Annotated in this window: 55 protein-coding genes (1 of these 55 only partly in view); 20 read left to right on the top strand and 35 right to left on the bottom strand. The window is 61.6% G+C overall.

Going from position 1 to position 56,197, the window contains the following annotated elements:
- A protein-coding gene (locus P9292_RS37845; RefSeq protein ID WP_309847433.1) for a GntR family transcriptional regulator crosses the window boundary here: on the top strand, nt 1–653 show its 3' portion. It extends 190 nt beyond the left edge of the window; 653 of the gene's 843 nt are visible here — the last part of the coding sequence; its start codon lies beyond the left edge, outside the window; its stop codon occupies nt 651–653.
- Between the two features lie 15 nt (nt 654–668).
- On the opposite strand, the gene P9292_RS37840 is transcribed toward P9292_RS37845, so the two are convergent.
- Nucleotides 669–2,003 (bottom strand): PLP-dependent aminotransferase family protein, encoded by a 1,335-nt coding sequence (locus P9292_RS37840; protein ID WP_309964659.1) that lies wholly within the window; start codon nt 2,001–2,003, stop codon nt 669–671.
- 94 nt (nt 2,004–2,097) lie between these two features.
- Here P9292_RS37840 and P9292_RS37835 point away from each other — a divergent pair, with 94 nt between their 5' ends.
- On the top strand, nt 2,098–2,712 hold the full coding sequence (locus tag P9292_RS37835) for a DJ-1/PfpI family protein (RefSeq protein ID WP_309847428.1): 615 nt from the start codon (nt 2,098–2,100) through the stop codon (nt 2,710–2,712).
- 25 nt (nt 2,713–2,737) lie between these two features.
- On the opposite strand, the gene P9292_RS37830 is transcribed toward P9292_RS37835, so the two are convergent.
- The 4 genes from P9292_RS37830 to P9292_RS37815 all read right to left on the bottom strand — a co-directional run bounded on the left by P9292_RS37830 (nt 2,738) and on the right by P9292_RS37815 (nt 7,355).
- Nucleotides 2,738–3,967 (bottom strand): Gfo/Idh/MocA family oxidoreductase, encoded by a 1,230-nt coding sequence (locus P9292_RS37830; protein ID WP_309964657.1) that lies wholly within the window; start codon nt 3,965–3,967, stop codon nt 2,738–2,740.
- A 48-nt stretch (nt 3,968–4,015) separates the two neighbouring features.
- Nucleotides 4,016–4,675 carry a YoaK family protein gene (locus P9292_RS37825; protein ID WP_309964655.1) on the bottom strand — a complete coding sequence of 220 codons (660 nt, stop codon included), beginning with the start codon at nt 4,673–4,675 and terminating at the stop codon, nt 4,016–4,018.
- Nucleotides 4,676–4,836: 161 nt separating this feature from the next.
- Complete coding sequence (locus P9292_RS37820) at nt 4,837–6,126, bottom strand: MFS transporter (protein ID WP_250511717.1); 1,290 nt, start codon at nt 6,124–6,126, stop codon at nt 4,837–4,839.
- Between the two features lie 221 nt (nt 6,127–6,347).
- Nucleotides 6,348–7,355, bottom strand: coding sequence for an NAD(P)-dependent alcohol dehydrogenase (locus P9292_RS37815; RefSeq protein ID WP_309964652.1), 1,008 nt, complete (start codon nt 7,353–7,355; stop codon nt 6,348–6,350).
- Nucleotides 7,356–7,453: 98 nt separating this feature from the next.
- On the opposite strand from P9292_RS37815, the gene P9292_RS37810 reads away from it, so the two are divergent.
- Nucleotides 7,454–8,383, top strand: coding sequence for a LysR family transcriptional regulator (locus P9292_RS37810; protein WP_309964650.1), 930 nt, complete (start codon nt 7,454–7,456; stop codon nt 8,381–8,383).
- Nucleotides 8,384–8,406: 23 nt separating this feature from the next.
- On the opposite strand, the gene P9292_RS37805 is transcribed toward P9292_RS37810, so the two are convergent.
- The 7 genes from P9292_RS37805 to P9292_RS37775 are packed head-to-tail and all read right to left on the bottom strand — an operon-like array spanning nt 8,407 to nt 14,537.
- On the bottom strand, nt 8,407–9,657 hold the full coding sequence (locus P9292_RS37805; RefSeq protein WP_309964648.1) for an FAD-binding oxidoreductase: 1,251 nt from the start codon (nt 9,655–9,657) through the stop codon (nt 8,407–8,409).
- Nucleotides 9,658–9,697: 40 nt separating this feature from the next.
- Entirely contained in the window at nt 9,698–10,954 is a 1,257-nt protein-coding gene (locus tag P9292_RS37800) for an FAD-dependent oxidoreductase (protein WP_309964646.1), read from the bottom strand.
- Nucleotides 10,954–11,334 carry a RidA family protein gene (locus P9292_RS37795; protein ID WP_244831146.1) on the bottom strand — a complete coding sequence of 127 codons (381 nt, stop codon included), beginning with the start codon at nt 11,332–11,334 and terminating at the stop codon, nt 10,954–10,956. The genes P9292_RS37800 and P9292_RS37795 overlap by 1 nt, the downstream gene beginning before the upstream one ends.
- Before the next feature lie 55 nt (nt 11,335–11,389).
- The gene (locus P9292_RS37790) at nt 11,390–12,043 is read right to left on the bottom strand and encodes an amino acid ABC transporter permease (RefSeq protein ID WP_309964645.1); all 654 of its coding nucleotides are present in this window, start codon (nt 12,041–12,043) and stop codon (nt 11,390–11,392) included.
- The gene (locus tag P9292_RS37785) at nt 12,040–12,726 is read right to left on the bottom strand and encodes an amino acid ABC transporter permease (protein WP_309964643.1); all 687 of its coding nucleotides are present in this window, start codon (nt 12,724–12,726) and stop codon (nt 12,040–12,042) included. The genes P9292_RS37790 and P9292_RS37785 overlap by 4 nt, the downstream gene beginning before the upstream one ends.
- A gap of 1 nt (nt 12,727) precedes the next feature.
- A complete protein-coding gene (locus P9292_RS37780) occupies nt 12,728–13,531 on the bottom strand; it encodes an amino acid ABC transporter ATP-binding protein (RefSeq protein ID WP_284503405.1) in 804 nt (267 codons plus the stop codon).
- A 28-nt stretch (nt 13,532–13,559) separates the two neighbouring features.
- Nucleotides 13,560–14,537: a transporter substrate-binding domain-containing protein gene (locus tag P9292_RS37775; protein ID WP_309964639.1), complete on the bottom strand. Its 978-nt coding sequence runs from the start codon at nt 14,535–14,537 to the stop codon at nt 13,560–13,562.
- A 214-nt stretch (nt 14,538–14,751) separates the two neighbouring features.
- Here P9292_RS37775 and P9292_RS37770 point away from each other — a divergent pair, with 214 nt between their 5' ends.
- Nucleotides 14,752–15,432, top strand: a complete 681-nt coding sequence (locus tag P9292_RS37770; RefSeq protein ID WP_250467843.1) for a helix-turn-helix domain-containing protein — start codon at nt 14,752–14,754, stop codon at nt 15,430–15,432.
- On the opposite strand, the gene P9292_RS37765 is transcribed toward P9292_RS37770, so the two are convergent.
- From P9292_RS37765 to P9292_RS37745, 5 genes are all read right to left on the bottom strand, one after another.
- Complete coding sequence (locus P9292_RS37765; protein WP_309964637.1) at nt 15,405–16,415, bottom strand: helix-turn-helix domain-containing protein; 1,011 nt, start codon at nt 16,413–16,415, stop codon at nt 15,405–15,407. The two genes, P9292_RS37770 and P9292_RS37765, sit on opposite strands and share 28 nt — an antisense overlap.
- Before the next feature lie 36 nt (nt 16,416–16,451).
- Nucleotides 16,452–17,237 (bottom strand): ethanolamine ammonia-lyase subunit EutC, encoded by a 786-nt coding sequence (eutC, locus tag P9292_RS37760; protein WP_309964633.1) that lies wholly within the window; start codon nt 17,235–17,237, stop codon nt 16,452–16,454.
- Nucleotides 17,234–18,628 carry an ethanolamine ammonia-lyase subunit EutB gene (locus tag P9292_RS37755; RefSeq protein WP_309964632.1) on the bottom strand — a complete coding sequence of 465 codons (1,395 nt, stop codon included), beginning with the start codon at nt 18,626–18,628 and terminating at the stop codon, nt 17,234–17,236. The genes eutC and P9292_RS37755 overlap by 4 nt, the downstream gene beginning before the upstream one ends.
- Nucleotides 18,629–18,749: 121 nt before the next feature.
- Entirely contained in the window at nt 18,750–19,412 is a 663-nt protein-coding gene (locus P9292_RS37750) for an HAD family hydrolase (protein WP_309964631.1), read from the bottom strand.
- Nucleotides 19,413–19,428: 16 nt separating this feature from the next.
- The gene (locus P9292_RS37745; RefSeq protein ID WP_244831137.1) at nt 19,429–20,013 is read right to left on the bottom strand and encodes a hypothetical protein; all 585 of its coding nucleotides are present in this window, start codon (nt 20,011–20,013) and stop codon (nt 19,429–19,431) included.
- Nucleotides 20,014–20,212: 199 nt separating this feature from the next.
- Between P9292_RS37745 and P9292_RS37740 the strand changes: the two genes are divergently transcribed.
- Nucleotides 20,213–20,749 (top strand): YbaK/EbsC family protein, encoded by a 537-nt coding sequence (locus P9292_RS37740; RefSeq protein WP_250467837.1) that lies wholly within the window; start codon nt 20,213–20,215, stop codon nt 20,747–20,749.
- A gap of 13 nt (nt 20,750–20,762) precedes the next feature.
- Here P9292_RS37740 and P9292_RS37735 read toward each other — a convergent pair whose 3' ends face one another.
- Both P9292_RS37735 and P9292_RS37730 read right to left on the bottom strand, forming a co-directional pair.
- Entirely contained in the window at nt 20,763–21,128 is a 366-nt protein-coding gene (locus P9292_RS37735) for a glyoxalase superfamily protein (RefSeq protein ID WP_250493881.1), read from the bottom strand.
- A gap of 7 nt (nt 21,129–21,135) precedes the next feature.
- Nucleotides 21,136–21,876, bottom strand: coding sequence for a DUF2278 family protein (locus P9292_RS37730; protein WP_309964630.1), 741 nt, complete (start codon nt 21,874–21,876; stop codon nt 21,136–21,138).
- A 121-nt stretch (nt 21,877–21,997) separates the two neighbouring features.
- Between P9292_RS37730 and P9292_RS37725 the strand changes: the two genes are divergently transcribed.
- From P9292_RS37725 to P9292_RS37710, 4 genes are all read left to right on the top strand, one after another.
- The gene (locus P9292_RS37725; protein ID WP_309964628.1) at nt 21,998–23,668 is read left to right on the top strand and encodes a metallophosphoesterase family protein; all 1,671 of its coding nucleotides are present in this window, start codon (nt 21,998–22,000) and stop codon (nt 23,666–23,668) included.
- Between the two features lie 283 nt (nt 23,669–23,951).
- On the top strand, nt 23,952–26,174 hold the full coding sequence (locus tag P9292_RS37720) for a TonB-dependent siderophore receptor (RefSeq protein WP_309964626.1): 2,223 nt from the start codon (nt 23,952–23,954) through the stop codon (nt 26,172–26,174).
- Between the two features lie 60 nt (nt 26,175–26,234).
- On the top strand, nt 26,235–26,921 hold the full coding sequence (locus P9292_RS37715; RefSeq protein WP_244831132.1) for a Fe2+-dependent dioxygenase: 687 nt from the start codon (nt 26,235–26,237) through the stop codon (nt 26,919–26,921).
- A gap of 99 nt (nt 26,922–27,020) precedes the next feature.
- Nucleotides 27,021–27,401, top strand: coding sequence for a TraR/DksA C4-type zinc finger protein (locus P9292_RS37710; RefSeq protein WP_244831131.1), 381 nt, complete (start codon nt 27,021–27,023; stop codon nt 27,399–27,401).
- Nucleotides 27,402–27,412: 11 nt separating this feature from the next.
- On the opposite strand, the gene P9292_RS37705 is transcribed toward P9292_RS37710, so the two are convergent.
- Complete coding sequence (locus P9292_RS37705) at nt 27,413–28,297, bottom strand: LysR substrate-binding domain-containing protein (protein WP_309964623.1); 885 nt, start codon at nt 28,295–28,297, stop codon at nt 27,413–27,415.
- A gap of 144 nt (nt 28,298–28,441) precedes the next feature.
- Between P9292_RS37705 and P9292_RS37700 the strand changes: the two genes are divergently transcribed.
- The 3 genes from P9292_RS37700 (at nt 28,442) to P9292_RS37690 (ending at nt 30,617) form a co-directional block, all read left to right on the top strand.
- Nucleotides 28,442–28,909 (top strand): cupin domain-containing protein, encoded by a 468-nt coding sequence (locus P9292_RS37700; RefSeq protein ID WP_309964621.1) that lies wholly within the window; start codon nt 28,442–28,444, stop codon nt 28,907–28,909.
- Between the two features lie 171 nt (nt 28,910–29,080).
- Nucleotides 29,081–29,620 carry an ester cyclase gene (locus P9292_RS37695; RefSeq protein ID WP_250527152.1) on the top strand — a complete coding sequence of 180 codons (540 nt, stop codon included), beginning with the start codon at nt 29,081–29,083 and terminating at the stop codon, nt 29,618–29,620.
- Between the two features lie 70 nt (nt 29,621–29,690).
- Nucleotides 29,691–30,617, top strand: coding sequence for a LysR substrate-binding domain-containing protein (locus P9292_RS37690; RefSeq protein WP_309964618.1), 927 nt, complete (start codon nt 29,691–29,693; stop codon nt 30,615–30,617).
- Between the two features lie 18 nt (nt 30,618–30,635).
- On the opposite strand, the gene P9292_RS37685 is transcribed toward P9292_RS37690, so the two are convergent.
- The 3 genes from P9292_RS37685 to P9292_RS37675 all read right to left on the bottom strand — a co-directional run bounded on the left by P9292_RS37685 (nt 30,636) and on the right by P9292_RS37675 (nt 34,089).
- Nucleotides 30,636–32,483 (bottom strand): FUSC family protein, encoded by a 1,848-nt coding sequence (locus P9292_RS37685; protein ID WP_309964615.1) that lies wholly within the window; start codon nt 32,481–32,483, stop codon nt 30,636–30,638.
- Nucleotides 32,484–32,639: 156 nt separating this feature from the next.
- Nucleotides 32,640–33,428: a hypothetical protein gene (locus P9292_RS37680; RefSeq protein ID WP_244831125.1), complete on the bottom strand. Its 789-nt coding sequence runs from the start codon at nt 33,426–33,428 to the stop codon at nt 32,640–32,642.
- 76 nt (nt 33,429–33,504) lie between these two features.
- Nucleotides 33,505–34,089: a hypothetical protein gene (locus P9292_RS37675; protein WP_244831124.1), complete on the bottom strand. Its 585-nt coding sequence runs from the start codon at nt 34,087–34,089 to the stop codon at nt 33,505–33,507.
- 424 nt (nt 34,090–34,513) lie between these two features.
- On the opposite strand from P9292_RS37675, the gene P9292_RS37670 reads away from it, so the two are divergent.
- On the top strand, nt 34,514–35,176 hold the full coding sequence (locus tag P9292_RS37670) for a response regulator transcription factor (RefSeq protein WP_309964611.1): 663 nt from the start codon (nt 34,514–34,516) through the stop codon (nt 35,174–35,176).
- Nucleotides 35,173–36,489, top strand: coding sequence for an ATP-binding protein (locus tag P9292_RS37665; protein WP_250467826.1), 1,317 nt, complete (start codon nt 35,173–35,175; stop codon nt 36,487–36,489). The genes P9292_RS37670 and P9292_RS37665 overlap by 4 nt, the downstream gene beginning before the upstream one ends.
- A gap of 155 nt (nt 36,490–36,644) precedes the next feature.
- Here the strand turns inward: P9292_RS37665 and P9292_RS37660 are convergent, their stop codons facing one another.
- Nucleotides 36,645–37,631 carry a type VI secretion system baseplate subunit TssF gene (locus P9292_RS37660; RefSeq protein ID WP_309964609.1) on the bottom strand — a complete coding sequence of 329 codons (987 nt, stop codon included), beginning with the start codon at nt 37,629–37,631 and terminating at the stop codon, nt 36,645–36,647.
- Entirely contained in the window at nt 37,610–39,169 is a 1,560-nt protein-coding gene (locus P9292_RS37655) for an ImcF-related family protein (protein ID WP_309964606.1), read from the bottom strand. Before P9292_RS37655 ends, P9292_RS37660 begins: the two co-directional genes overlap by 22 nt.
- Nucleotides 39,170–39,382: 213 nt before the next feature.
- Here P9292_RS37655 and P9292_RS37650 point away from each other — a divergent pair, with 213 nt between their 5' ends.
- Nucleotides 39,383–39,937 (top strand): hypothetical protein, encoded by a 555-nt coding sequence (locus P9292_RS37650; RefSeq protein WP_309964604.1) that lies wholly within the window; start codon nt 39,383–39,385, stop codon nt 39,935–39,937.
- Nucleotides 39,938–40,226: 289 nt separating this feature from the next.
- Here the strand turns inward: P9292_RS37650 and P9292_RS37645 are convergent, their stop codons facing one another.
- The 6 genes from P9292_RS37645 to vgrG all read right to left on the bottom strand — a co-directional run bounded on the left by P9292_RS37645 (nt 40,227) and on the right by vgrG (nt 47,078).
- Nucleotides 40,227–41,408, bottom strand: coding sequence for a hypothetical protein (locus tag P9292_RS37645; protein WP_309964603.1), 1,182 nt, complete (start codon nt 41,406–41,408; stop codon nt 40,227–40,229).
- A gap of 61 nt (nt 41,409–41,469) precedes the next feature.
- Nucleotides 41,470–41,718 carry a PAAR domain-containing protein gene (locus P9292_RS37640; RefSeq protein ID WP_244829230.1) on the bottom strand — a complete coding sequence of 83 codons (249 nt, stop codon included), beginning with the start codon at nt 41,716–41,718 and terminating at the stop codon, nt 41,470–41,472.
- Nucleotides 41,719–41,750: 32 nt separating this feature from the next.
- Entirely contained in the window at nt 41,751–43,364 is a 1,614-nt protein-coding gene (locus P9292_RS37635) for a DUF2235 domain-containing protein (RefSeq protein WP_309964601.1), read from the bottom strand.
- Nucleotides 43,365–43,378: 14 nt separating this feature from the next.
- Nucleotides 43,379–43,861, bottom strand: coding sequence for a DUF3304 domain-containing protein (locus P9292_RS37630; protein WP_250467821.1), 483 nt, complete (start codon nt 43,859–43,861; stop codon nt 43,379–43,381).
- The gene (locus tag P9292_RS37625; RefSeq protein WP_309964599.1) at nt 43,855–44,688 is read right to left on the bottom strand and encodes a DUF4123 domain-containing protein; all 834 of its coding nucleotides are present in this window, start codon (nt 44,686–44,688) and stop codon (nt 43,855–43,857) included. Before P9292_RS37625 ends, P9292_RS37630 begins: the two co-directional genes overlap by 7 nt.
- Nucleotides 44,685–47,078, bottom strand: a complete 2,394-nt coding sequence (gene vgrG, locus P9292_RS37620; RefSeq protein ID WP_309964597.1) for a type VI secretion system tip protein VgrG — start codon at nt 47,076–47,078, stop codon at nt 44,685–44,687. Before vgrG ends, P9292_RS37625 begins: the two co-directional genes overlap by 4 nt.
- A gap of 219 nt (nt 47,079–47,297) precedes the next feature.
- On the opposite strand from vgrG, the gene P9292_RS37615 reads away from it, so the two are divergent.
- On the top strand, nt 47,298–48,398 hold the full coding sequence (locus tag P9292_RS37615; protein WP_404989374.1) for a LacI family DNA-binding transcriptional regulator: 1,101 nt from the start codon (nt 47,298–47,300) through the stop codon (nt 48,396–48,398).
- Between the two features lie 15 nt (nt 48,399–48,413).
- On the opposite strand, the gene P9292_RS37610 is transcribed toward P9292_RS37615, so the two are convergent.
- Nucleotides 48,414–50,231 carry an IlvD/Edd family dehydratase gene (locus P9292_RS37610; protein ID WP_244831110.1) on the bottom strand — a complete coding sequence of 606 codons (1,818 nt, stop codon included), beginning with the start codon at nt 50,229–50,231 and terminating at the stop codon, nt 48,414–48,416.
- Between the two features lie 214 nt (nt 50,232–50,445).
- Between P9292_RS37610 and P9292_RS37605 the strand changes: the two genes are divergently transcribed.
- The 3 genes from P9292_RS37605 to P9292_RS37595 are packed head-to-tail and all read left to right on the top strand — an operon-like array spanning nt 50,446 to nt 52,569.
- Nucleotides 50,446–51,834, top strand: a complete 1,389-nt coding sequence (locus P9292_RS37605; RefSeq protein WP_250467818.1) for an MFS transporter — start codon at nt 50,446–50,448, stop codon at nt 51,832–51,834.
- 52 nt (nt 51,835–51,886) lie between these two features.
- Entirely contained in the window at nt 51,887–52,342 is a 456-nt protein-coding gene (locus P9292_RS37600; RefSeq protein WP_250467817.1) for a YaiI/YqxD family protein, read from the top strand.
- A gap of 53 nt (nt 52,343–52,395) precedes the next feature.
- Nucleotides 52,396–52,569, top strand: coding sequence for a hypothetical protein (locus P9292_RS37595; protein ID WP_250467816.1), 174 nt, complete (start codon nt 52,396–52,398; stop codon nt 52,567–52,569).
- 82 nt (nt 52,570–52,651) lie between these two features.
- Here P9292_RS37595 and P9292_RS37590 read toward each other — a convergent pair whose 3' ends face one another.
- Both P9292_RS37590 and P9292_RS37585 read right to left on the bottom strand, forming a co-directional pair.
- Complete coding sequence (locus tag P9292_RS37590; RefSeq protein ID WP_250527140.1) at nt 52,652–53,692, bottom strand: aldo/keto reductase; 1,041 nt, start codon at nt 53,690–53,692, stop codon at nt 52,652–52,654.
- A gap of 29 nt (nt 53,693–53,721) precedes the next feature.
- Nucleotides 53,722–54,519 (bottom strand): SDR family oxidoreductase, encoded by a 798-nt coding sequence (locus P9292_RS37585; protein ID WP_309964594.1) that lies wholly within the window; start codon nt 54,517–54,519, stop codon nt 53,722–53,724.
- A gap of 105 nt (nt 54,520–54,624) precedes the next feature.
- On the opposite strand from P9292_RS37585, the gene P9292_RS37580 reads away from it, so the two are divergent.
- A complete protein-coding gene (locus tag P9292_RS37580; RefSeq protein ID WP_250527139.1) occupies nt 54,625–55,173 on the top strand; it encodes a MarR family winged helix-turn-helix transcriptional regulator in 549 nt (182 codons plus the stop codon).
- Between the two features lie 26 nt (nt 55,174–55,199).
- Here the strand turns inward: P9292_RS37580 and aqpZ are convergent, their stop codons facing one another.
- On the bottom strand, nt 55,200–55,931 hold the full coding sequence (aqpZ, locus tag P9292_RS37575; protein WP_250493856.1) for an aquaporin Z: 732 nt from the start codon (nt 55,929–55,931) through the stop codon (nt 55,200–55,202).
- Nucleotides 55,932–56,197 lie beyond the last annotated feature (266 nt).

Below are 56,197 nucleotides of genomic sequence, written 5' to 3'. Positions count from 1 at the left end.
TCGATCTGACGATTTCGCCGGGCAGCCGTATAGACGAACCCATGCTGCTGAACGATTTCATGCTCGGACGCACGCCTGCGCGCGAGGCCATCAACAGGCTGGTCGCGGAAGGCTTCGTGAATATCGTGCCCAACCGCGGCGGGACCTTCGTGCGCCGGCTCGACTTCGAGGAGATCGGCGAGATTCTCGTCGCGCATCAGCTAGCCGAGAATATCCTCGCGCAGATGATGCGGTTCGAACCGGGACTGGCGGAAGACCTGACGACGATTCAGACGCAATACGTCACGCAGGTTCAGGCGCGCGCGTTTCTGAACATCACCGCGCTCAACGAGAAGTTCCACATGCGAATGAATCAGGCCGTGGGCAATGGCTTTTTCTATGAGTTCGCGCAATCGACGCACCGCCATGTTCGGCGGCTTTTAGTGCATCTCTACAAGATGGAAGCCGAATCGACGCCCGAAGAGCAGGACCTGCAGTTCGACAGGAACTTGCGTGAGCACGACAAGATCATTGAGATCGTGAAGCGCAAGGACCGCGCGGCGCTCGTGAAGTATCTGCCCGCGCATGCGCGAGCGACACAGGACAGGTTCGTGCATCTGCTCAAGAGTCGCAATGCCCCGCCGTTCGATCTCAACGTCAAGCAGTTTCCCTGACGCGCCGGTGCATCTTCAATAGGCGTACTCGCCGATCACCCGCCTCACTGTCTCGAGCGAATCGCGCAGCACATCGCGCTCGACGGAACCCAGCGCCAGCCGAATGGCATGCGGCACATGCGGCGAAACCGAATAAGGTTCAGCGGTCGCCACCGAAATGCCCTCGCGCATGAGTGACGCTGCAACCTGATCGGCGCGAACCTCTTCCGCGAGCGGCAGCCACACGAAATACGACGCAGGATGACGGACGCATCGCATGCCCGCGAGGACGTCGGCGGCCATTGCCTGACGATGCTTCGCGTCGCGACGCTTCTCCGCTTCGAGCCGGCGCACGGTGCCATCGGTGAGCCATCCGCAAGCAATTGCCGTCATCACGCCCGGCGTGTTCCAAGTGGTCGCTCTGATAGCGCGTTCGATCGCTTTCATGGCGTCGGCGAATGCCACCACGAAACCCACGCGCAAGCCCGTCGCGACGCTCTTCGAAAGCCCGGAGACATAGACGGTCGACTCGGGTGCGAGAACGGCCAGCGGTGCGGGAGGATCGTCGACGAGGAAGGCGTATGCGGCGTCCTCGATGATCAAAAGCCCGTGCTTTCTTGCAATCGCCACGAGTTGCTTGCGACGATGCGCGCTCATCACCCAGCCAAGCGGATTGTGCAGCGTGGGCATGGCGTAGACCGCCCGCACGCGGCGCCTTCTGCATAAATGGTCCAGCGCATCCAGATCAGGCCCGGAGCCGGCCGTTGGAATCGGCGCGAGTTCAAGCCCGTGCGCCTCGGCCAGTACCTTGAAGCCGGGATACGTCAATGCATCGGCCGCGACGACATCGCCGGGACGAAGCAAGCCCACGACGGCTGCCGCGAGCCCCGCTTGCGCGCCGTTGACGATGGACACTTCGTTCGCGCTCACCGCAAGCCCGCGCGCCTTCAAATGTCGCGCCACGATTGCCCGTTCATGCGGACGGCCACCGTGAGGCTGGTAACGAAGCAGACTTTCGAGATCGCCCGAAGCGGCGAGCTGGCGCAAGGCGTTGCGCAGCAACTCGGCCTGACCCGGCAGCGACGGATAATTGAAGTTGAGATCGATCATATCCGATCCCAACACGTGCTGATCGACACCCAGGCCCGGCGGCAGCGAGATTTCCCGCACAAAAGTGCCGCGCCCGGTCTCGCCGCGCACGAGGCCCATGGCTTCGAGTTCCGCATAGACGCGCGATGCCGTGACGAGAGCGAGGCCCTTCGTGGCCGCAAGCTGGCGATGCGTGGGCAGGCGCGTGCCCGGGCGCAAACGGCCCGCGCGGATATCGGCGGCCAAGGAATCGACGAGCGTCTTGTAGCGGGGCTGGGCCATGCGAAGATGTATCCATGACAATTATTTGATTGTAATGGACTCCTGGTTTAGCATCGGCTCATTCGATCATTCAAACGCTCAACGGTGCGCCATCATGCATATCGCCATTCTCACGTTCGAAGGCTTCAACGAACTCGATTCGTTCATCGCGCTGGGCATTCTCAATCGCATCAAAAAGCCACACTGGCGCGTGTCGATTGCGACGCCCGAAACGCGCGTGAAGTCGATGAACGGCGTGGTGATCGAAGGCCACATTTCCCTGCGCGAGGCGAGTGACGCGGATGCGGTCATCGTCGGAAGCGGATTGCTGACGCGCGAAGTCGTCGCCAATGCAGCACTCATGGCGCAGATGCGGTTCGATCCGGCGCGGCAGTTACTCGGCGCGCAGTGTTCGGGCACGCTCGTGCTGGCAAAGCTCGGGTTGCTTGGGGGCGTTCCCGCTTGTACCGATCTGACGACGAAGCCGTGGGTTGAGGCAGCCGGCGTCGATGTGTTGAATCAGCCGTTTTTCGCCAACGGCAATGTGGCAACCGCTGGCGGCTGTCTTGCTTCGCAGTATCTGGCAGCTTGGGTTATTGCGCGATTCGAAGGCGTGGAAGCGGCCGAAAGCGCGCTGCATTATGTGGCGCCTGTGGCCGAGAAAGAGGACTACGTTGCGCGCGCCATGCGCAATATCACGCCGTACCTGGCGCTCTCGCCTACGCGTTGATGTGCGGCGAGAGCGCTTCGAATCTTCAAGCGCTCTCGGCCACCGCAATCGGCCGCCCTTCTCGCGCCGACCGATAAATCGCCTCCATCAACACCTGATCGCGCAGACCTTCTTCACCCGGTGTGTCGGGCTGGCGATCATCGCGCACGCACTGCGCGAAGTGGTCGATTTCAAGCATGAACTGATCCTTGAATTCGAGCCGCTGCTCTTCGATCACTTCGAAATCGTCCTTGCGTCGCGCAATGCGCATGCGCTGTCCCTTGTACGCAAACGCGTTCTCGATATCGATCCAGCCTCTCTCAAGACGGATACGCATATCCTTCGATTCATGCGCGCCGTAACTGCTTGCGCACTGCGCAATCGCGCCCGAGGGAAAGCGTAACGTGAACGCGATGGTTTCCTCCACTTCCCGATAGCGTTCGTCATCGGCGGGATTCACGATCTGCGCATAGACCTCGACGGGTTCCTCGCCGAGCACATGACGCACGCCATTCAAACAGTACAAGCCGATATCCGGCAAGGCGCCGCCGCCCGCCAGGGCCGACCTCAAACGCCATTGACCGCCGGGACCTTGCACCTGCGCATTGGTCGCCTCGATGATGCGCGCCCTTCCCAGCTCGCCCGATTGCACGAGCTTCATCGCCGCACTGTTGAAGACTTCGAATTGGCAACGGTAAGCCACCATGAGCTTGACGCCCGCCTTCGCGCAGGCGTCGATCATCTGGCGCGCCTCGTCGGCGGTGTTGGCCATCGGCTTTTCGCATAGCACATGCTTGCCGGCCTTCGCTGCTGCAATGACGTGCGGCAGATGCAAGCCGTTAGGCGTGACGACGTATACCGCTTGAATGTCGGGATTGTCGGCGAGACGCGATATGTCATCGTAGCCAAGTACGGCCGCTTCGTTCACGCCGTATTGCGCGGCCACCGCCCGCGCCTTGTCTGGACTGCCCGACACCAGCCCTGCAACCCGCGCGTGCTTACTGTTCACGAACGCCGGCAAAATCTGTTCGAGCGCCAAACGTCCCAGACCGACGATTGCAAAGCCAACACGTTTGTCCGGCGATGTCGGTGCTGGCGGCGGAGGCGATCGCTTGTCCGCATCGCCCTTCCAGTTCGGGAACTCGACCTTGCCGTCCTCGACGCTGCCCACGTCGATCTCCGCGGGCGCTTGCCATTCGCCGGATGCGGGCAGCTTCGGGCCATCGGCGGTGCCGGGGCCGGTGACGGAATAGGGAGTCATATCGTTGCCAGACATGAGTAGTTTCTCCATCGTTGAACGATTGCTGGACGAATCGAACAGCAATCAATGCGCGAGCCGTTCCGCGTGCATGGTGCTGCCATACACGGTCGCAGTGAGTGCGCAGACGAGTGCGGCAAGCGCAATGGCCGCCAGCGCACCAGGGCCGAACAGAATATTCAGCACCGTGCCCGCAGCCGCGCCGACGATCCACGATATCCAGCGCAGCATGCCGAGCGCAGCCGCGCCGAACTTGCGGCCAGCGAGTTGCCTGCCGACGCTAATGAACGTACCCGTAATGAACGTGACGCCCGGCTGATCGGCGAGCGCCTGATTGATCGCGCCCATGCCTGCCGCGACGAGACACGTCGTGAGCGGCGAGAACTGCTCGCCCGTGAGCGGCACGGCGCAAGCGAGAAGGATTGCGGTGAGCGTGAGGGACAGGGCGGCGCGCCATCGGGGAAAGCGCGTTCCAAGCCACGCGGCAAGCGTCGTGAACGCAAGAAAGCACGCGATGACGCAGATGAGCGGAATCGTCTTTTCGAACGCGCCTTGAACAAGCGACTGACTCAGCTTGGTGGAATTGCCGGTCATATAGACCGCGAGCCATTCCTTGCTGTGAAGCATGACGAGCGCATCCGTGCCGCCAGCGATAGCAACGAGCACGAAGACCGGAAGAGGCGAACGAGCGAGCCGTTCGAGTATCGAAGAATTGGGTGAAGGCAAGGCGATGCTCCGTGACTGGCGGCATGGCGAAAGCGGTGCTCCGCGATGCAGGTGCGCGTGACGGACATCGTTCGCCAGGACCCTTTGCCTCGAGCATCGGGCGCAAGATCGATGCCCGACGCTTACCAGTCAGCTTGGCTTCTACCTTCGTTGTTACTTCTTCAGACTGGCGCGCCACGCAGCCGCATGACTTGCGTTTCACGCACGGCGATCCACAAAATCAGCATGCCGAGTGCCGACAACGCGCTTGCGAGAATGAAAGCCGACGAGTAACCCGCGCCGTACTGAATCAGAAAGCCGGTAATGCTCGGCGAGAGAATGCCCGCGAGATTCGCGAGCAAATGTACGAAGCCGCCCGTTGCGCCAATGCGATCGCGCGGCACGATGTCCTGCAACAGCGACCAGCACGCTTGCGGCGTCATGAAAGCGAAGAGACTCGCCACCGCGATCAACGCGACGGCAGGCGCAAGCGAACTCACGCGCGACACCAGCAACACGCAGATTGCCGCCACGCCAAGCCCCAGGATGATGACCGTCTTGCGCGCGAAGAGCACGTTGCCGGTCTTCTTGTAGAGCGCGTCGGAGATGATGCCGCCGAGCACGAAGCCCGCCGTCGCGCCGAGCCACGGCAGGATGCCGATCACGCTCATGTGCTTGATGTCGAGATGCTGATAGTCCGTGAAGTAGCTCGGCAACCATGACAAGAAGAAGTACAGCACGTAGTTGAACGCGAAGAACGCGGCAGCCACGCCGAGCACCGGCAACGACAGCAAATAGTGCATCACGCCCGCTTGCGAGCCTGCTTCAGCGGAACCTTCCGCGTGATGCGGCACGAGCCTGTCGCTCGCGATATGCGCGGCTTCCTCGCGCGTTACGGCAGGATGATCTTCCGGATGATCGCGAAAGCACCGCAACCAGAACGCAATCCACACGAAGCCGAGCACCGCGATCACGACGAAGGAGATGCGCCAGCCGAACTGCAAAGCGACCAGCCCGACGATCGGTGCGGCAATGGCGGCGCCCAACGGCTGACCAGCGTTCGTGAGACCCACGGCGCGGCCCGCTTCACTGCGCGGGAACCAGTTCGAGATCGACTTGTTGGTCGTCGTGCCCATTGGGCCTTCGGCGACACCGAACGCGACGCGCGCCACCATCAGCGTGGCGAAGTTGCCCGCGAATGCCGTGGCGCCGCAGAACAGCGACCAGAACGCGGCAGCAATGGCGAACACCTTGCGCGGACCAAACTTGTCGGCCGCCCATCCGCCGATAAAGCAGAACACGCAGTATCCGATGAAGAAACTGCTGAACAGCACGCCGAGTTGCGCGTCGTTGATATGCAGTTCGCTCTTGACGAGCGGTGCGACCACGGAGAGCGCCGCGCGGTCCAGATAGTTGAGCATGCCGGCAAAGAACAGCAGCGCGGCGACTATCCAGCGGTAGCGGAATCGCATGTCTTCTCCTTTGGGTGCTATCGAAGCGCGTGAGGAATGCGCGCACGCGAGACCTGACGACGAATCTGTAAAGATACGTCATCATACAAGTCAGTTGCTTGCCTCGCGTCCGTGAAAACCCTATGAACCGACGGTTTCATGCGGTCCTTCACACACAGAATGCTTTCCTTACATAGCGCCAAAAGGTGCATTACGATTGACTAGTTGTACGACAACCGGCATCAAGTGGCGTCTATCACCACTTTTCCAAAATGGCCACCCGATTCGAGATAGGCATAGGCTTCCTGCGCGGCATCGAAGGGAAAGACGCGATCGATCACCGGTTCGATTCGGGACTGTGCGATGGCCTTGACCGCATCGGCGAGATTGGCCGTCGAGCCAGTCTGATTACCGACAATGCGCAAGGTCTTCACCATGACCTTGAGCAAGGGCATCTTCGTTTCCTCGCCGCCTATCAACCCGACGACGAAGATCGTTCCACCGATTGCCGCCGCGTTCACCGAGCGCTCGAAAGTCGCCACGCCGACGGTTTCCACGACGAGATCCGCGCCACGCCCTTCCGTGGCTTCGAGCAACGCGACGTCCCACGCGGGCGTGGTCCGGTAGTTGATGGTGACGTCCGCGCCCAGCTTGCGCGCGCGGGCGAGCTTCTCGTCCGATGAAGACGCGATGATCACGCGTGCGCCCGCCGCCTTGGCAAGCGGCAGCGCAAACAGACTCACACCGCCCGTACCCAGCAACGCCACGGTGGACCCCGGCCGCACATTGCCCGCGACGATGGCGTTCCATGCGGTCGTCGCGGCGACTGGCAAACTTGCGGCCTGCACGAACGGCATGGCAGCGGGAATGGCGACGAGCGCGGTAGCGGGCACGACCGCATATTCCGCGAGCGAGCCCGGCATGGTGACGCCGCGAAGACGCTCGCCGTTCGCGACCGTGAGCGGTCCTGCGGCCCAATCCACGATCATTCCGGCGATCACGCGATCGCCCGCCTTCCAGCCTTTCACGCGCGATCCGACCTCGACGATCTCGCCCGCGCCATCCGCACCCGGCACGAAGCTCGCGTCCACGTTGCCGAAGCGCGCGTTCGCCACCATGAGATCGAGATAGTTGAGTCCCGCCGCGCGAATGCGGATGAGCACTTCGTCGCTTTCCGGTACGGGCTCGAGTGCGTTATCGGTCAACGTCAATTCGTAGGGCTTGCCTGCCTTCAGTCGATACGCTTGCACGGTGCGCTCCTTTTTCGTTAAGCACAGAGATCATGCTAACGAAGACGCGCCTCTATAATCGACCCATACGGCATAACATTCGTGCCTGGGGTGCATCAATGAACGGCATCGAAACGGATCAGGTTCAGGCGTTTCTCGCGGTGCTCGCGACCGGGAGTTTCACGGCGGCAGGCCGCCAGTTGGGGCGCGACGGCTCGGTCATTTCCCGACGTATCGCGGAACTGGAAACGCGTCTTGGCATTCGTTTGCTCGAACGGTCGACACGCCGCGTATCGGCGACGGAAGCAGGCACGCGTTATCGCGATCGCGTGCGCGAAGCGTGGGACATCATGCGCGATGCGGAAGACGAAGCGCGCTCGCAAGCTGCGACGCCGCGCGGACTTTTGCGCATCAGCTTGCCCGCAGGGTTCGGGCGCATGTGGATTGCGCCGCGCATGCCGGAGTTCCTTGCGCGCTATCCTTCGCTCGATGTCGAATGCACGTACACGGACCGTTATGTCGATCTGATCGAAGAACGTTTCGATGTAGGCGTGCGTATCGGCAAACTGGAAGACAGCCGGCTTGTCGCGCGGCCGCTTGCGACCATGCGGCGCTTACTGTGCGCATCGCCGGATTATCTCGCCGCGCGCGGACGTCCCACGAAGCCCGAAGACCTGATGCGCCATGAATGCATCGGCTTTTCGCGGCTCTCCACGCATCCGGTATGGCATCTGAAACGCGACGACATGCACCGCGCCATTCGCATCAACGCGAGAATGACGACCGATGAAATCGATGCCGTGCTGAATGCGGCGCGCGCGGGCGTCGGCATCATGTATGGGACGGACTGGCTCGTCGGCCGCGAATTGCAGAGCGGAGAGCTGGTGCAAGTGCTGCCCGGCTGGAAGGTGGACGCGGGCGAACAACTCAGCGTGGTGCGCGCGTCTTCCAAGCATGCGGCCGCGAAAACGCGTGCGTTCATCGACTGGGTGGTGCAATCGTTCGAGACGCCGCCGTGGGGGACTACGCGCAGACGTCGAGCGAAGTAAGACGCGCGCGGCGGCAGTATCGATTATTTAAAACGGTCCGCGGAGAAGCGCTCGATTGCGCCGGGACTCTTGCCGTGAATCAATCGCGCGACCATGTCGCCCGTGGTTCCCGCCAGCGTGATGCCGAGATGCTGATGCCCGAACGCGTAGATCACGCGCTTGTCCGCCGAAGATGGTCCGATCACCGGCAAGTAGTCCGGCATGGTCGGCCGGATACCGAGCCAGCTACTGGACACGGGCGCTTTGATATCCACGTTGCGGCGGATGCTTCGTTCGATGAACGCCGTGCGCGAAGGGTTCAACGGTGACTTGATCCCGCTCAACTCGATAGTCCCCGCAGCACGCAGCCGCAGGTCACGCAACGGCGTCATATAGAAGCTCGACTCAACGACGCAAGTCGGCCGCGTGAACATCGGCTTATCCAGCTGGAACTCGACGTGATAACCGCGCTCCGCGCCAAGCTGGATGGAATCGCCCATTTGCGCCGCGAGTTTCGCGGACCATGCGCCGCCCGCAATCACCACTCTGTCGGCGTGTAGCGTTTCGCCGGCAGCGGAACGCAGGCAGATGCCCGCGGTGCTGCTCGAAATATCGCTGACCTCCATGCGTGCGTAACGCTTCTCGTCGATCAGCGGTTTGGCCAGCGCCTGCACGAAGCCTTGCGGATCGACGAGATGGCACGCGGCAGGAAATAGCACGCCGCCCACCGTGCGCTGCTGCATGGCGGGTTCCAGTTGCGTGAGTTCGGCCGCGCTTATCACCTCTTGACGAATGCCCAGCAAGCCACGCAGTTTGATATCGCTCGCGGCGCGCTCGAACGCTCCTTGCGTGCGATAAGAGTAGAGACAACCATCGCGCCGAATGAACGACCCAGCGTGTGGATTGTCTTCGAGAAGCGGCGCATATCCCTCGTGCGTACCATGCAGCAACGATGCAAGCGCTTCGCTATTGGCGACATAAGCGCGCCGGTTGCATTGCCCGAGAAACGCAGCGAGCCATCCTGCATAGCTTCCCAGGCGCGACCAGCGAATGGAAAGCGGCGAGTCCGCGCCGAACAGCAAGCCGGGAATGTCGCCCCAGATTTTCGGCTGCGGCACGGGCGTGCATGCGTAGTCCGCAATGGTGGCCGCATTGCCGAACGAAGCGCCGCCCGCTATCTCGCCCTTATCGACGAGCAACACGTCGAGACCCGTTCTTCGCAACCACAGCGCGCACGCAACGCCGACCACGCCCGCACCGATCACGATGACTTCGCGTCTTCCCTCACCCGACATGACTTGCCCTCTTGCATTGACTTGATTATCGCGCTTCGTTTCACCAGAAGCTGCGCGTGAGACTGAACGGCGTGTCGCGCGCATCGCTCCGGCTCGTGACCATCGACGTGATGAGATCGGCCGAGCCGCACGCAAGCGTCCAGCCGAGCGCGCCGTGTCCCGTGTTGACGAAAAGACGCGGCACCGCCGTCGGTGAAATGATCGGCAATCCATCTGCCGCCATGGGCCGCAGCCCGCACCAGGGCCGCACTTCGGCAGGCATCCGGATCTGCGGAAAAAGCCGCGTCAGCGCGCGTTTCAGGTTCTCCACGCGACCGGGCCGCAGCGTCCTGTCGAAGCCATCGAATTCGACGGTGCCCGCCACGCGCAGCATGTCCTTGAGCGGCGTTACGCCGATATGCTCGTAATCGTCGACGATAGGCCGTTGCGGCAGAAATCCCAGTTCGTCGGCACGGAGCGTAAGCGAATAGCCTTTGACGGGCGCCATCGGCAGGCGCACGCCGAGCGGGCCGACGAGCGACGGAGACATCGCGCCCGCGCATATCACGACGCTATCCGCGCTCAGATAATCGTCGGCAAGACGAACGCCGGCAACAGAACCGCGCTGCAGGTCGATACCGCTCACCGCGCTTCCCCACCGAAACGTCACGCCTTCGTGTTCGGCTGCGGCGGCGGTCGCGACACTGAACGCATGCGCGTCGCCCCAGGCATCGGATTCGAGCAGGAGCGCCGTGCCAATGCTATGTGCAATGCCTCCGAGCGATGGTTCGAGCGCCACGCTTTGCGCTGCATCGAGTCGCCTGACCTTTGCGCCCATGCGCTCGAGCATGCGCGCGAACGATTCCGCGCGCCGCTCGGCGTCCTTGCCGCGAATCAGTTCAAGCAGGCCGCCACGCTGGATGCCCGCGTCTATGCGCTTCTGGCCGAGCAGACGCTCCATGGCCGCGAGGCTTTGCTGACCGAACGCGGTGAGCGTCGCAGCCGTCTTGTGGTACTTGGCCGCGCGGCAGTTGGCCAGAAAGCGCACACCCCACATGCCGAGACCGGGGATTGCGCGAGGCCGCAGCAGAAGCGGCGCATCTTCGCGGCCGAGCCATTTAAGCAATTGCATCGGCGTGCCGGGTGAAGACCACGGCAACGCGCTGTTGGCCGCGAGCAAGCCGCCGTTGGCGAAGCTGGTTTCCAGGCCTGCTTCACGGCGGCTGTCTATCACGGTGACGCGGCAGCCCGCACCCGCAAGCGCGAGCGCGGTCGTCGTCCCGATGATGCCCGCACCGATGACGATCACATGCTTCATCAGGCAACCTTGCTCACATCGGCATGAGCCAGGATTTCGATCTTGCCGCCTTGCACCATGAGATCGGCGATGATGGTCGCGCGATTCGGATACGGCTTCGTGAAGAAGCGGCGATAGACCTCGTTCATGCCTTCGAAGTAGCTCTTGTCCGTGAGAAAGACCTGTACCTGCGTGACGTCGTCCATGGTCGCGCCCGCCGACTCGACGATCTGCTTGAGATTCGCGAACGTCAGTTCGGCTTGCGTGGCGATGTCGCCATCCTCGATCGAACCGTCCGCGCGAATGGGAATGCTCGCCGTGTAGAGCGTGCCGTTCGAGACGGTCGCCCATTCGACCGGCGCGCTTCCGTTGGGCAAGCCGGTTTCGATGACCTTGCGCATACACTTACTCCTTCTGTTCTGTCTTGAGAGACTCTGGTTGGGAAAGACCGCTGTATCAGCCGTGAGCAGGCTGACGTCGCTCGATATGACGCATCAATTGCGACAGCGGATAACACAGCACGAAATAGAACGCCCCTACGGTGACGTAGATTTCGAACGGCATGAAATACTGCGAGCTCAAGTCCTGAGCGCGCAGCATGAGGTCGGGCGCGGCGATGAGCGAGGCCACCGACGTGTCCTTCAAAAGCGAGATGGCGACATTGCCCGAAGGCGCGAGCACCAGCCGAATGGCTTGCGGCAGCACGACCCAGCGCATGGCCGCGCCGCTCGTCATGCCGATGCTCGCGGCTGCTTCGCTTTGTCCGCGTGGCACCGCTTCGATGCCCGCGCGAAAGATCTCCGCGAAATACGCGGCGGCGTTCATGCCGAGACCAAGCACGGCGGCCTGATACGAATCGAAGCGAATGCCAATGGCAACGAAGCCGAAGTACACGAGAAAGAGTTGCACGAGCGCGGGCGTGCCGCGAAACACTTCGATATAGACACGTGCTAAACGCGCGGCCATGCCACGACTGCCCATCCTGACGATGGCGAGCACCATCCCGAGCACGACGCCAATAGCGATGGCGCCAAGCGCCAGACGCAGCGTTGCCCATGCCGCCTGAAACAGCTCGTCGTGCATGGAAGACCAGAGTTCGGAATAGTTCATGACAGCGCCGCCCTCGGTTTGCCGAGTCCGCGCTCGGTCGCCGTCGAAAGACGCGACAACGCCAGACTCAGCAGCAGATAGATGATCGCCACGATGAAGTAGATGAGGTTGGTCTGATATGTCTCGCTCACGAGCATCCTTGCGCGGAACACGAGTTCCGGCACCGCGACGGCGGAAGCGAGCGACGTATCCTTCAATAGCCCGATGGCGAAGTTGGCGAGCGCGGGCAAGGCGAGCCGCATCGATTGCGGCAGCACGACGGTTGCGAGCGCCATTGGCCATGTCATGCCGATGGCAAGCGCCGCCTCGCGTTGGCCTCGGTCGACGCCGTTGATCGACGAACGGAACACCTCGGAGAGAATCGCCGCGCCGTTGAGACCGAAGCCGAGCGTTGCGGCCACGAATGCGGGCAGCGTGACGCCGATCCGTTCGAGCCCGAAGTACAGCACGAACAACTGCGTCAGCAAGGGCACGTTGCGGAACAGTTCGAGATAGACGTTCGCCACCGCCTTCAACACGACACTGCGCGACAACCGCATGAGCGCGATCACGAAGCCCAGCAAGAAGGCCACGCAGAACGCGCTCGCGGTCAGCACCGCGGTGGTCACCGCGCTCACGCACAACACGCGCACGAAATACGGCAGAAAATGCAGGCTGTGAGCCCACGCGGTGAGAAGCGCCATGTCAGTGCTCCAGCACCGCGCGCAAGAACGCGCGCGTGCGTTCGACCTTTGCATCGTGAAAGATCTGCCGTGGCGGTCCTTCCTCGACGATCTTGCCATCGGCCATGAACACGACCTTGTCGGACACGCTTTCAGCGAAGCGCATCTCGTGCGTCACGATGATCATCGTCATGCCTTCGTCCGCGAGCTTGCGCATGACGCCGAGCACTTCGCCCACGAGCTCGGGATCGAGCGCGGAAGTCGCTTCATCGAAAAGCATGAGCCGCGGCTTCATGGCGAGCGCGCGCGCAATGGCCACGCGTTGTTGCTGGCCGCCCGACAATTGATCGGGAAACGCGTTGCGCTTCTCGTCCATGCCCACTTTCGTCAGCAACGCACGCGCTTCGTCGATCAACTCGCGGCCGCTGCGCTTCTGCACCTTGCGCGGTCCGAGCAGGACGTTGTCGATCACACTCAGGTGCGGAAACAGGTTGAAGCGTTGGAACACCATGCCGATATTCGCGCGCATGGCGGCGAGTTCGCGGCCCGACATCGCTTGCCAGCCGTCACCGTGACGACGCTCGCCGATAGCCGCGCCGTCGATGAAGATATGCCCCGCGCTCGGCGTCTCGAGAAAGTTCACGCAGCGCAACAGCGTGGTCTTGCCCGAGCCGCTCGGTCCGATCAGCGACACCTTTTGCCCCGGCATCACATCGAGGTCGATGCCCTTCAACACATGATGCGTGCCGAAGGACTTGTGCAGGCCGTCGATACGCACGAGCATGCGCGTGTCGACCGAAGGAGTGGCGCTTAGCGTCGCAGACATATCGCGGTGTCCCATGATGATCCGGCCTTCAGGCGAAGGCTTTGCTGAAGTCCCGCGAATCGTGCGCGAACGGGCCAATCAGCGCGCCCTTCGCGTCGCGGTCCACGCCGGTGCGCGGGTCGGTCGGCAACGGCTGCAAGTAGTCGGGATTGTCGATCCCGTACTTCGCGAGAATCGGCTTGATCTGGTTGGTGCGCCAGAGCCAGCGCACGCCTTCGTTGATGCCGTCGAACAGGTCCTTCTTGTCCGGACTCACGCCCCAGATCGACGCGAACTTGCCCGTGAGGCTGGGGTACGCTGCGTCGAAACCGATGGGAATTTGTTTCAGTCCCCACGACGGATTCTGCTGGATCATGTAGTCCACGGTCGGCGCGTCGAGCACGGCAAAGTCGAGACGCCCCGCGACGACATCGCGCAAGCACGAGTCGATACCGTCATACAGTTTCACTTCGACGATGCCCGGAACCTTCTTCATGTCGGGCACGACCGAATAACCCGTCGCCGTGCCGATGGTGTGCCCGCTCAAGTCTGCGATGGCAAGCGAACTCTTCTGCGTCTGGTTTTGCCGCATGATGACGTAGGCGCCCGTGTAGAAAACGGGATCGGTGAGCAACAACAGTTTGGCGCGGATCGGCGTCCACGCGAAGTTGCCGCCGAACCAGTCCACGCGGCCCGACTTCACCGCTTCGATCACGGCGGAAAAGGTCATCTGCTGCACGTCGATCTTCAGTTGCAGACGCTCGGCGATCAACTGCAGCATGTCGAAGTCCGTTCCCACGAGCTTGCCGTCGCGCACGGATGCAATCGGCATGTCGCCGAGGCACGCAGCGGTCAGATAGCCGGGACGCGCGGTTTTGATCGGCGCGAGCGTCGGTGCGGCGAGTGCCGCGCGACCGAGCGTGCTTGCGCCGAGTCCCGCGACGACCCCGTAGCCCGCCGTCTTGAGAAAGCCTCGCCGGGATGACTTGAGTGCGTCGATGGCGTGGGTAAGAGGATCGTCGAACATGGTGGTCAGCCCTTCCTGAATGGATTGATCGGGTAACGTCGGCGGTTTTTGCGTATATGCAAAACCATGAAAACCATCGTATTGAGCTAAAATTTGATGGTCAAGAAAAACTTTTGCATATACGCAAAAACATGCAAACGCCGGGCGCTTATGTCACCATGTCGTGATGGCGAAGTGGCGGTTCCCCGCATATCGAACGAATACAAGAGACACCATGCAAACAGAAAATCGCCCGCGAAAGGCGGCGCAGAGAACGAGCCCTGCGGCAAAGGCGGCGGTCGTGCGCAAGCCCAAGCGCAAGCCAGGAGCCGAGGCGGCGCCCGCACCCACGCCTGTTGAAGAAACCAGCGAAGCGAGTCCCGGGGAGACCATCGCGCATCATCGGCACGCGCGGGGCATGACGCTCGCGGCGTTGTCGGAGTTGTCGTCGGTGGCGATCTCGACTATCTCGCGTATCGAGAATGGCCGTATATCGCCGACCTATTCGGTGTTGTCGCGGCTAGCGAAGGCGCTCGATATCCGTTGGCCCGACATGGTCGGCGGCAACGAAAAGTCCTTTGCGCAAGGCTGTCGGGCAGTAAGCCGCGCGGGTCATGGCGTGAAGCATCCGACCTCCACCGGTATCTTTGAATGGCTCGGCGCGGACCTCGTGACGAAGTCGATGGAGCCGACGCTCATCGAAGCCAGTGCCGATACCGGCAAGCATGTGCTCTCGGCGCATGACGGACAGGAGTTCATCTACGTCACCGATGGCTCGTTGATATTCATGATGCGCGACTACGCACCGCTCATGCTCGAAAAAGGCGACAGCGTGTATTTCGATGCAGCCACGCCGCACGCATGCTATGGCGTCAAGATGCCGGCGCGCTATCTGTCGATCGTGGCAAAGCCGTGAGCTCGCGCGGTTGCGGTGTTGAGCGTTTCCGAAGGACGCATGCCGAAAAGCTTGCGATAGTCGAGCGCGAACTGGCTGAGGTGCCAGAAACCCCATGCAGCGGCAGCGTCCTGAACGGTTTGCGTCTTTTGCGCGGCACCGGCATGTCGTAGCTGACGTCGCGCACCGTTGAGGCGTATGGCGCGCAAATAGACATTCGGCGCCATGCCGAATGCTTCCTGAAAACAGTATTGAAGCGTGCGGCGGCTCACATGCAGATGCGCGCACGGTTCGGGCACGTTCACGGCGCGGTCGTGATTTTCGAGCACATAGTGGCGCGCTTGCGTTGCGATCGCATGACGACGCGAGGCCACGGGCAGCGCGGCCGGCTCGCCGCATTGCAGCGCGCCGCACTCGAAGAGCCACGACAACAAGGACGAGCGCATCGACTCGGTCGGTGTGATTTCGCCTCGCAACATAGTCATGAGCGATGCCGCGAGTCGCGCACGTTCTCCCGCACCCACGACGACGATCTCACCGCGCGACATGGCGCATTCGAGATCGATATGCTCGACGTCTTCGGCATGACGGCGCAGCGCATCATGCGTTGCAACCACGCCGAGAATTTCGTAGCCGGACGGCGTCAACAGTTCGAACTCGACGCCGCCCGGGCGAACCGCAAGCGCGTTTTCATCGATGGCGCGCGACTGTATGCGCCCGGCGCCATCGCGCAAGAGCGGGATGCCGAACCAGCACGCATCGACCGGCACTTCGCAGCTTTGGCGCAAGGTCTGGCTCGTCGTCTCGCGAAACAACTGCACGTCGTCGAAGTCGATCTCGGCAAGCGTGCCGACGAAGCGTCCGGCGCTCAACTGATCGTAGACCTGCCGCCAGCCGCGCAGATTGCCCGCCTGCTCGTCCGCATCGTGCGAGACGAGCCGATGCACGCACGGACCGCGCGGCGCGTCAGCATTCGGCTTGGATGGTCTCGCTTCGCTTCTCATGGGACGAATATAGATCGCCAAAATGAAGTATGTCGTTCAGGCGTGGCACGCAATCGACGTCAGTGGTTCTTTCGCGGCGATAGCTGCGTCGCTGTCGTCCTTGAGCGCGACGCCAGTAAGGCCCAGACGACGCGCATGCGTCAGCAGATAATGCAGCTTGTACGCGGCCGCGTCGTGGTTCAAACCTTCCGGACGCACGTTGGATATGCAGTTGCGCTCGGCGTCGCTGCGGCCTACCGCTGGCGCGTAAGTCACGTAGATGCCGAGACTGTCCGGCGAGCTCAGGCCCGGCCGTTCGCCGATCAACATCACGACGATACGCGCGCGCATTACTTCGCCGATCTCGTCGGCGAGCGCGACGCGTCCTTGCCGGGCGATCACGACAGGTCCGATGTTCCAGTCGTCGAGTCTCGAAAGAATCGCCTGCAAGAAAGGCACGGCCTGCTTCGATGCGGCGAACGCCGACAAGCCGTCCGCGATCACGAAGAGCACGTCATGGTCTCGTGCACACGTTGCGTCGAGCATTGCGCGGCTTTCATCGGCGAGACGGCGGCCAAGGTCGGGGCGACGCAGATAATGCGCGCGATCCGGCGCCGCGCTATGCACATCGACGACGTTCGCAAAGCCGGCATCGGCAAGACGCGCGCGAAGTGCGTCGACATCGAGGGGATGATGCACGGCGTCGCGCGCCTGCGCATGCGCGAGATTGAACGCAAGCAACGGTTCGGTCGGCATGCCACTGCCCGCGCGGCCGAGCGCAATGCGCGCGTTCGTGAATTGCCGCAACGACTGCCACGGGTTCTTGACGAGCGTATCGCTCATGCGGCCCCCATCCATTCGCGCGATGCTTCGAGCAAGGGCTGACGCGTCGCCGAATCGATCAATGCGCCGCGCGCATTGGCTATCTGCATCGTTTCGAGCCAGGTTTCGAACTCGGGCGCGCGGCGCAGGCCGAGCACTTCGCGCGCATAGAGCGCGTCGTGAAACGAGGTGCTTTGATAGTTGAGCATGACATCGTCCGCGCCTGGCACGCCGATGATGAAGTTGATGCCCGCGACACCGAGCAACGTGAGCAGGCTGTCCATGTCGTCCTGGTCCGCTTCGGCGTGATTGGTGTAGCAAATGTCGCAGCCCATCGGCACGCCGAGCAGCTTGCCGCAAAAGTGATCTTCGAGACCGGCGCGCATGATCTGCTTGCCATCGTAAAGATACTCGGGACCGATGAACCCGACCACCGTGTTGACGAGCAGCGGTTCGAACTTGCGCGCGACGGCATACGCGCGCACTTCGCAGGTCTGTTGATCGACGCCATGATGCGCGTTCGCCGACAGCGCGCTGCCTTGTCCCGTCTCGAAGTACATCACATTGTCGCCCACGGTGCCGCGTTTGAGCGAGCGCGCGGCTTCGAACGATTCTTGCAGCAACGCGAGCGAAATGCCGAAGCTCGTATTGGCCTTTTCGGTGCCCGCAATCGACTGAAACACGAGATCAACAGGCGCGCCCTTCTCGATGGCCGTGATCGTGTTGGTCACATGCGTGAGCACGCAGGACTGCGTCGGTACGCCGAAGCGCTCGCGAAATTCGTCGATCATCACGAGCAGGGTCGTGATCGCGGCAAGATTGTCGCTGGCGGGATTGATGCCGATGACGGCATCGCCGCAACCGTACATCAGGCCATCGAGCATGGATGCCGCGATGCCCTTCACGTCATCGGTCGGATGATTCGGTTGCAGACGCACCGACATGCGCCCCGGCAAACCAATGGTATTGCGAAAGCGCGTCACGACCGGCCGCTTGCGTGCAACCGCGATGAGGTCCTGATTGCGCATCAGCTTCGACACGGCCGCGATCATTTCAGGCGTGAGACCAAAGGTGATGCGTTCGAGCGCGGCGGTATCGGTCGTGTGGCTCAAGAGCCAGTTGCGGAAATCGCCGACGGTGAGATGCGCGATGTCCGCGAAGGCCTCGCGCGAGTGTTCATCGACGATCAGCCGCGTGACTTCGTCCTGCTCGTAGGGAATGAGCGGTTCTTCGAGGAACCTTTGCAAGGGCACGTTCGCCAGCGCTAGTTTAGCGGCGACACGTTCTTCCTCGCTCGTTGCGGCCACGCCCGCAAGTTGGTCGCCCGAGCGCAAAGGGCTTGCCTTTGCCAGCAGGGTTTTAAGGTCGGCGAAGCGGTAGGTGCGCACGCCGATCGTTTCGGTAAAGCTCATGGGCGGCTCGCTCTTGGAAGGCCTCGTCGAAGGCCATCCTAGCGGCTCAAAAACCGGGGAGTTATCGAAAATCGGCAAACTTGGGCGATGCGCGCGGCTTCGCCCGAGGTTCATCGCGCGCTTAAGCTTTCAGCTTCTCAACCAGTTCACCGAAGCCCTGCAATACGATATCCGGCTCCATCGCCGTGCAACGCGCCTTGTCGCCGTAGCCATACGCGGCCCAGCAAGCAATGGCGCCGATGTTGCGCGCAAGGCCCAGATCCGCTTGCGTGTCGCCGACGACGGCAATCTCACCGCGGGGAACATGCGGATAGCGAGGCGCGATAAGTTGCTCGTAACACGCTGCATCCGGCTTCTTCGGCAAGCCGGGCGGGTCGCATACGAGCATGTCGAAGAAGTGGGCGATCCCGTAATGATCGATTGCCTTCTTCACCGACGCTTCCGCCTTGTTGCTCGTGATCACCAGGGCAACGCCCAAGGTCTGCAACTCCGTGAGCACGCGTTCGACATCGGCGAAAAGCTGCGTATGTTGCAGTCCACGTTCGACGTAATACGCGCGATACGTGGCAGCCCATTCATCCGCTTGAGCCACGCTCAGACGCGAGCCCATGAGCTGCCGCATGGCCTCGGACATGACCACGCCCGCTTCGATCACGTGCTCGACGCGCGCGGCATCGGGCCGCTCCACACCGTAATGATCGAAGGTCAATTCGATGCAGGTGCGAATTGCGTCATGCGTGGCGCACAACGTTCCGTCGAAATCGAGCAGGCAGAGTTTGATCATGCTTGGGTCATGCGCCTCAGGCCTTTACGATGCCCAATGCGACCAGCGCTTGTGCGACTGCCGCGCGCATTGGCCAACTCCATTCGGCTTCGTGCTCTTCGGTATAGCCTTCGAGCACGCTGCCAGCCGCCACCGCGCCGGGATCGGCTATGGCATACGTAAAGATGAGCGAGTTGTCGCGCGGACGGCGCGGCAGGTCCACAGGATGCTGCTCGTAAATGAGCTTGCCCAGATTGCCGTATTGCACATTGGCGCCGCGATAGCTGGCATAGCCTGCGGCCTTGGCCAACTGCATGGCGGTGATGGTGCGCGCGGGCGCCTGATAGTGCGCGACGAGCATCTTCCGCTGCCCTTCGCTGACGGGCAAGATAGCCTTGAACGCCGCGATGTAGGCGTCCACTGCCGCATCTCCCGCGCCGGTCGCCGGTCCCATTTCCGCATCGATCGCCGCACGCACGGTGCGTTCGGCGTCGTCGAGCGTCTCTCCGGTTTCCTTGAACGCGGCCTTCTGATCCTTCCACGCCCAACATTGCGCCACACCGTTGGACGCGTTCTTGATAACCAGCTCATAGCCCCGGTACGTGACCGTCGATCGACTCATTCCAGCCCCTGAACAAAGATATCTTTTCGAGCGCGAACGCGGCTTGCTTGCCTGTTCGCATTCGATTCCACGAGGGACAAGTATATCCGGTCGATGCTTCCAGCATGGTTGCAGCGCTGCGCGGCTCACTGGATTCGGTTACGCTTGGCTTTTTTTCGGCACTTCGGGCCTTTGCCTGAAGCCTCTTTATCGAACGCTCATGAACACGCCACAAGCCGATTACGCTCTGAATCTCGACATCATGTCCGCCGACGAAGCGGCCGCGCGCCTGCCCGCATCCGTGCTCGCGTCGCTGAACGGCGCAAACGTCGATGTGTTTCGCGTGCCCGACGACGCCTCCGATACCGCCGCCTGCAGCGCGCGCTTCGGTATCGATCTCGACGACTGCGCGAACACCATCGTCGTGCGCTTCAAGAAGGACGGAGGCGAACAGTTCGCCGCTATCGTCACGCTGGCGACGCGCCGGCTCGACGTGAACGGTGCGGTCAAACGCGAACTCGGCGCGCAACGTATTTCGTTCGCGTCGCGCGAAGCGGCCACGGAGTTGTCGGGCATGGAGTACGGCGGCATCACCGCGTTTGGCTTGCCTGAGTCGATGACCGTGCTCGTGGAAGCGTCCGTGATGGAGCGCGAGCGCATCGTGATGGGCGCAGGCATCCGCGAGGCAAAGCTGCTGCTCGCGCCGCAGCGTTTGCTCGCACTGCCGCAAGTGATCGTGGCGGCGTTGGCCGTGTAGCCGGGGATTGCCGTCAGTTCTTCGCCAGTTCGCAGAACCGAATGCGATTGCCGAACGGATCGGCGACTTCCATCACGCGTCCCCAGTCCACCGTTTCGACGCCGGGCTTCGCATATCGATACGCCTTCGCTTCCAGCTCGCGATGCAACGTATCGATATCTTCCATCGGCACGAAGATGGTCGAACCGGGTGTTGCATCGCCATGATGCTCGCTCAAGTGCAACGTGAGGTCCGAGCGCCTGATCTGCGCGTAGAGGGGAAAGTTCTCGCCGAACGTATGCTCCCATTCGAGCGTGAAGCCGAGGAAGTCGAGATAGAACTCCTTGGCCCGATCGACGGCAAAGATGCGGATGATCGGTATGGCAGGATGAATTCGCATGCTGAGTTCAGTCGAGTATAGGATGCGACTCGCCCGGAATCGGAAAGCCGCGATTATCTGTCGGCACGAGTTGCGTTTGAAACGCCACGAAGAGCGCCTGATACTTGCCATCCACTTCGACGATCACGGCACCATCCTGCGACACACCGTTTTCATTCGAATGATCCTTCACGTGGCTACCCTTCATGGGCTTTGGATTGCCCTGATTCATATGCGTCTCGTGAAGCCCGTCTTCTCCCGGCTGAAAGAGAAAGCCGAAACCATAAACCGTGACGTCCTTCGTTGGTTTCCAGCCGCGCCGTTCATCCTTGTAGCTCGGCGTCGGATAAACATAGTTCACCGGATCGGCTGACATATCGAGCTGCAGCATCTCGTTGACGAGCGCGTTGATGTCGTTGTGCTTGCTTGCCGTGTCGAGCGGAATAGGACGCATGGCGCTTAGATCGACGAGGCCTTCTTCGTGCACGTAGTCGAGTTTCGGAAAGCTCGATGTGGTGACGCCCGCATTCAGTTTCGCGAGGTCTGCCGTGATCGCGTTGTCGAAGTTCTGATTCAGCACATACAACACGAGGTAACCCGCAGGACCCGTCAGCGAGCTATCCGACTTCACGTTCGTGACGATGCGAAACTCGTTGCCCTTCTCGTCGTCGCTTACGATCACATAGTGCGGGTCGCCTTTGTAACCGTCCAGAAAGGGAACGCCAAGCCTTACCTTTCCCTTGAACACCACGTACTCGTTGCTTGCCATTCTTCGCTCCTGTTTTCACCTAAGCCGGTCGTGCAGGCCGTTTGTCATAGCCGGGTCATACCGATAGTAATAATGTCTCCGGACACATCGCGTCCTGATCAAACGAGGAGACGGCCCGTCCATGGTAACGAAGAACCCGCAAGACTCCGCATCTATTGCATCGCGCAGAGGCTTTCTCAAGCTCGCCGGTGCGTCCGGCATAGCCACCGCGGCCAATGTCATGAGCGCGACGGCGAACGCGGCATCGCCCGGCCCGGATGGCACGCCCGAACAAGTGCATCTGACTTGGGGCCAAGACCCGACGCGCGAAGTCGTCGTGAGCTGGGCATCGCTTGCGCAGGCCGTGCATCCGCGTGTTCGCATCAGAACGCACGAAGGTCATGCAAGCGTGATTCACGGCGTACAACGCACTTATACCGATGGTCTGAACGGCGAGATTGTCTGCACGTATCATGCGCGTCTTGGCGACCTTCATCCGGACACGACGTATCACTACGAAGTCACCGCCGATAACGACAGCAACGCGGCCCAGCCTTTCAGCGCGAGCTTTCGCACGGCGCCGCGCGGCCGTCGCAAGTTCCGCTTCACGAGTTATGGCGACCTCGCGACGCCGAACACGGGCTGGGTGTTGTCGTCGCCGCAAAGCCGTTTCGCGGTGCAAGCTGTGGAACGTTTCGACCCGCTCTTTCACTTGCTCAACGGCGATCTCTGCTACGCGAATCTCAACGCCGCTCATCAGCCTGAAGTGTGGCGCGACTTCGGCAATAACGCGCAGGTCTCTGCCGCGAATCGTCCGTGGATGCCTTGTCCGGGCAATCACGAAGTCGAGTTCAACAACGGCCGCCAGGGCTTCGATTCCTATCTCACGCGCTACACGTTGCCCGACAACGGCACGCAGTTTCCGGGGCGCTGGTATAGCTTCCGCGTCAGTTCGGTGCTGTTCGTTTCGCTCGATGCCGACGACGTCGTGTATCAGGATGCCGCCGCATTCGTCGCCGGTCCCGCTCCGCTCGTGCCTGCCGCGAGCACGGGCAATCCGGCCATTGAACCGGGCACGTCGTTCTACATTCGCGGCTACAGTCAGGGCGAGCAGACGCGCTGGCTCGAAGAGACGCTGCGCGATGCGTCGCGCGACGACGACATCGACTGGATCATCGTGCAGATGCATCAGGACGCGCTGAGTTCGTCGAAGACGGGCAATGGCTCCGACAAGGGCATTCGCGAAGCATGGCTGCCCTTGTTCGACCGATACGGCGTGGACCTCGTGCTGTGCGGCCACGATCACGATTACGAGCGCAGCCATCCCGTGCGCGGTTGCAATCATCACGCAGGCCGCGATGCGACGACGGGCGAACGCGTCGACACCTTGCAACCGCGTCCGGTGATGACAGCGCATCGCGCGAACGATCCTATCGATACTTCGCACGGCACGGTCCATCTGATTCTCGGCGGCGGCGGCACCAGCGCGCCGCTCGACGTCTACGGCACGGATGCAGGCACGGGCAATCCGCAAGCGCAGGTCTTCACGAAACGCAACCGGCCCATTCCGGGCGCGACGGCGGGCACGTTCGTGCGTCCTGTAGCGGATGCGGTGGAAGACGCCATCTGGTCCGCGCAACGCGATACGGGCACGGGCTACGGCATCGCCGTTTTCGACTGCGATCCGGGCGAGCATGGCGGCAAGACATCGATCACGATGAACTACTACCACGCGCCGGGCGCGGACCAGACGCCCACCGCGGACTACGAGTTGTTCGAAACCATCGTTCTCGAAAAAGGATGCCGTCGCTGATTGGCCCGCATTCACGCCCGCAGCGCCGCGCGTTGCGGGCGTTTTGCTTCTTACGCATCTAGTACAGGCACTGTACGCACCCTTACATTCGCCTGACCATTTCGGAAAAAGTTCCCTGGAATTGTGAAATTCATTCCAAATATTTCGGCCTTTGTGTAATGATAGTGATTCGCATTCACCTGAATTAAGGGCTTATTTCTGATTCGTGGATGCCGAGCCAAGAACAAGTCAATTGCGCATGCGTCAGCGACACGCATGCGGTCGAAAAAATTTGAGGAACGACATGTTGAGGAAAACACCGCTTGCCGCGGCGTTGGCCGCGTTTACCGTTGCGCCGATTGCGGCGCCGCTTTACGCGCAAACCGCCCCGCAAGTGACGCAGACGACCCAGGCCGATGCCCCGGTGAGCAACGCATCCGCACCGGAAACCGCCGCGCTGCCGGCGGTCAAGGTCACGGGACAGGCCGATCAGCAAGCCGACTTCCAGCCGGAAGTCTCGAGCGTCGGCGCCAAGGTTCCGACGGCGCTGCGCGACATTCCGCAGGCCGTCGTGGTCGTGCCGAAAGCAGTGCTGCAATCGCAAGCGGTGAGTTCGTTTTCCGACGCCTTGCGCAATGTGCCGGGCGTAACCCTCGGCGCGGCCGAAGGCGGCCAGATCGGCAACAACATCAACCTGCGCGGCTTCACGGCGCGCACCGACATCTATCTCGACGGCTTTCGCGACCGCGGCCAGTACTATCGCGATACCTTCAATCTCGAATCCATCGACGTGCTGTATGGCCCGTCGTCGCTGTACTTCGGGCGCGGTTCCACGGGCGGCGTCATCAATCAGGTCAGCAAGCAGCCGAACCTGAAGCCTCGCGCCGATGTTTCCGTGCAAGCGGGCACGCACGACCGCTATCGCAGCACGGTCGACATCAACCAGCCGCTCACGGATACCTCCGCGTTCCGTATCAACGCGTTCGGACAGGATCTCGGTTCAACCCCCGATCAGATGAAGAACAAGGATTACGGCGTGGCCCCGGAAGTGAAGTTCGGCATCGGTACGCCTACGCAGGTGACCTTGTCCGCGCTGATCCAGCATAACTACGATCAGCCCGACTATGGCATTCCGCCGCTGAACGGCCATCCCGCGCCGGTCGATAGGAAAACCTTCTACGGCTTCACGGACGACCGCACGATCCAGGACGTGCAGACGGTGAACGCGCGTGTGGAACATCGCTTCAACGACATGTTCACGCTGCGCAACCAGACGCAGTTCAGCCACTACAGCACCGAGGCGCGCGCGACCAACGCAGCGGCCGTGCTGACGGGTCCGCTCGGAACCTCGACCGCGCTTGCGAACGGCAACTACACGGCACTGCCGCTGTCGTCGCTATTCGTGCGGCTGCAGGGCAAGGACCGCAACATCAACGATCACTCGGTCTATAACACGACCGATCTTCAGGGCAAGTTCGCAACCGGCTTCCTGAAGCACGACATGCTCGTCGGCGTCGATCTGAGTCACGAGACCTACAGCAACCAGAGCTTCACGGCGACCACGCCCGGCCTGCCTTCGAATACGCTCGCCATCGTGCCGCTCGTCGATCCGGCATACGTGCCGCGCCCGGCGAATTATCGTGAAGTCGCGACGAATCTGGCCGAATCGAGCGCGAACGGCATTGGTCTTTATTTGAACGATACGGTGTCCATCGGCGAGAACTGGAAGTGGATTGGCGGTGTGCGCTGGGACCGCTATGAAGCGTCGATCAACAATTCGATCAACGCGCCCGGTTACGCCACGCAGACCAACTTCTTCACGAGCGTGCGTACCGGCGTGGTGTGGCAGCCGGCCGACTGGCAATCGTATTACGTGTCGTACGGGACGTCGTTCAACCCGTCGCTCGAAGCACTGACGCTCACCAACAATCAGCAGAACACGCCGCCTGAAAAGAACCGTTCTTACGAGGTCGGCTCGAAGTGGGACTTGCTGAACGGCGGCCTTTCGCTGACGCAGTCGCTCTTCAACATCGAGAAGACCAACGCTCGCACGCAGGTTTCGACCGGCGAATACACGCTCGATGGCGACGTCCGCGTGCGCGGTTATCAGTTGGGCGTCGCGGGCCACATCACGAAGCAGTGGCAGATGTTCGGCGGCTACACCTACATGGACGGCACCGTGCAGAAGGCGCTCGACGGCACGACCGGCAACACGCTCGCCAACACGCCGCATCACATGCTCAACTTCTGGACGACCTACGACTTCACGCCGGCATGGCAGATCGGCGGCGGGCCTTCGTATGTGTCCTCGCGCTATGCAGCGAACAACAATCTCGTTCAGGTGGGCGGATACGTGCGCTGGGACGCGATGGCCGCCTATCATCAGAAGCGTTACGATATCCAGTTCAACGTGCTGAATCTGACGGACAAGCGTTACTACGACGCGCTGATCCCGTCGGATGGCGGACGCGCGGTGCCGGGCTACGGCCGCACCTTCCTCGCGACGTTGAATTACCGCTTCCGTTGATGTGCCTGCGCGCGCCACGCCGAATCAAGGCGCGGCGCGCGCAGTTGAAAAGTCAGAACGATGATCCTCTCCATACCCGGCGTTCTCACGCCCGAAGATGCCGCCGCCATGCGCGCACGGCTTGAAGCCGCCACGGACTCATGGGTCGACGGCCGCGCAACCGCTGGCTATCAGGGCGCGCCGGTCAAACATAACCGGCAGATCGCGGAAGGCTCGCCCATTGCGCATGAAATGGGCGACGCCATCGTCGGCGCGCTCGAACGGCATCCGCTCTTCATCAGCGCGGTGCTGCCCAATCGCGTGTATCCACCGCTCTTCAATCGCTACGAAGGCGGCATGCACTTCGGCAGTCATGTCGATGGCGCAATCCGTATCGTGCCGGGTCATGGCGCACGCGTGCGTACCGACGTCTCCGTCACGCTCTTCCTGTCCCGTCCCGAAGACTACGATGGCGGCGAACTCGTCATAGAAGACACGTATGGCGTGCAGGAAGTGAAATTGCCCGCGGGACATGCGATCGTTTATCCCGCGACGAGCCTGCATCAAGTACGGCCCGTGACGCGCGGCGCACGCGTGTCGAGCTTCTTCTGGGCGCAAAGCCTCGTGCGCGACGACGCTCAACGCGCCCTCCTCTTCGATCTCGACAACTCCATTCAACGCCTGAACGCCACGCAAGGCGATGAAGCCGCAAAGCGAACGCTGGTCGGCTGCTATCACAATCTGCTGCGCATGTGGAGCGAGACCTGAGCGGCCCTGCTTTTGTCGGAGCACGGCCACGAACAAGTTGCCTTGACAATGCCGACTGCCGAAGCGTACGTTTGATGAACACTTACTCGAGGCACCATCATGGCCACCGACGAAAACGGCTTGAGTGACGAGTTCATCGCAAAGCAGCGCGAACGTCTGGAAGCATTGCAGCGCGAATTGCTCGGCAACGAAGAAGGCACGATTGCGAGCGAGCGAAATCTACAGGAAGAACAAGGCGCCGAAGCCGAGGAATACGAAGACGACGCACAGCGACGCGAGCAATACGTATCGAATCAGGCACTGCGCAACGTGAACGACTTGCGTATCGCCGACATCCAGCGCGCGCTGCAAAAAATCGAGGAAGGCAGCTACGGTCTTTCCGACGAAAGCGGCGACCCCATTCCCAAGGCGCGCCTCGAGGTCATGCCCGAAGCCATTCTCACCGTCGCCGAGCAGAGCAAGCGCGAAACGGGCCATTGAGGCTTTGCGCGTCAGGCACTTGCCGTGAATGCTTCGACCAACGCGCGTACCCGCGCGGGCCGCACACGCGAGCCCGGCAGCACGAGATTCACGGCAAGCGGCGCGGGGCGGCAACTCGCCAGCACTTCGACGAGCGCGCCCGCCGCGAGATACTGACGCGCGAAAAACTCGGGCATCTGCGCAAGACCGATACCGAGCAACGCGGCCTCCGCCAGCGCCTCGCCGTGACTGATGCGAAACGGCGCTTGCGATTCCACCGATACCTTTTCTCCGTTCTCGATGAATTCGAGCGGCCGGTCGCGCCCGTTCGTCGGCAGACGAAACGCAATCAACGTGTGATGTTCGAGTTCCCTCACCGCGCGAATTCTTGCGTGCCGCGAGAGATACGTCGGACTCGCGCACAACACGAGCGCCTGTTCGTCGATCTTTTGCGCAATCAGCGACGAGTCTTCGAGTTCGCCGAAGCGGATCGACGCATCGAGTCCTTCGTCGGTGAGACTCACGCGTCCGTCGGAAAGACGCAGATCGAATTCGAGTAGCGGATAACGTTCGCGCAGACGCGCGAGCACCGGCAACACGACACGCACGCCATAGCCTATCGGAGCGCCAATGCGCAGCACGCCTGCGGGCTCGTCGTTGTCGCTGACAGAGTCCAGATCGAGCGCTTCGATTTCTTCGAGCAAGCGCGCGCTTTTCGCAAACAGCGCGCGTCCTTCTTCGGTGAGCGTGACAGCGCGCGTGGTCCGGTGAAAAAGCCGCGCCCCGAGATCCTTTTCTAAGCGTGCGACGCTTTTCGCCACGGATGAAGGCGCAAGCCCGAGTTCACGTGCTGCTTGCGCAAAGCTGCCGTGGCGCGCGACAGCAGAAAAATTAACGAACTGGCTGAGATTCTTCATGGCGTCATTCGCGACAGATTAGCGTGAAAGACGTGGCACGGCTGCCTCCAATGCATGGCCGATATTCGCTTAGAGTAGCGCGGTGAGAGCGATTTCGGCTCATGTCTAATTAGTACGTCATACGAACTATATGGAGAATTTTGCATGTTCATGTTGAACGATAACCCGGTCGAATACGATTTCGGCGGTTCCCGCGCTCGCCTGCTCGTGTCCGGCAATCATACGGACGATGCTTACTGCATGCTGGAAATGTTCTCGCCTGCCGGACGCGCCACGCCCATGCATCGTCACGAGAATGAGGAAGAGACGCTGCTGATGCTGGAAGGCGAACTGGATGCCATCGTCGATGGTACGCGGCATCGCTTGCTGGCTGGCTCGACCGTGGTGCTGCCGCGTGGCTCGCAGCATCAGCTCATCAATTCCGGGGCGCAGACAGCCCGTTATCTCGTGATCTGCACGCCCGCAGGCTTCGACCGCTTCGTCGATGCTTGTGCCGATGCGCAAAGCGGCCAGGTCGTCCCGCACGACCCGACCGACGCGGACAAGGCCCGCATGCGCGAGGCCGCGTCGCGCTTCGGCATCACGCTCTATGCGCCGGCCGCGAAGGATTGAAGACGCGCGGCACTTTTTGGTTTCGCAGAAGAATCATTCAAGAGGCAGACCCATTATCAAGCGACATCGATGAACGCAGAATGGCTTTCATGCAAGGCGCATTGCAAGCAATAACCGAGTCCGCGTTGCGCCGCTTAAACCTCATACGAACAGCCATTCACGGAGAACATCATGTCGCTCTTACGTATCGTGTCCGCTGCCCTTGGTGCAGCACTTGTTGCAAGTGCGCTGCCGGCGTCCGCTGCCGATAACCTCGTCGAGCCGCAGACGCTTATCGTCGACAAAACTCTGTCGAAGCAGCAGGCGGCGCGGCAGATTCACGCGGCCCGCACCTACGACACGTTCTGGACCACCGGTGACGAAGCGCAGGCACGCGCCGCGCTCGCCGACGACTTCACGGACCGCACGCTGCCGCCCGGCCGCCCGCAGGGCATTGCCGGGCCGCTGGCTGCATCGAAAACGTTTCATGCAGCCGTGCCGGACGTCCACGCTGCGGTCGAACAGATGATCGTCACGGGCGACCGCGTCGTCACGCATCTGCACTTCACGGGCCATTTCACCGGCACGTTCAACGGCGTGCAGGGCAACGGACAGCCGGTGGATTTCATCGCGACCGATATCTACCGTATCCGCGACGGCAAGATTACCGACAATTGGCATCTCGAAGACAACCTCGCTTTCCTGCAGCAACTTGGCGTGGTGAGCAAATAAGGGCGCGGGTATGATACCCACGCGCACCTCGGCGCGATCGTCCCACCTACCAAACCTGGAGCGGCAGCGCGTGGATAACCTGGGTGACATCCGGCTTTTCGTCGAAGCAGCGGCGCTCGGCAGTCTTTCGGCGGCCGGCCGCAAGCTCGATCTATCGCCGGCTGCGGCCAGCGCGCGGCTCGTGCGACTCGAAAGCGCGCTCGGCGTGCAACTCTTCGAGCGCACCACGCGCAGTCTGAGACTGACCGACGAAGGCCGCACATACCTGTCGCACTGCCAGCACGCGCTGCAAACACTCGACGACGCCCACGCCGCGCTGCACGCCGGACGCGCCGTGGTGAGCGGCAAGTTGCGCGTCTCGGCCACGTCGGATTTCGGCCGCCATGTCCTCACGCAATGGCTCGACGCCTTCAACGAGATGCATCCCGAGGTCAGCATTGCGTTGGTGTTGTCGGACTCGCTGTCGCATTTGCTACTCGACGATATCGACCTCGCGATCCGTTTCGGCGTGCCCGCCGACAGCACGATGATCGCCAAGCGCATGGCGCCGAACCGTCGCACGCTATGCGCGTCACCGGCTTATATCGAGGCGCATGGCAGGCCGGAGAACGTCGCGACGCTCGCTCGGCATCGCTTCATTTTGCTGAGTTCAGCTGCTGGCGTGGCGAACGAATGGCGTTTCATGCGCGACGCCCACAGCGAGAATTTCACCGCGCCGCTCACGCATGCACGCGAGACGAACGATGGCGCACTCGCGCGGCAATGGGCGCTCGAAGGACACGGTGTGGCGATGAAGTCCATATGGGACATCGGCGCGGATCTGCAGGCTGGCAGGCTCGAGCTTCTGCTGCCCGAATGGCGTTGCCCCGACACGCCCGTGCATGCGTTGTTTCAGCGGCGTCAGTACATGGCGCCGCGCGTGCGGGCGCTGCTCGATTATCTGAGCGCCAAATTTGCGGATGCGACGCGAGACCTCGCGCCTTATCTCGACAATTAACCGCACGTGCCGTCTGCCTCAATGGAAGCCGATTCGCGCCCGTAACGAAGCAAGCGTGCGCCACGTGACGGAGATATCGCGGCTGGCTTGTGCATCGCGAATGCGTGACGCAAGCAGCGCGACGGCGCCATCGAGCGAGACGAGCGCATCGCTGGTGCGGGTATCGATAGGAAGCGTGTTGCGTATCGGCCGTGCATAACGCGCGCGTACGCTTTCCAGCCGCGCCATCACCGAGCCGAAGCTGTGTTCGCTGCCAGCATCCTGTCGCGTATCGGAGCGCTCGCTGAGCATGGCGCGCACGTTGTGGACGCAGCACTGCAAGGCTCCGGCGATCTGCTCGTAACGCGGCTCCCAAACAAAGACGCGCTGAGGACGCAATGCAACGCGGAAGTCGTGCCATTGACGATCCAGCGCTCTGACTGCGGCGGCGGCACGTCCCTGGTTTTCATCCGCATTGGCTGAAGCCGCGCTCACGCCTTCGATCAAGGCATCGACCACGCCGACGAAGCGCGCCTCGATATGGCTCGTGGTATCGAGCGGCTTGACGGTGAACGCGGCGATCAAGGCGGCGAGGCATCCTATGGCCACTTCTTCGATCCGCAGTTCGACGAGCGGTTGCACGGCAAGGCCGAGACCGCCATAGACCAGACCCACGAGCACGGTGATGAAAAACACGCCCGGCCCGTATGCGCTCATGATGAAGTACGCCCAACCGAAAACGCAGAGCAGCATGGCGGCTGCAATCGCGGCGGGCTGATCGTGCAGACTCGTCACCAGAAGCGCGCTGACCAGTCCGCCCGCGAGTGTTCCGGCAATGCGCTGCATGGCGCGATACAGCGTGTCGCCGCGCGAACGCGTACCGAGGAACACGACGAACACCGTGATGACGGCCCAGAACCAGCGCTCCGACGACAGCACGTGACCCGCGAGCATGGCCATCAGCGCTGCCGCGCCCGTGCGCAAGGCGGGCAGCCACGAAAGGCTCGTGCGTAGCTGGCTCATGTCGATTCTCTTGCGCGGCGGCGGCGCGTTCTTGCGCTTCGAATCCGTCGTCTCAATGCCTTCGAGCTTCGCAATCGCCGAGCGGAAGGCGCTTTCGCGTGCGGGGCGGCTCGTTGCATCGAAGACATATTGGCCTGCGGCGACTTCGAGTTCCACGAGCGCTTCGCGCAGCGCGCCGGCTTCGTCCGGGTCTAGAAGCGCGAGCCGGTCTTCGAAGGCGATGGCCGCTTCGTTCATCGAGGACAACGCCGTGTGCGTGCGCCCCACGCGGTGCGTTTCGCGGAGCACGTCTCTTGCGCGCAAGGCGACGGTGCGAATCGCCAGTTGTATCGCGGCAATCCGGCGTTGCGGCACGATTCCGCGAGCGACGCACACGATCACGCACGGCGCCACCATCGACAGCGCGAGGATCAAACCAGCCTTGTTCGACGATGGATGCAGATACACGCCAAAGTAAAAAGTCACGATGCCGATCAGCGCGCTGCCAAGCGCTCGAGGTCCGCAAGCCTGCACCAGCATGCCGGCGAAGAGCAGCGCGATGAACACCGCATCGGCGACGAACGGCACGGCATCGAGCGCGGCCGCCGTGGCAAAGCTCGATACGGCGACGAGATAGAGGGAAGAGAGGGAGACTAACCAGCCTCGCAGCGTGTGATCGCGCAAAAACAGCGGGGCGATCATGCAGAACAGCACGGCTAGTCCGGCGACCACCGGCGGTGACCCGAATCGCGCGGCCACTTCGATGCAGATGAAGGCGCTAATCAACGTAGCGAGCGTCGCACGAAGCGCCGTGACGAAGCGCGCGAGGCCGGGATCTGCTACGAGCAGGCGGTCAGCCGCTCGTCGAAAGACGATCGCAATCATGGGTCGACATCCGGTCGGAAATCGGACACGGCTTTTGGCCGGCGCCGATGCAAAGGGACAATGCCGATTCGTCGTTGGCCGGGATCGCCGGCACTCGGACAAATACGGGTTTTCCCGGATGATAGCGCGTCAAAATTCTTTTTTGCGTGACTCAGGTCACGGATACGCCGCTGCCTTGCGCTTATCGACTCGATCCGTGATCCACACAGCCGCGACCATCGCCACGATGAGGACGACCGAAGCCGTGAAGCGGCTGAAAGCGAGTCCGCCCTGGTCGACGGGTTTATCGAAGAAATCGCCCAGCGTGGCGCCGAGCGGCCGCGTCAGCACGAACGCGAGCCAGAAGAGCAGCGTGTGGGAAATCTGCGTAAAAAAGTACATCAGGCACACGGCAAGCAGCAGCGTGCCGAAAATCAGCGCGCTCACTTCGTAGCCGAGGCCGAGACCGCCGCGATCGTCGCCTGCGAGCCAGTCGCCGACGGCGGTGCCCAGCGTTTGCGAGAACAGGATCGTGATCCAGTAGAACCATTCGGCGCGCGGTGTGGTCACGCTCGACACCGCGACCGTTCCTTCCACGCGATACCAAAGAAAGATGCACAGCACCAGGCACACGACGATCAACGAGACGCCGCCCGGATAACCGAGCCCAACGGAGCGATCGGCAAAGTCGGCGAGCGTGGTTCCGAGCGTCGTGGTCGCGACGATGGTGATCCAGTAGAACGACGGATGGAAGCCCTTCGCCCGCACCTGCGCCATGACGAAGCCGACGAACAGGATCGCGAAAATCGCGGAGCCCACCAGATAGCCGAGATTCAGCGACATCGTGACCCAATCGCCGCCGGTCTCGCCGAGCGTCGTCGCCGCGATCTTGATGAGCCAGAAGCCGAGCGTGACGGCCGGCACCTTGAGGTCGTGTCGGTCCTGCGTTTCCGTATTGATTTGCATGTCGAAGTATTCCATGAGAGCCGTGAGTTTCCGCAGAATAACAATCGATTCCTTAGCGGACGCTTAGCGCCGTTGGTCAAATTGCATCGAACGGACGCTCCCAGCCAAACGCTCGCACGCGTTCGAACGGTCTTTCGAGCACGACAGCGCCACGCGCTTCGCCCGGCAAGAGCAGCGGAAGCGTATGCCACGTCGTCTCCTGCGCGGCCCGCTCTTGCAGCGATCGCACCTCACCGCGTTCCGCGCGCGCTCGTGCGGCTGCGAACAAATCCTTCGTATCGCGCGGCGCGAACAGATTCGGCGCTATCTTCAGCCCTACTCTGTCAGCCGCCATCGCAATGACGATCCAGATACCGCAATAAGCGATGTCGACGCCGACCGACTGGCCATCGCGCAGATTCGCCACCACGATGCGTTCCTCGGGCCCTTCCTCCAGCTTCACTTCGTGTTGCCGGCACGCGAGCACCCCGGAAAGCAGCAGCCGAAGCGTCGCCCGTCCGACGCCGAAGCGCCGTCCCACCGCCGCGTTTGGATGAATGCGCGCGCGTTTGCGCTCGGCGACCGTGAGCCAAAGACCGACGTTCGATGCGGACACGAAGCGGAATTCGGTAGGCACGAGCCAGAGCGCGAGTTCGCCCGGCGCGGGGAGCCGTTCGAACATGACATTCGATTGCGAGAGATCGTAATGTTCCCAGGCCAACGGGCGGGCGAGAACGGCGGAAGGCGGCCGTCGCGGGGCTTTTTTCGTGGGCGCGGTGGTGGTCATGTCTGTCTTATGGGCGAACGGGCGGGCGATGATTCCGTGCAGAGCGACACCGTTGCAGCCGAGACTTAGCTCAAACTTAGGATTGGCGGCGATGCGGGTTTTCGCGGATGGCATGGCCCGTCGAGCAAACGATTCGCCTGGTCTTTTATTCCTAAGCACCAGCTAAGTCTACGCTTCGAGACTTCAGACTCAGTCAAGAAGACGCATCCTCCATGCCGATGTCCCCATCCCCCTTCTCACTCGGTGTAAAGTCGCTTTTGCCGCCCTTTTCGCAGATGTTTTGCGCGCGGGGGCGAAGGTGAGCCCACGGAGAAATGGCATGAGGGTGTTGCTGGTCGAGGACGACCGCATGATCGGCGAAGCTGTGCACGACACCCTCAAGGACGGCAGCTACGCCGTCGACTGGGTGCGTGACGGCCGGCTTGCGTTGACGAGCCTGGAAACGCACAGCTACGACGTTGCCCTGCTCGATCTGGGCTTGCCGGGCAAGGACGGCATCGACGTGTTGCGCGCGGTGCGGGCCGGCGGCAATCTGGTTCCGTTACTTATCATCACCGCGCGCGATGCGGTGGAAGAGCGTATTCGTGGCCTCGATGCAGGCGCGGACGATTACATCCTCAAGCCCTTCGAGATGTCCGAACTGCTCGCGCGGATGCGCGCCGTGGTGCGGCGGCGCAGCGGTCAGGCGGCGCCCGTCATGTCGAACGGCATCATCTCGCTCGATCCCGCCACGCGCGAAGTCACGGCCGCGGGCAACGTCACGCGTCTGTCGAGCCGCGAGTTTGCGTTGCTTCAGGCGCTCATGCTGCGCCCCGGCGCCATTCTCTCGCGCACGGAACTCGAAGACCGCATCTACGGCTGGAATGAGGAAGTCGAAAGCAACGCCGTCGAATTCCTGATTCATTCGCTGCGCAAGAAGCTCGGCGCGCAGGCGATCAAGAATGTGCGCGGCGTGGGCTGGATGGTCTCGAAGCAGACATGAACCGTTCGCTCCAGTTTCGTTTGTCGGCATGGCTGTCGGTGCTGATCGTGGCGATTGCGCTCATCGGCGGCTTCATCGCGTTCAAGACGGCTTTTCACGAGGCGAACGAGTTGCAGGACGGGCAGCTCAAGCAGATCACCGCGCTCGTGACGCCGCGCAGTCTCGCCGTCATGCGGCGCGAAACGCTTGCCGATGTGCCGGGTGTGGACTTCGCATCGAAGATCGTGATTCAGACACTCGATGAACGCGCGCCGCTCGCGCTCTCCGCCGACCTGCGGGACGGCCTTCAGTATGCGAACGTGGCTGGCCTGCGCTGGCGGATCATCGTGAAGACGCTCGAAGACGGCGTGCGTGTCGTGGTCGGACAGAAGACCATGGGGCGCGACGAGATTGCGCGCAACAGTGCGCTTGCCACCGTCATTCCGTTCGGCACGCTCGCGGTGGTTTTGCTCATCACGCTTCATTGGCTCGTGCGCCGCATGTTTCGTCCGCTCGCGCTTTTGGCGGGCGATCTCGATCAGCGTCCCGAGCACGATCTCTCGGCGCTCACGGAAGATACGGTTCCTTCCGAGATCACGCCGTTCGTCGTGGCGATCAATCGCCTGCTGATCCGCGTGGACATTTCGCTGGCGATGCAACGCCGCTTCGTCGCCGATGCCGCGCATGAACTGCGCTCGCCGCTAACGGCGCTTTCGCTGCAAGCCGAGCGCCTCGACGCCTCGGAGATGCCCGCCGCCGCGCGCGAACGATTGTTCTCGTTGCGGCGAGGTCTCGCGCGCACGCGTGCGCTGCTCAATCAGTTGCTCACGCTCGCGCGCGTGCAGGACAAGACCGTGGGCAAGCCGAGCAGGCTGCGTGTACAGGAAGTTTTTCGCAACGTGCTCGAGGATTTGATGCCGCTTGCCGAGGCGAAGCGTCTGGACATCGGCGTGTCGAGTACGGAGGATGACGTGGTGATCGACGTGCCCGAGGCCGAGCTTTCGATCTTGCTGAAGAACCTCGTCGATAACGCCATCCGCTATACGCCGGAAGATGGGCGCGTGGATTTATCGGCCGGCGTGATCGATGGCCGCGCGTTCATTCGCGTGGAGGACTCCGGCGCCGGCATTGCGGCGGAAGAAAGGGAGCGTGTGTTCGATCCGTTCTATCGCGTGCTCGGCACGGATACCGAAGGCTCGGGTCTTGGTTTGTCGATCGTCGCCACGGTGGCGGCGCGGATCGGCGCGGAAGTTGTGTTAAGGGATGCGGAACCGCATGGGCTGGTTGTGGTGGTCAGGTTCGCGGCGGAAAGGGAAGTGCGGAGAGCGGCTTGAAGCGGTCTCTCACGCAAGTACGGACAGTGTGCGACGAAGCCGTCGTCGACCGGCAGCGCCACGCCAACAATTCCAGACAACACAGGTATTGCGCAAGCCGCCGGCAGACGTCGCGGGCGACGACCATAGTGATTGACGCGCTGCGGTATCGCGAATCAGAATGGCGCCCCCTCGAACTCCATCACCGGATACACGGTCTGCTTACCCTCGACGTCCAGCACCAACCGCATCGCATGATGAAAACTTGCATAGCGGCCCACGAACCGGCTTAGCACATCACCGAACAGCGCTGCGTCACCCGGCCCGTCGAATGCCCTAGCGTCGAGGCGCACGTACACGCGAACCTCGCGTCGCATATGTCCTTTGCCCACCGACTCATGCTCGGCCAACCACACATCTTCGATAGCATCGATGCGCCGCTGAGTACTGTCGTCAGGCGACCAGTCGTAAAGCTCCAGCGCCTCGCGAAATGCAGGTGCGCCCACCATCCCGATCATGTTCAATTCATTCGCGCCGCCCGCCGTGAAATGGCCGAGCAAGCGCCAGTCGTACTCCGGGTGATGGCGCGGCGGATACAACGGCAGCGTCGGCGCGCTCAGGTTGCGCACCGACGCGATACCGGTAAAGCCCGACACTGTCTCGGTGATCGTCGCCTCGGAAAGCGCCATGCGCGGCAAGCGTCCATTGTTCGCCAGTGCCCTCACCGTCAGATGGCGATCCGGTTGCGGACGGTTCTCATCGTGCGCAGCGTCCGCGTGGAGACGCTCCCACAACTGCCCGGATAGCGTCAGCCAAACCTCCCGGCCCGTCACGCCCAAACGCATCGCGGTATGGAAATAGCGCTCTGGCTTCTCGTACTGCAGCGTCCAGCCGCGATGGCGAAAGCTCGTGAAGGCGCTATATGCGTGACGTGCGCTGTCCTCCGGATCTGCGGCGGTCACTGCGAGCACGTGATACGGCTCGACGTGCCCCGCCACGCCGGGTTGAACGCGATGTTCGCGATCATGCCAGTCCGTAGGTCGCAGCGGCAGCGCATCCACTTCGAACAGGTTGATCACTGGTGTGCAGAACAGACGGAAGCTCTCGCGACACACCGGATAATCGCCCGGTACGCGCCCGCTCAGTCGCCGAAGCCCGACCATTGCGAGCCAAGGCTTGCGGCAGTGAGCGCGGCATCGTCGCGTGCCTGCGTGAGTTCCGAGAGCTTGCCCTGAAACACCGCCTGCGCCATTTGACGCGCCATGGCCTGGGCGTCGGTGCTGGTGGCGATTTGCTGCAGCTTCAGGCGCATGGTCGTGGCCACCGTCAGGAAATGCGCGAGGCTCACGCCGCTGAAGTCGGCGACACTTTTTGTGGGCTTGCCGTTCGACTTGCTGGCCGTGCCCGTCACCACGTCATCGCCCATCAACGCGAGCAGCGGGCCGAAAGATTTGTCCAGCGGATCGACTTCCTGAGCACTCGCGATGCCTGTCTTGTTGCCGATCAGGTCCTGTGCTTTGCGCACTAGCGTGTCCGAGAGCGCTTGCGAGGGACGTCCCGCCTGTGCCTGATACTGAACCGATTTCATCAGCGCAATCAGCGGCGAGGTCTGCGCATCGGTCAAGCGCGTGAGCTGCGTGATCGCGCTGCCTAGATTGGTCGCATTCTGCCATTGCAGGCTGTTCAGCATCGCCTGCCACGCGGCGGTATAGCTTGCGAAATAGCGCGCGCGCAGGCGCTGCCTCACTTCCTCGATGTCCTGATGCGCTTCGAGCGCCGCGCCCGGCACGCGCGCGGCGCGTTCGTCGGCGAGCACCCAGTCCGCCGCCACGCGCCCTTCCTTGGCGGCCTTGTCGATTGCCTCGCCGATCATGCCGTCCCATGCGGCGCGCGTGTAGATGCCCGGTACGGTTTGCGTCGTCGTGAATAAGCCGCGTGCGTCCGCTCCGTTGATCAGCGTCACGAGCGACATATCGGCGTATTTGCCCTTCGCCTGCTCCAGCACGGATTGGTAGAGCGTGTCGTCGGAGTTCTGCAGGCCGATCTGATTGACGAGCATGTTGCGCGACGCCTGGGTCAGATCATCCGATGCATGGAGTCGCCATTCAGGATGCGCGCGCAAGTGCGACGCGTAGAACGACGCGAGCCGTTGCGAGGTGTCGAGCCATTCGCCCGTGCTCATGCCGGCGATTGCGGGCCACGTGGTCGGCAACTGCTTGGCGAGGTAGGCAGCGTCTGCATGTTGAGGCTGCGCCAGCATTAGATACGTCTTGAGCGCGTCGTAGTCGCGCTGCTGTTCTTCGGTGCTGGGCAGTGCGTCGGCGCGAGACTGAGCGAGTTGCGTGAGCGTGGCTTCGAGTTGATGGGCGGACGGATCGCGCAGGTTGTGCGCCGCGATGCTTGCATAGGTCGGCCAGAGCGCAGCGAGTATTTGATCGTTGTAATTCAGGCCTGCACGCATGTACCACGGTGCGCCATGTTGCTGGCGATATTCCAGTGTGTCGATTTGTTGTTGCAGGGCGAGTTGAGCGCGTATTGCTGCCGGCGTGCCTAGCTTGGTGGCAAGGGCCGTGTCGACCGCGGCCCGTACATCGGCCATGACGGAGCGATTGCCGATGAACGAGACGGTCAGCGCCGCGCACCAGCCTATCGCTCCAACCATTACCAGGGCCGCGAGCGCGTTGGGCCAGTAGAACCCCACCCGACGTCCATAGGGTGCTCCACTATGTTCTGCAACGGTCTGCCAAATGAGGCGCCGCTCGAGCTGTCGCGGCACCACGCCGTCTTGCGTTTCGCCGCGCTGAAATGCGATTAGCTCCCGCTCCTTAAAGAGCGGAGCAAAGAGCAGCCCGTGCACCGGGTGACGCCAGAGGCGAGACTTAGCGGTTTGTAAAACGAGGTTGAGCAGCCCGACATGCAACTCGCTGATGTGTTGCGATACCTGCGCCGCATACCGATCGTGGGCATCTTGAGCGAGGCGTCTTACACCACTGTCCGCAAGACGATGAGCAAGCGCGCTGAGCAAGGGTTCGACCGCATCGGCTTTCAGACGCCTATCGGACCAAAGAATGCCAATGGCCTCCTCCGAGACAGGGAGCTTGTCCTCGAAATCCGTTGCATTCACAAGATACACAGGCGCCGCCCAGCCCAGCGTCCGAGCCTGACGCGTGAGCCGCTGTGCGAGTTCTTCCGAATCAAATGGAGCGTTCTTGTAATGCCGATTGCACATCACGGCTACGATCGCATCAACGGGCCGTCGGCGACGGAACCGACGGATCTGGTCGAGCCAGTCGGCATCGATAAAATCAATTGTCTGCGCCGCATAAATCAGAACCGCACCACTGGTGATCTCATAGCCGTTCTTGGCAAGCCCTGGCGAGAGGCGTTTGACGATCGACTCGTCGCCACTCACAAGAATCCAGCGATCGCGGTACCGCCAGCACCTGCCATGGCGGTCGCGAAGCGCTAATTTCAGTGCTTCCCGTTTGATCGGCACAGACTCTTTGCGCACCGTCTCGGCCGCACTCAGCCGGGCGAGCGGATCGCGTTCGAATTGCTCCTGCTTGCGCTGCAGGGCAAAGCGCGCTGTCAAGCGCCATGTGCTTGACAGCGCGCCCCGTGCACTGAGTACGATCGCGCCCATCATGCACACAAAAATCACCCTTCGGGCAGCAGATGGATCGAGTTCCGAGCCATGGGACCAAGCGTAAAGTGAAGCGAGCGCGGTCAGCGCTCCCACAAAAATCCAATAACGAGATTTAGGCAATTTCTATTCCGTCGCGTGTCGATGTCTGGCCTCCCGGCTGCGCGACCGCAACGCGAAACCTGCCTTCTCTCCATGCCATTAGTTGTGGGCGCTTGGTATCCGCCGCGTGCTCGATACCGAGCGTGAGCCATCCGGTCGCGCCGTCGAGGCGATCGAATGTCTTGTCAATGTCGTGAATACCGGACAATTTCTCAGTCTTTGACACGCCGGCCACCAAGCTTGAAATGTCTCGGGAGATGATTGATTTCTCGTCGGACTCCAGAGCAGCTTCCCATAGATCACTAATTTGATCGCCTGTCGCGTGCCCAAACCGCAAAGGGGTTGTCAATACAGCCCTGCACTCCTCCGACTCACCTTCGATCGGCCGGTGCAGTATTGCAAGCGGACAAAGCTCATAACGATAGGCGAGCGGCGCCCATGACAGCAGCAAGGCGACCGCAGCTTCGGTGCTGTCGTCGAATGGCGCTTCACGAAGCTGTACAGCAGCAAAAAGGACGAACCGTTCCAACTTTGGCCCACCTCGGACATCGAGCCATTCATCCAGCGCCATCACGCCTTGTTCGGGTTCGATCAGAATGGCAGTGGTCGGTCGAAGTTTCGCGGCGGTCCAACAAGCTTGCCATGCCGCAAGCGAGGTGTCGCGATCCGCCTCCTTGGGCAACTGCAGACGAACGGCAAATGGCGCGTCATGGGGAATCTTCCGGACTACATCGACCATCGCCCCGATCAGATCTCCGAAGCAGGCGCGATAGCGTGATGGATCATCGTCGTCACCGACCAGCGGCAGTTCCTTGTAGTTGCTAACCGAGACTGCGATTTCCCCTGTCGGCAGTTCGGCGGTGTTCGCAGGCTCCGCAATGAGCCTCGCCATGTTCGACGTGCCGGCGCCAGTTAGATAGGCATAGCCGAGCACCGCGAGCGGATCGCGGGCAAACTCCACTGCTTTTTCTCGGTCTGCGCGCAGTGTTTCGTTCACTGCGTCGATCCGATCACATTCCTGTTCGTGATAGAGCCAGCGCAATCCGTAGGCAAGCGCCCAAAGCAGAAAAGGAATGCCTAACAGCTGGATCCAGAACCATGCTGTGCGCGTCGATTCGTTCTTGGGCCACGCGACGAAGGTATAGACGGCGCCTCCCGCCATGACAACAGCAAGAAGCACCAGCCAAATAATCATCCGTGGCGGCTCGGGACGGGTCTCGGATGACTCTGCCGGGGGTAAAACGACGGGCATCCGTCTACCGCAAGCTAGAAATAAGGCGACAGCCGCACGTAGCACGAAAGCCGTGCCGGGCGACTGGAACCCCGCCGTCGGTCGTGCCATCGTCACCGTCGATGACGAGGTTAGGCTTGATGTCGTGCAAAGGGCAACTTACCTCGTCTCCTTTGCGCGCGACATAGCTACCGCCGAAGCGCATGGTCTTCGAGGCGGTAATGACTTTGCCACCGTGATCGGTGTCGTCGCCAAGACGGATGAGATCAATCATTTCGTGCTCCTTTTACTTGTCTTCGAACCAATTTATGCAATTGCCTCAGTGTTATCCGAACGCTCACGCGCTGAGGCAATGCTCCAGTCGTTTTCGGGCATGTAGGAAACGTCGCCGAAGTACATCATTCGCCAGTTCTGAAGCTTTGAAAAATCGTTTCCAAAGCCGGCTACAGAATCGTGTACCAAGTAGTCAAAAAAATCGAGTTCAGCTTGCGCGTCGCTTGGTTCGCCGATGATTAACGACACGTCTTCATAAGCACGGGCCAACGTCAATTCCCTCAGGGTCAAGGTCTTCCCATTCAGTTTCTTAGTCTCTGCTTCCGCCGTCGCACTATTGATCGCAAGACCGCCTTTGGTGATAAGACGTAGTTGCTCGTCCTGCTTTGGCACCAAGTCGCTGTTATTTGTCTTTGCAAGTATTTGCTTTGCCTTAGGCAGACGTGCGCGTGCGGCGGAATCGTTGGTCAGCTTGGAGAGGTGACTACGTGCGACGTAAAGCGGGAAAAGATGATCGGAGACAGCTTTCTCAAGTGATCCGGCGGCTCGAGCGCGCCGTTGATATCGATTGAACAGAGCCGCGGTCTTGGGAGAAAGACTAAACGACGCTTGGACCTTTGCACCAAGCGTGCTTAAAGATCGCAGCGGTACGCCGGCAGCTCGAGCCGCACGATACATGTGTAGCAACGGCACCTGACTTAGCTTTTCCGCGTCTTCCAGCGCTTTGGTCTGTTCTGCGGGCGCATAGCCCCCTCCTACGTCTGAGTGCACTCCGGGATAGACGATCTCAAAACAATTCGGTGGATAGTGCTTTCCGTCACGCACGGAATCCAAGGGAAAAGAATCGCGGACCTCATGCGCGGCGACGTAGTGAATGCACTGTTCTACCATTGCCGGAATCTTTAGGCTTTTCGCCCAATCGTAGTGACCATCTTTCGGTGCAATACTAAGTCCGACGCTCAGAGCCGGCGATATGGCGTAGGTGGCGAATTTTAGGATTGGACTATGATCGACGGATTTGGCACTAGCGGGTAACCCTGCGGAGGCAACCGTATCGAACAAGCCCATGAAGTACACCCGGATCGGGTAACCTTGATAGCGCCATCCGGCGGAGTCCTGTCGGCAATCCTTGGACAGGCGAACAGCAAAAGCACGCGCCAGGGCTGCGCCTCGTGAAAAGCCGAACAGCGCGACGTTGATCATTCGAATCGGTTGCTTAGGGTTCGTCGCGCGAGCTTTCGCTTTGGAGATTCTCTGATCGAACTGAGTCCTTGCCCACCGCAAACGCTTGTCTCCACCGCTAGCGAACGCAAGTCCCGGCGTGCTCGCTGTCATCTCGCCGACTTCAGGGAAAGGTGTGCCGAGCCCGTTGATATAGATTCGATATGTGCCTGTCCTTTCTTCATCTTCAGCATGTGCCGCATGAAGGCGTGCAACGTTACTATGTGCCGACTTTTCTGTGTCAATGTAAAGATTGTTTCCTGTACCGTCGAAGAAGACAGAAATCCAAAGCGATTGCGAACAGTCTGAAGTACCAGGCCGCTTTTTCTCATCGAAGCAAGCCATAGATTCCGCACGCTTTTCACGCTCACTCGAAGTCAACGGCCGCAGACCAGCCGAGGAAGGAACCTGAGTAATGTCCAACATGGCTATTTATTCTCTTATCGTACAAAGGGCATGCGTCGCTCAAGCTTCAATCGCGGCGGCGAGGGTCCATCCGAACTAGATATGGCGGCCTCAATATGACCGTCCGGGTAGAAGTGAATCTCAAGATATTTCGGATTAGGAGGAATAGAGCCTCTTACTTCGACTCGTACTTTTTTGGCTGGCTTGGGCGGATCGACGATTTTCCTTGAAGGATAGGATTCGAGAGCGTCCATTGAGTATCCAACCTCGACCCAAAAGGGCATTTTTGTCTTGCGACTCATAATGACGCAGCAGGAAACACTTCCACCGCCAGAAGTCGGCGTGCTTAGCTCAACACTGCCTCCCCCCTGACCATTCACTCCGAAGTTCCAGAAGGCGCGATCGGTGTAGTTGTATCCAATTATTCCGAGCATGTATGGATCTTGTGTGCACCCCCCGAGACTCGTAAGCGCCAGCAAGCTTGCCAATGCAATACGTTTAAATCGCCTTTTCAGCATGATTTCGGCTCCTCTTGTTCCTCTTGTTTATGTGCTGCGAGCAAAGCCGATCCCACCCGGTTAGTCAGCAACATATGACTGAGCAACTCCTCGGTTGTTGCCTGCGCGACAATCCCCTCGCAGACCCGGTAGCGAGTCTGTGCATCGAACTCAGCGAGGAGATCGTCATCGCTCAGCTGCAGCGAATGCAACACGGAATCAGGCAAACTGGCGTCCACAAAGACCTCAGTCTGTTGCTCGCTTAGCCGAAGGGGACCGCAGTATGAGTCTTCAGTCTCGTCCGCCAAGATCAATTTCTGCGTCTCACCATACCTATCGAGATACCACCATTGTTTTGCAAGTCCGAGATACGCCCGACGCTGCTCGGCAGACAAAGCGCGGTCAAGCACGGCGAGCGAGCGCGTATCGAAAAATTTCATCTGCCATTCACTGCCGTCCTCGCACAATGCATCTAGCCGCTCGCTCAGGCCGCAGATCAGATCGTCGGTTGGCAGGCGAGAGAACAGGAACGACACGCCGCGGTAATCATCTACGCAGGCGTGCGCCAGCCGCGTCAGGAGCTTCGATGGCTTCTCGGCCCCTCGCGCGATACGAACCAGGTACGGACCATACTGACTGCGTCCATCCTCCGACTGCGCATCGAAAATTAACGACAGCCGCTGATTGCTGATGTCCTGCCCCAGCCACTGACGCAGCTCGCGATAGAGCGGCGGAAAAGCCACGCCATATACCAACGCGTAGGTCTGAATATCTTGATTGGCTTGCTGAAATTCATGAATCGCCGTACTTAGCGCCTGTGCTTCGAGTTCTGGGTTGTTCGGTGTCATTTCGTACCCAACAGTGCGCCTTGCGAGAATTCCGAAAGCAGACATGGAATGCAGATGGACTTGGGCAGCAACGGGAGTTCCGGCTGCATTGACGCGGGGCCGGGTCGGTCCCAGGAGGCACCTCGCTCCAGGATGGCGCCCATGGTTCCGTTCTCGATCTGGCTAGCGTTGATCTTGATGTACGAGCCGCCCGCGCCAATCCACACTTCCTTTTTCGCGGCGAGGACCAATCGGCCCTCCGTGCTCGTGACGGTGACGTCCTTCAGGGCCGTCAACGCCATCTCGTCGCTGTGCGCCTCGATCCTGACCTTCCCTTTCGCGGCGATTAACTCGATCCCAAGCTTATGCGCGCACAGCGAAATGAGTTCGCCAGCCGCCATGCGCAGCCGCCGCATGATGCTCACGTCCATGTGCTCCCCTGCGGTGACAATCACGTTCTCGCCCGCCGAATGCTGGACCGATTTCGGCGTAACGAAGGCCATGCCGCCCGGTGTGCTCGCGAGTAACCCGGCATCATGAAGCTGGCTCAACCCGTCCACGAGCGCCGCCTGCGTGTCCTTGTCAGCCGCGTCAGCGTTGGCCTGCTTATTCGCGTCTACGAGAGCCGTCACGCGCTCGAACGCCACCTTTAATTGCTGGATCGCAGCGGGCATCTCCAAGTGCGGCGTATCGCTGCCAGCCGCTGCATCGGCCGAAAAGAACAGTCCTTTCGCTGCGCGCACGGTCCCCCACGCCTGGGTGGTCGCTTCAAAGCCCTCGCCTCGCGCGAGCTTTTTACTGTCGAGCAGATAGCCCTGATTGAACGCCGTCTGGCTATAGACCGTGGCGATACGCGCGCTTTCCTTGCCTCGCAGATCATTGAAGACGACCTCGGCGCCGAGCAGCGGCGCGCGCCAGATTGCGTAACTGAACATCGCATCGGCGCCGTGCACCACGTCCGGATGCGAGTAGTCATGGAGCGCTCCGACGATATGCATGCGATCTACATCGGCATGCGCCGCACCAAGCAAAACCTCCGTGGACGGCAGCAAAGGCGAATGGAAGCCACCTTGATACGACGAAGACGGACGCAGCAGCCGCAGCTTCAGCAACTGCTTGTCAGTGTTAGCCGTTCCCTGCAGGAACTTCGGCAACACAGGATATCGGCCATGCTCGTCCATGCAGCCATAAGGCGACGAGTCAAACGTCGTGACGACGCCAACGACCGGTCCCTTCAGAAATCTCCAGTCACGTTCATAAACGAAGTCATGGCGGTAGGCCAGATGCGCGGGCATCGCCTTGAAGCGGACATGCGCCGGTTTCGATCGGCTGCCCTTCATCGTCATCGACTCGACCACGAATCCATACGGAGCGCTCGCCAGCTTCGTATTGGTCAGCTTGACCACCACGCCTGGCGCCATGCCCTTCGCGTTGCTCTTGCCCGAAAGCTTTACCTGCTTTGCAATCTGCTCATCGCGCCGCGTCTGTGCTCGCGACTCACCCTGCTGAGGCGTCAGATGAAATTCCGCGCTACCGCTGATTCGCCCGAAGACCGATTGGTCATTGGCCTCATTGGAAACGCTCGCGCTTGCCCGCAGCGGATCTTCCGGCGTGCGGTAATTGCGCTCCCACAACTCGATGGCGGCCGGCACCAGCGTACGCGTCTCGCTGACGGAGAGTGCAGCCTCATGCCAGTTGCTGTTCATGCCCGAGTCAGAGAGCAGGGGTACGTCGATCGAGCGCACGTACCCGCGCGGATTGTCCGTGAACACGAGCGTGTCCAGTTGACCATCCTTGCCTCGACCCTGCTTGTAAAACCAGCATATGCCTCGACGTTTTGCATGACGTTTCACGAAGGCCCACACGGACTCCTCGTACATCACAACCTGCTCCATCTTCTCTTGCGCGCCTTCCAGATGGAACTCGATATCGAAGGCATCGATGTTCTTCCGGTCGACGAGCAGTCGCGTCACCATCTCCTGAAAGGTGATGTCTTTGAATACATCCGAGCCATGCACGCGCTTGCAGAGCGCGGCGAACCGAGGTTCGATCCGGAGTTTGTAGGTCGCCTCGTCGCGGCTCGCTTTGATGCGTTCGAAGCGCGTGACGATGCCATTGAAAGTGGCCGCCTCGTGATCGACAGGCGCGACATAATTCACCGACGGGACGGCCACTCGCTCGTCGATCTGCAAGCCCGCACGCCGACCCACGCAGAGCTTGCCATCGATATCGAGACGCGGCGAGGTAACGGTGACCTCCGCCTTGTAGTCATCGCATAATCCTGCTTTGACCTTGAACTTGAGCACGTCGAGCTCGAGCTCGAGCGTACCGATCCATATGCTCAAACGCTGGGTGAGTCGCGCGCTTGGATGCTGCAGCGCGTCCGTCAGTTTTTTCGTTACAGCATTCATTCGCTTCCCGTTCAGTTGAACGCAACGTATGGAACCGTCGCGCCCGGAGCTTTTTAGCGCAGGAATTTAGGGCTGCAACAAAAGAACGTCAATCGATCGGCTGGCAAACAGGAATAGTCTCAAGTAGCCAAGGTCACGCGTCATCGTCTGAACGCGAACTTGCCCCCCACAAGCCGGTATGATTACCCCCATCGAATCATCACCGCGCAACGCCCCGGCATGACATCAGTCAACGATCCCACATCGCCCACCGCCGCCCCCGTCCGCATGGCCGATGTCGCGCGTATCGCCGGGGTGTCGAAGATGTCGGTGTCGCGCGTTTTGACAGGCCAGCACGTCAGCGAAGAGACGCGCGCGCGAGTCATGGATGCCGTGCTCAAAACCGGCTATGTCGCCGATGCCATCGCGGGTGCGTTCTCTTCCGGCCGAACGAATGTCGTCGCGGTCATCGTGCCGTCGTTATCGAGTTCGAATTTCGCGGAAACCGTGCGCGGCATCAACGATGTCGTCGAGGCGCGCAGTCTGCGCCTCTTGCTCGCCAACACGGACTATCTGCTCGAAAGGGAAGAAGCGCTCATCCGCGCGCTCCTGAGTCATCAGCCGCGTGCCGTCGTCATCACGGGAGGTCAGCACACGTCCAAGGCGCGCGCCATGCTCAAACAGGCGCGCATTCCAGTGGTCGAAATCTGGGAGATTCCCGCGAAACCCGTGGATCGCGTCGTCGGCTTCTCCAACGCGGACGCGGCCGCCGCGATGATGCGCTATCTCTATGCGCGCGGCTATCGGCGCATTGGCTTCGTGAGCAGCGCATCGCACCTGGATTTGCGCGGCGTCGCGCGGCGCAATGGCTATCTCGGCGCCGTGAAGGAAGCGGGTCTGCACGACATCCGCGAAATCGCGCACACGGACTGGACCACGGACATGGCGCACGGCGCGGCCATGGGTCACGGCGGCGCGGCGCTCGAACAGATCCTCGACCGATGGCCCGATACCGACGCCATCATGTGCACGAGCGACATCCACGCGTTCGGCGTCATCATGGCGTGTCATCGGCGCGGTATGTCGGTGCCGCGCGATATTGCGGTGGCGGGCTTCGGCGACTTCGAAGTGTCGCGCCATTGCTATCCGACCATCACCACCGTATCCGTCGATGCCTACGGGATCGGTCACGCCACCGGCGAATCGCTGCTCGCCGCGCTCGACGAGTCCGAGACACCCAACGCGTCACGGCGCGAAATCGCGCAGGCGCGTCCCGACCGGCAGGACGTGCCCACGTTCATGCGTGTGCCTTACGAAGTCATCCCGCGAGAAAGCGCGTAAAGACCTCGTTACGGCTCAGTGGTTGTGCCGCGACTCGCCGCGCGTCTCGATGATGTCCTGATAGCCGAGCGCCGGCTCAAGACACGCGCCGCTGCCCTGCTGCCCGACCATGCTGCGATAAATCTCTTCCCACGGCGTCTTGTTCTGCAACTCGATAGGCACGTACGCTTCGCGGCGCTGCGCCATTTCATCATCGCCGATCAGCACGTTGACCTTGTAGTTCTGCAAGTCGATTCTCAAGCGGTCGCCCGTCTTCAGCAGCGCGAGGTTGCCGCCCACCGCCGCTTCCGGCGATACGTTGAGAATCGAAGGCGTCGCGCAGGTTCCGCTTTGGCGGCCATCGCCCAGTGTCGGCAACTGCGTGATGCCTTGCTTGATGAGCGCGGCGGGCGGCTGCATGTTCACCACTTCCGCGCCGCCTGGATAACCCACCGGCCCGCAATTGCGAATCACCAGCACGGAACGTTCGTCGATCTCGAGCGCGGGGTCGTCGATACGCGCGTGATAATCCTCCGGTCCCTCGAAGACGATCGCCTTGCCTTCGAACACGTTCGGATGCTCGGGATCGGAGAGAAAGCGCTTGCGGAAGGCGTCGTCGATCACGCTGATCTTCATCACCGCGCTGTCGAACAGATTGCCGGAGAGCACGACGTAGCCCGCGGCCGGCTTAAGCGGATCGTCATACGCGCGAATCACTTCGCGATCCACGTCTGCGACGGCGGCCAGGTCTTCGCCGAGCGTCTTGCCCGTGACCGTACGCACGCTCGTGTCGAGCTTGCCTGCCGCCTGCAGTTCGCGCATGACGGCCGGCACGCCGCCCGCGCGATGGAACGCCTCACCGAGAAAGCGGCCAGCGGGCTGACAGTCCACCAGCAAGGGAATCTCGGGACCGAGGCGCTGCCAGTCATCCAGCGTGTGATCCACGCCCATGTGCCGCGCAATCGCGATCATGTGAATCGGACAATTCGACGATGCCCCGAGCGCCGCCGCCGCGACCACGGCGTTTTCGAAAGCGCCCTTGGTCATGATGTCCGAAGGCCGCAGATTCTCGTGCACCATGCCGACAATGCGCTGCCCCGTGCGATACGCCACCCAGCCGCGTTCGCGATGCGGCCCGGGAATCGCGGCGCAACCGGGCAAGGACATGCCGAGCGCTTCGGCGAGCGAATTCATCGACAACGCCGTGCCCATGGTGTTGCAATGCCCGACCGAAGGCGCGGACGACGACACTTCGTCCATGAACGTCTCATAGTCGATCTCGCCGATGGCGTGACGCTTGCGCGCATCCCAGATGATGGTGCCCGAGCCCGCGAGCTTGCCCTTCCACCAGCCGTCGAGCATGGGACCGCCCGACAGCACGATAGCCGGAATGTTGACGGTCGCTGCGGCCATCAGACACGCGGGCGTGGTCTTGTCGCAACCGGTGGTGAGCACCACGCCATCGAGCGGATAGCCGTGCAGGATTTCGACGAGCCCGAGATACGCGAGATTGCGGTCGAGCGCGGCGGTCGGGCGCTTGCCGGTTTCCTGGATCGGATGCACGGGGAATTCGAGTGGAATGCCGCCTGCATCGCGGATGCCGTCGCGCACGCGCGTCGCCAGTTCCAGATGATGCCGGTTGCAGGGCGCGAGATCGGAGCCCGTCTGCGCAATGCCGATGATCGGCTTACCCGACTGCAATTCCTCGCGCGTGATGCCGTAGTTCATATAGCGCTCGAGATAGAGCGCGGTCATGCCGGGGTTCGAGGGATCGTCGAACCAGCGGCGGCTGCGCAGGCGCTTCTTGTTCTGCGCGTCTTCGGATTGGGGAGCTGAGTTATTCGTTGGTGTCATGACAGTACTCGCGATACGTTGACGACGGGGTTCCAGCCTACGCGCATCCGGGCAAATGCCCATTAGCGCTTTCTTGTAGATCGGCATCCCTCCATGTTAGATTTTGTTGACGGTTACCGATAACCGGGTTTATCCGAAGGCGGCGGTTTTCGTCCGGCTTTCAGATCGAGTGTCGTCAGAGAGACACCGCGCAGGAATCAGGAGACACGAGAAGATGACGTCCCACCACGATGCGTTGGCGCATGCCGGCGCGCTTCCGCTCGATCGTCCTTCCGACGGCGCTTCCGCGCCCGTTTCCGCGAGGCAGCTTCGGCGCGCGATTCTCACGAGCGCCGTCGGCAGCGCGCTCGAATACTACGACTTCGCTATCTTCGGGCTGGCCACGGCATTGATCTTCAGCCGCGTGTTCTTTTCCACGCTAGACGCGAGCGCAGGTCTGCTCGCGAGCTTCGCGACCTACGGCGTGGGCTTTCTCGCGCGTCCGCTCGGCGGCTTGTTCTTCGGCTCGCTCGGGGATAGGAAAGGCCGAAAGTTCGTCCTGTTGCTGACCATCGCGATCATGGGCGTATCCACGACGCTCGTCGGCTTGCTGCCCGCCGGTCCTCTCGGCGCGGTCGGGCTCGTCTTGCTGCGCCTCACGCAAGGATTCGGCGCGGGCGCGGAACAGGCGGGCGCATCCACCTTGATGGCCGAAGTCGCGCCCGTGAAGACGCGTGGCTTCTTCGCGGCGCTTCCGTTCGTCGGCATCTTCGCGGGCTTCGGCATTGCGACGGCGACGTTCAGCATCATGCAGCACTCGATGGATCAGGCCACGCTCCTCGCCTGGGGCTGGCGCATTCCGTTCCTCGCGAGCGTCGTGCTGATCGGCGTCGCCATCTGGATACGCTTGCGTCTGCGCGAAAGCCCGACCTTCGCCGCGCTCGAAGGCGGACACAAGGTCGCGCGTTCGCCGATGCGGCTCGTCATCAAGGACGCGCGCCGCACCGTCGTCGCGGCCGTGCTGATGCGGCTTGCGGAACAAGGCGGCTCGACCATCTATACGACCATCGTGATCGCGTTCCTCAGCGGCACCGTGGCGGCGCGGCACGGCGTGCCGCCAGCGGAACTGGCGCGCGTGGGCACGAGCGGCGCGCTCATCGCTACTTTGTCGAGCGTGATTACCACACCGCTTTTCGGGGCGTTGTCGGATCGGCTCGGGCGCAAGACGGTGTATCGCGGCGGCGCGATCTTCATGCTGCTCTGGGCGTTCCCCGCGTGGTGGATGGTGAGCACCGGCAGCTTCTGGTGGGTCGCGCTCGCGATGTTCGGCGGGCTCGCCATCGGCGCAAACAGCATGCTCGGGGCGCAGTGCGCGCATTTTGCGGAACTCTTCGGCAATCGCTATCGATATTCGGGCGTGGCCTTGTCGCGCGAGATCGGCGCGGTGTTGTCGGGCGGACTCGCGCCAATTCTCGGCATCTATCTGATTGGCCGCGCGGGCGGCGGCTTCTGGGTCATGGGCGCATACACCGCCGTGTTGTCGGCGCTCACGCTCGTCGGCGTCGCCATGTCCACCGAGACCCGTGGCCGCGATCTCACCGACTTGCGCGACGCCGTTCGTTGAGCGTTGGCATCGGGAGTATGATCGGCGTCTTCCTTCGAGCGGACGCCAGTCAATGGAAATTTTCGTCGATGCCGACGCCTGCCCTGCCATCGTCAAGGACATTCTGTTCCGCGCCGGGCCGCGCGTGGAAGTACGCGTGACGCTCGTCGCCAATCAATTTTTGCGCACGCCCGCGTCGCCGTGGCTGCGCGCCATTCAGGTCCCTGCGGGCTTCGATGTCGCGGATAAGCGCATCGTCGAAATGGCGCAAGCCGGCGATCTCGTCATCACCGCGGACATTCCGCTTGCGGCCGCCGCGCTCGCGAAAGGCGCGCATGTGCTCGACCCGCGCGGAGAATGGATGAACGCGGAAAATATCGAGGAGCGACTCTCCATTCGCGCGATGATGGATCAGTTGCGCAGTTCCGGCGTGCAGACCGGCGGCCCGCCGCCCTACGCTCCGCGCGATGGCAAGAAGTTCGCGGGCGAACTGGACAGATTTCTCGCGAAGCGGTCCGCCACAAAGTAATCTTGTTGCGCAAAACGCATCACATAACGTAATCGTAAAGTTCGGTTGATACGATGGCGCCTCCTCTCAATCCCCTGATAATCGACGTCATGAAGAAAGCTGTTTTCGCCGCACTGCTGGCCGCCACCACGTTCCTTTCCGTTACCACCGCTTTCGCGGCCCCCCACCATCATGCCGAGTGCCACAAGGTGCGCGTGCATCATCATTGGGAACGCCACTGCAAGTAACGGCTGCCTCGTGCGGTCTTTGAAAAGCCTCGCTTAATGCGAGGCTTTTTGTTTTTTGGGGCCGAGGCTCGCGCCCTTTTCTTCATCGAACAGGCGTCAGCGGATAATCCAGCAAATCCGCCTTGCCGCCCGCCAGCCGGCTGCGCGTTCTCTCCGCGTTCACCACGTCATGCGGAAAACCGAGCGGCGTGGCGCTTGCCGCATCCAGACGCGCGAGCTGCTCTGCACTAAGCGTGACCGCGAGCGCACCGAGGTTGTCGTCCAGCTGCTTCAAGGTACGCGGTCCGATGATCGGCAACACGCCCTTCGCGAGCACCCACGCAATCGCCACCTGCGCCGCCGATACACCCAGCTCATTGGCGATGGCGAGAACCGCGTCGACCGTGGCGGTCTTGCGCGCGTCGCTTTCGTCGTGGATCACGACACCGAGTCCTTGCTTGCGCCCCGTCTCGCCTTGCCGATACTTACCGCTCAGAAGCCCGCCTCCGAGCGGCGACCAGGCCACCGTGCCAAGACCGAAAGCCGCGGCCATTGGCAGCAACTCGCGTTCGACGGTGCGCTCGACCAGGCTGTACTCGATCTGCAACGCGCTGATCGGCGCCCAACCGCGCATCTCGGCGATCGTCGCCGCCGTCGCGACGCGCCAGGCGGGAAAGTCCGATAGCCCCGCATAGAGGATCTTGCCGGCGCGCACGAGGTCGTCGAGCCCGCGGGCGATCTCCTCGCTTGGCGTCACGCCGTCGGGCATGTGCACCCAGAGAAGATCGATGCGATCGGTATCGAGCCGTTTCAGGCTTGCATCGACCGCCTGCACCATCGCCTTGCGGCTGTTGCCGGTGCGCTGCAGACCCGCGTCCGGCGACGCCCCGAGCGAGAATTTGCTCGCGAGCACGATGTCCTCGCGCTCCGCCTTGATGAACTCGGCGAGGATGGTTTCGCTATCGCCGAACTGATAGCTGTCGGCGGTATCGATGAAATTGCCGCCCGCCGCACGATACGTATCGAAGACCGTCTTCGCTTCGTCGCGCTCCGAGCCGTATCCCCAACCCGTGCCGAAGTTGCCCGTGCCCAGAGCCAGCGACGATACCTTCAGCCCCGTACTTCCGAAAATGCGATAACGCATGTCGATCTGCTCCTCTCCGTTTCCGGCGATCAGGCGCGATAGCGCGGCGCGGCGGTGCCGTTCTGCGATGCGCGGAATAGCGTTTGACGCGCTTCTTCGAAGCTGTGCAACAACTGCGCGTCGTGTACCGACGGCATGGTGATGGCTTCACCCTGATCGAAACCTTCGAGCGCGGCATCGACCATGTCTTCGGTGCGCATGACCGTGCCCGCCGCCAGCGAGTCGAGCGGCACGCCCGATTCGTCCCAGATTTCCGTGGCCGTCGCTGCGGGCAGCACCGCTTGCACCTTCACGCCGGTGTTCGCGAGTTCCAATTGCAAGCCGCGCGTGTAGTTCAGAACGAAGCCCTTCGTGCCGCTATAAACTGCGCTGACCGGCAAGGTGTCGAGCGCCAGCACCGAAGCAATGTTGATGATCGCGCCTTCGTTGCGCGCGACGAAACCGGGCACCACGGCTTGCGTCAGACGAACGAGCGCGGTGGTATTGAGCGCGATCTGCGTGGCCGTATCCGCCACCGATGACTGCGCCACCGGTCGCAGCCGCGCGAGTCCCGCGTTATTGACGAGCACGTGGATGTTCGCTTCGGCCGCGATGCGCTGCTCGACGCGTTGCAGATCCGCCTCGCTCGTCAGGTCTGCGACGACCGTCTCGACGTTCACGCCATGCGCGCCGCCAATCTCGCTCGCCAGTTCGCGCAGACGGTCGGCGCGACGCGCGACCAGCCACAGGTCGTAGCCGCGCGCGGCCAGACGTTGCGCATACACCGCGCCGATACCCGACGACGCGCCCGTGACAACCGCAATCTTGCGGGATGCTTGATTCACCATGACTTCTCCCTGACGAAGGAATAAACTGGAGTTAGTTGAGGGCTCAAGTATATGTGTATTTGCCCGAAGCTTGTCAAGCGCGAGGCAATCAACCATCCTATGCGTATGGAAAAGAAAGCTACATCTAAGGCACGAACGAAGCGTGCCGAGTCCGTTCCGACTATCGAGTCCGATGCCGCTGACGTGTTTGCACCGCTCGCCTGCACGAACACGGCGCTGCGCCGGGCATCGCGTCGACTGAGTCAGCTTTATGACGAGGCGCTCGCGCCGCTCGACATGAAGGCGACGCAAATGGCGCTGCTCTCGCAGATCGATCGATACTGCAAGGAGCACGCGAGCGAAGGACCGTCCCTGCAGGAACTGGCGTCGCGGCTCGGCATTCAGGTGTCGGCGGTGACGCATGCCATGCGTCCGCTCGTGCGTGACGAACTGGTGGAACTACGCGCGGATGCCGAGGACAAGCGCTCGAAGCGCTGTGTGCTTACGGCGTTGGGCAGAAAGCAATTGAAGGCCGCGCTCGCGTATTGGGTGGCTGCGAACCGGCGCGTGGATCGCGTGCTCGGAGCGGGCGCTGCGGCGACGTTGCGGACGCTTGCGGACAAGGTCGCATCGGATGATTTCTTCGAGGCTTATCAGGCAGACAGCGCGCGGTAGCTTCACCGCGCGCCTGGGGCTTGGCGTCAGCTCACCTTGCGGCCCACGATAGGCGCGGTGGGCGACAACGACCCGGACATCGCTGGATAGATCAGGCCCGCGAATACCGCGCCTATTATTGGCGCCACCCAGAACATCCAAAGTTGCTGGATTGCCCACATGCCCGCGAAAAGCGCGGGACCGGTCGAGCGCGCCGGGTTGACCGAGGTGTTGGTCACCGGAATGCTTACCAGATGAATGAGCGTAAGGCAGAGTCCGATGGCGATCGGCGCGAAGCCGACCGGCGCGCGCTCATGCGTGGCCGCGAGAATGACGAACACGAACATGAACGTCATCACGACTTCGGACACGAGTCCTGCGCCTAGCGTGTACTTGCCGGGTGAATGATCGCCGTATCCGTTGGCGGCGAATCCCGCGAAGCGGTCGAAGTCTGGCGCACCCGCAGCGACATATGCGAGCACGGCCGCGCCCGCTATGGCGCCAAGCACCTGAGCGACGATATAAGGACCGACATCGCGCGCGGGAAAACGGCCCGCAACCGTCAGGCCGATTGTGACAGCGGGATTAACATGGCATCCGGAGATGGGACCGACGGCATAGGCCATCGTGAGAAGGCTCAGTCCGAACGCGAGCGACACACCAAGGAGCCCGATTCCGACAGTCGAGAATTTTGCCGCGATGATCGCGCTGCCGCATCCGCCCACCACCAGCCAGAACGTTCCGACGAACTCCGCTAACATTCGATTCTGTAGAGGCATGGCCTTTCTCCGCAGGTTAGTCGCAGTTTAGTAAGTAATACCAATCTATCTGAAGTATGTGGAGCCGCTGTTGAATAAGCAGCCGCCGAGATCGCACCTTCTGTGCTCCTTAAGAGTATGCGAACGTACGCCGATTGCTAGCCGGATGTTTCAGAATCGGTAACGCTCGCCATTGGGTCCCTTCACCTCTGAAGAATGCGCAAGCCGCGTGGTAATTCATCGTTCAATGAATAACCAGAGTTCGATTGTTCGTTAAATCCCGCAAA

It is taken from the genome of Caballeronia sp. LZ001 (assembly GCF_031450875.1).
Taxonomy (GTDB): Bacteria; Pseudomonadota; Gammaproteobacteria; order Burkholderiales; family Burkholderiaceae; genus Caballeronia.
The sequence above is the reverse complement of the archived record's forward strand: the minus strand, read 5'-3'. Positions and strand labels throughout refer to the sequence as shown.

Bases quoted from the DNA above. Each gene is read 5' to 3' on its own strand.
- P9292_RS37725 (WP_309964628.1), top strand. From the start codon at position 21,998: ATGGTAACGAAGAACCCGCAAGACTCCGCATCTATTGCATCGCGCAGA.
- P9292_RS37610 (WP_244831110.1), bottom strand. From the start codon at position 50,231: ATGACACCAACGAATAACTCAGCTCCCCAATCCGAAGACGCGCAGAAC.
- P9292_RS37585 (WP_309964594.1), bottom strand. From the start codon at position 54,519: ATGGTGAATCAAGCATCCCGCAAGATTGCGGTTGTCACGGGCGCGTCG.
- P9292_RS37730 (WP_309964630.1), bottom strand. From the start codon at position 21,876: ATGGCAAGCAACGAGTACGTGGTGTTCAAGGGAAAGGTAAGGCTTGGC.
- P9292_RS37605 (WP_250467818.1), top strand. From the start codon at position 50,446: ATGACGTCCCACCACGATGCGTTGGCGCATGCCGGCGCGCTTCCGCTC.
- P9292_RS37835 (WP_309847428.1), top strand. From the start codon at position 2,098: ATGCATATCGCCATTCTCACGTTCGAAGGCTTCAACGAACTCGATTCG.
- P9292_RS37660 (WP_309964609.1), bottom strand. From the start codon at position 37,631: ATGGTCGGGCTTCGGCGACTGAGCGGGCGCGTACCGGGCGATTATCCG.
- P9292_RS37715 (WP_244831132.1), top strand. From the start codon at position 26,235: ATGATCCTCTCCATACCCGGCGTTCTCACGCCCGAAGATGCCGCCGCC.
- aqpZ (WP_250493856.1), bottom strand. From the start codon at position 55,931: ATGCCTCTACAGAATCGAATGTTAGCGGAGTTCGTCGGAACGTTCTGG.
- P9292_RS37820 (WP_250511717.1), bottom strand. From the start codon at position 6,126: ATGCGATTCCGCTACCGCTGGATAGTCGCCGCGCTGCTGTTCTTTGCC.
- P9292_RS37795 (WP_244831146.1), bottom strand. From the start codon at position 11,334: ATGCGCAAGGTCATCGAAACCGGCTTGCCCAACGGAAGCGCGCCGGTC.
- P9292_RS37840 (WP_309964659.1), bottom strand. From the start codon at position 2,003: ATGGCCCAGCCCCGCTACAAGACGCTCGTCGATTCCTTGGCCGCCGAT.
- P9292_RS37675 (WP_244831124.1), bottom strand. From the start codon at position 34,089: ATGTTCGAACGGCTCCCCGCGCCGGGCGAACTCGCGCTCTGGCTCGTG.
- P9292_RS37700 (WP_309964621.1), top strand. From the start codon at position 28,442: ATGTTCATGTTGAACGATAACCCGGTCGAATACGATTTCGGCGGTTCC.
- P9292_RS37650 (WP_309964604.1), top strand. From the start codon at position 39,383: ATGCAACTCGCTGATGTGTTGCGATACCTGCGCCGCATACCGATCGTG.
- P9292_RS37765 (WP_309964637.1), bottom strand. From the start codon at position 16,415: ATGAGAAGCGAAGCGAGACCATCCAAGCCGAATGCTGACGCGCCGCGC.
- P9292_RS37685 (WP_309964615.1), bottom strand. From the start codon at position 32,483: ATGATTGCGATCGTCTTTCGACGAGCGGCTGACCGCCTGCTCGTAGCA.
- P9292_RS37740 (WP_250467837.1), top strand. From the start codon at position 20,213: ATGAACACGCCACAAGCCGATTACGCTCTGAATCTCGACATCATGTCC.
- P9292_RS37770 (WP_250467843.1), top strand. From the start codon at position 14,752: ATGCAAACAGAAAATCGCCCGCGAAAGGCGGCGCAGAGAACGAGCCCT.
- P9292_RS37810 (WP_309964650.1), top strand. From the start codon at position 7,454: ATGAACGGCATCGAAACGGATCAGGTTCAGGCGTTTCTCGCGGTGCTC.
- P9292_RS37625 (WP_309964599.1), bottom strand. From the start codon at position 44,688: ATGACACCGAACAACCCAGAACTCGAAGCACAGGCGCTAAGTACGGCG.
- eutC (WP_309964633.1), bottom strand. From the start codon at position 17,237: ATGAGCGATACGCTCGTCAAGAACCCGTGGCAGTCGTTGCGGCAATTC.
- P9292_RS37790 (WP_309964645.1), bottom strand. From the start codon at position 12,043: ATGAACTATTCCGAACTCTGGTCTTCCATGCACGACGAGCTGTTTCAG.
- P9292_RS37595 (WP_250467816.1), top strand. From the start codon at position 52,396: ATGGCGCCTCCTCTCAATCCCCTGATAATCGACGTCATGAAGAAAGCT.
- P9292_RS37710 (WP_244831131.1), top strand. From the start codon at position 27,021: ATGGCCACCGACGAAAACGGCTTGAGTGACGAGTTCATCGCAAAGCAG.
- P9292_RS37695 (WP_250527152.1), top strand. From the start codon at position 29,081: ATGTCGCTCTTACGTATCGTGTCCGCTGCCCTTGGTGCAGCACTTGTT.
- P9292_RS37785 (WP_309964643.1), bottom strand. From the start codon at position 12,726: ATGGCGCTTCTCACCGCGTGGGCTCACAGCCTGCATTTTCTGCCGTAT.
- P9292_RS37670 (WP_309964611.1), top strand. From the start codon at position 34,514: ATGAGGGTGTTGCTGGTCGAGGACGACCGCATGATCGGCGAAGCTGTG.
- P9292_RS37745 (WP_244831137.1), bottom strand. From the start codon at position 20,013: ATGAGTCGATCGACGGTCACGTACCGGGGCTATGAGCTGGTTATCAAG.
- P9292_RS37665 (WP_250467826.1), top strand. From the start codon at position 35,173: ATGAACCGTTCGCTCCAGTTTCGTTTGTCGGCATGGCTGTCGGTGCTG.
- P9292_RS37775 (WP_309964639.1), bottom strand. From the start codon at position 14,537: ATGTTCGACGATCCTCTTACCCACGCCATCGACGCACTCAAGTCATCC.
- P9292_RS37830 (WP_309964657.1), bottom strand. From the start codon at position 3,967: ATGTCTGGCAACGATATGACTCCCTATTCCGTCACCGGCCCCGGCACC.
- P9292_RS37805 (WP_309964648.1), bottom strand. From the start codon at position 9,657: ATGTCGGGTGAGGGAAGACGCGAAGTCATCGTGATCGGTGCGGGCGTG.
- P9292_RS37705 (WP_309964623.1), bottom strand. From the start codon at position 28,297: ATGAAGAATCTCAGCCAGTTCGTTAATTTTTCTGCTGTCGCGCGCCAC.
- P9292_RS37630 (WP_250467821.1), bottom strand. From the start codon at position 43,861: ATGCTGAAAAGGCGATTTAAACGTATTGCATTGGCAAGCTTGCTGGCG.
- vgrG (WP_309964597.1), bottom strand. From the start codon at position 47,078: ATGAATGCTGTAACGAAAAAACTGACGGACGCGCTGCAGCATCCAAGC.
- P9292_RS37750 (WP_309964631.1), bottom strand. From the start codon at position 19,412: ATGATCAAACTCTGCCTGCTCGATTTCGACGGAACGTTGTGCGCCACG.
- P9292_RS37680 (WP_244831125.1), bottom strand. From the start codon at position 33,428: ATGCAAATCAATACGGAAACGCAGGACCGACACGACCTCAAGGTGCCG.
- P9292_RS37590 (WP_250527140.1), bottom strand. From the start codon at position 53,692: ATGCGTTATCGCATTTTCGGAAGTACGGGGCTGAAGGTATCGTCGCTG.
- P9292_RS37645 (WP_309964603.1), bottom strand. From the start codon at position 41,408: ATGATTATTTGGCTGGTGCTTCTTGCTGTTGTCATGGCGGGAGGCGCC.
- P9292_RS37635 (WP_309964601.1), bottom strand. From the start codon at position 43,364: ATGTTGGACATTACTCAGGTTCCTTCCTCGGCTGGTCTGCGGCCGTTG.
- P9292_RS37735 (WP_250493881.1), bottom strand. From the start codon at position 21,128: ATGCGAATTCATCCTGCCATACCGATCATCCGCATCTTTGCCGTCGAT.
- P9292_RS37640 (WP_244829230.1), bottom strand. From the start codon at position 41,718: ATGATTGATCTCATCCGTCTTGGCGACGACACCGATCACGGTGGCAAA.
- P9292_RS37600 (WP_250467817.1), top strand. From the start codon at position 51,887: ATGGAAATTTTCGTCGATGCCGACGCCTGCCCTGCCATCGTCAAGGAC.
- P9292_RS37720 (WP_309964626.1), top strand. From the start codon at position 23,952: ATGTTGAGGAAAACACCGCTTGCCGCGGCGTTGGCCGCGTTTACCGTT.
- P9292_RS37615 (WP_404989374.1), top strand. From the start codon at position 47,298: ATGACATCAGTCAACGATCCCACATCGCCCACCGCCGCCCCCGTCCGC.
- P9292_RS37780 (WP_284503405.1), bottom strand. From the start codon at position 13,531: ATGTCTGCGACGCTAAGCGCCACTCCTTCGGTCGACACGCGCATGCTC.
- P9292_RS37580 (WP_250527139.1), top strand. From the start codon at position 54,625: ATGGAAAAGAAAGCTACATCTAAGGCACGAACGAAGCGTGCCGAGTCC.
- P9292_RS37800 (WP_309964646.1), bottom strand. From the start codon at position 10,954: ATGAAGCATGTGATCGTCATCGGTGCGGGCATCATCGGGACGACGACC.
- P9292_RS37755 (WP_309964632.1), bottom strand. From the start codon at position 18,628: ATGAGCTTTACCGAAACGATCGGCGTGCGCACCTACCGCTTCGCCGAC.